General features: G+C 69.0%; 54 protein-coding genes and 2 pseudogenes (1 of these 56 only partly in view). 36 read left to right on the top strand and 20 right to left on the bottom strand.

Translation table 11 applies throughout. From position 1 onward, the window contains the following. Window positions 1-125: 125 nt before the first annotated feature. The 6 genes and pseudogenes from CGZ93_RS03230 to CGZ93_RS03255 all read left to right on the top strand — a co-directional run. Window positions 126-332 (top strand): annotated as a pseudogene (locus CGZ93_RS03230) (IS3 family transposase); the annotation flags it as partial. Window positions 333-642: 310 nt separating this feature from the next. Next, entirely contained in the window at window positions 643-2,139 is a 1,497-nt protein-coding gene (locus CGZ93_RS03235; protein ID WP_094362726.1) for a methylmalonyl-CoA carboxytransferase subunit 5S, read from the top strand. A 19-nt stretch (window positions 2,140-2,158) separates the two neighbouring features. After that, window positions 2,159-3,718, top strand: coding sequence for an acyl-CoA carboxylase subunit beta (locus CGZ93_RS03240; protein WP_094362727.1), 1,560 nt, complete (start codon window positions 2,159-2,161; stop codon window positions 3,716-3,718). A gap of 13 nt (window positions 3,719-3,731) precedes the next feature. After that, window positions 3,732-3,995: a hypothetical protein gene (locus CGZ93_RS03245; protein WP_094362728.1), complete on the top strand. Its 264-nt coding sequence runs from the start codon at window positions 3,732-3,734 to the stop codon at window positions 3,993-3,995. Between the two features lie 9 nt (window positions 3,996-4,004). Further along, window positions 4,005-4,370: a biotin/lipoyl-containing protein gene (locus CGZ93_RS03250; protein ID WP_094362729.1), complete on the top strand. Its 366-nt coding sequence runs from the start codon at window positions 4,005-4,007 to the stop codon at window positions 4,368-4,370. Between the two features lie 172 nt (window positions 4,371-4,542). Further along, the gene (locus CGZ93_RS03255; protein WP_094362730.1) at window positions 4,543-5,805 is read left to right on the top strand and encodes a L,D-transpeptidase; all 1,263 of its coding nucleotides are present in this window, start codon (window positions 4,543-4,545) and stop codon (window positions 5,803-5,805) included. A gap of 115 nt (window positions 5,806-5,920) precedes the next feature. Here the strand turns inward: CGZ93_RS03255 and CGZ93_RS03260 are convergent, their stop codons facing one another. From CGZ93_RS03260 to CGZ93_RS03270, 3 genes are all read right to left on the bottom strand, one after another. After that, window positions 5,921-7,288 (bottom strand): anaerobic C4-dicarboxylate transporter, encoded by a 1,368-nt coding sequence (locus CGZ93_RS03260; RefSeq protein WP_094362731.1) that lies wholly within the window; start codon window positions 7,286-7,288, stop codon window positions 5,921-5,923. Window positions 7,289-7,294: 6 nt separating this feature from the next. Then, window positions 7,295-8,740 (bottom strand): aspartate ammonia-lyase, encoded by a 1,446-nt coding sequence (aspA, locus tag CGZ93_RS03265; protein WP_094362732.1) that lies wholly within the window; start codon window positions 8,738-8,740, stop codon window positions 7,295-7,297. A gap of 202 nt (window positions 8,741-8,942) precedes the next feature. Next, window positions 8,943-10,328: a dihydrolipoyl dehydrogenase family protein gene (locus CGZ93_RS03270; RefSeq protein WP_094362733.1), complete on the bottom strand. Its 1,386-nt coding sequence runs from the start codon at window positions 10,326-10,328 to the stop codon at window positions 8,943-8,945. Between the two features lie 62 nt (window positions 10,329-10,390). On the opposite strand from CGZ93_RS03270, the gene CGZ93_RS03275 reads away from it, so the two are divergent. Further along, entirely contained in the window at window positions 10,391-10,915 is a 525-nt protein-coding gene (locus CGZ93_RS03275; RefSeq protein ID WP_094362734.1) for a type III secretion system chaperone family protein, read from the top strand. A gap of 6 nt (window positions 10,916-10,921) precedes the next feature. On the opposite strand, the gene CGZ93_RS03280 is transcribed toward CGZ93_RS03275, so the two are convergent. Next, complete coding sequence (locus CGZ93_RS03280; protein WP_094362735.1) at window positions 10,922-11,515, bottom strand: hypothetical protein; 594 nt, start codon at window positions 11,513-11,515, stop codon at window positions 10,922-10,924. 68 nt (window positions 11,516-11,583) lie between these two features. Next, the gene (locus CGZ93_RS03285; protein ID WP_094362736.1) at window positions 11,584-12,333 is read right to left on the bottom strand and encodes an SDR family oxidoreductase; all 750 of its coding nucleotides are present in this window, start codon (window positions 12,331-12,333) and stop codon (window positions 11,584-11,586) included. A gap of 79 nt (window positions 12,334-12,412) precedes the next feature. Between CGZ93_RS03285 and CGZ93_RS03290 the strand changes: the two genes are divergently transcribed. Continuing rightward, the gene (locus CGZ93_RS03290; protein WP_094362737.1) at window positions 12,413-13,165 is read left to right on the top strand and encodes a phosphoglyceromutase; all 753 of its coding nucleotides are present in this window, start codon (window positions 12,413-12,415) and stop codon (window positions 13,163-13,165) included. 90 nt (window positions 13,166-13,255) lie between these two features. Here CGZ93_RS03290 and CGZ93_RS03295 read toward each other — a convergent pair whose 3' ends face one another. After that, complete coding sequence (locus tag CGZ93_RS03295; RefSeq protein ID WP_094362738.1) at window positions 13,256-14,152, bottom strand: hypothetical protein; 897 nt, start codon at window positions 14,150-14,152, stop codon at window positions 13,256-13,258. A gap of 161 nt (window positions 14,153-14,313) precedes the next feature. Next, window positions 14,314-14,979: a phosphate signaling complex protein PhoU gene (phoU, locus tag CGZ93_RS03300; RefSeq protein ID WP_094362739.1), complete on the bottom strand. Its 666-nt coding sequence runs from the start codon at window positions 14,977-14,979 to the stop codon at window positions 14,314-14,316. Between the two features lie 218 nt (window positions 14,980-15,197). Here phoU and CGZ93_RS03305 point away from each other — a divergent pair, with 218 nt between their 5' ends. The 5 genes from CGZ93_RS03305 (at window position 15,198) to CGZ93_RS03320 (ending at window position 19,060) form a co-directional block, all read left to right on the top strand. Further along, window positions 15,198-16,427, top strand: a complete 1,230-nt coding sequence (locus CGZ93_RS03305) for a sensor histidine kinase (RefSeq protein WP_094362740.1) — start codon at window positions 15,198-15,200, stop codon at window positions 16,425-16,427. Further along, window positions 16,424-17,101: a response regulator transcription factor gene (locus CGZ93_RS03310; RefSeq protein ID WP_094362741.1), complete on the top strand. Its 678-nt coding sequence runs from the start codon at window positions 16,424-16,426 to the stop codon at window positions 17,099-17,101. Before CGZ93_RS03305 ends, CGZ93_RS03310 begins: the two co-directional genes overlap by 4 nt. After that, window positions 17,098-17,778 carry a hypothetical protein gene (locus CGZ93_RS03315; protein WP_094362742.1) on the top strand — a complete coding sequence of 227 codons (681 nt, stop codon included), beginning with the start codon at window positions 17,098-17,100 and terminating at the stop codon, window positions 17,776-17,778. The genes CGZ93_RS03310 and CGZ93_RS03315 overlap by 4 nt, the downstream gene beginning before the upstream one ends. Further along, entirely contained in the window at window positions 17,771-17,962 is a 192-nt protein-coding gene (locus tag CGZ93_RS18230) for a hypothetical protein (protein WP_141211059.1), read from the top strand. The genes CGZ93_RS03315 and CGZ93_RS18230 overlap by 8 nt, the downstream gene beginning before the upstream one ends. Before the next feature lie 156 nt (window positions 17,963-18,118). Then, a complete protein-coding gene (locus CGZ93_RS03320; RefSeq protein WP_267489709.1) occupies window positions 18,119-19,060 on the top strand; it encodes a ribose-phosphate diphosphokinase in 942 nt (313 codons plus the stop codon). A gap of 93 nt (window positions 19,061-19,153) precedes the next feature. On the opposite strand, the gene CGZ93_RS03325 is transcribed toward CGZ93_RS03320, so the two are convergent. After that, complete coding sequence (locus CGZ93_RS03325; protein ID WP_094362744.1) at window positions 19,154-19,717, bottom strand: hypothetical protein; 564 nt, start codon at window positions 19,715-19,717, stop codon at window positions 19,154-19,156. 195 nt (window positions 19,718-19,912) lie between these two features. Between CGZ93_RS03325 and CGZ93_RS03330 the strand changes: the two genes are divergently transcribed. Both CGZ93_RS03330 and ispD read left to right on the top strand, forming a co-directional pair. Next, window positions 19,913-20,398: a CarD family transcriptional regulator gene (locus CGZ93_RS03330; RefSeq protein WP_094362745.1), complete on the top strand. Its 486-nt coding sequence runs from the start codon at window positions 19,913-19,915 to the stop codon at window positions 20,396-20,398. 25 nt (window positions 20,399-20,423) lie between these two features. Then, window positions 20,424-21,116, top strand: a complete 693-nt coding sequence (gene ispD / locus CGZ93_RS03335; RefSeq protein WP_094362746.1) for a 2-C-methyl-D-erythritol 4-phosphate cytidylyltransferase — start codon at window positions 20,424-20,426, stop codon at window positions 21,114-21,116. A 45-nt stretch (window positions 21,117-21,161) separates the two neighbouring features. Here the strand turns inward: ispD and CGZ93_RS03340 are convergent, their stop codons facing one another. Further along, complete coding sequence (locus CGZ93_RS03340; RefSeq protein WP_176451612.1) at window positions 21,162-22,349, bottom strand: neutral zinc metallopeptidase; 1,188 nt, start codon at window positions 22,347-22,349, stop codon at window positions 21,162-21,164. Window positions 22,350-22,469: 120 nt separating this feature from the next. Further along, window positions 22,470-22,982, bottom strand: coding sequence for a 2-C-methyl-D-erythritol 2,4-cyclodiphosphate synthase (gene ispF, locus CGZ93_RS03345; protein ID WP_094362748.1), 513 nt, complete (start codon window positions 22,980-22,982; stop codon window positions 22,470-22,472). Between the two features lie 125 nt (window positions 22,983-23,107). On the opposite strand from ispF, the gene CGZ93_RS03350 reads away from it, so the two are divergent. From CGZ93_RS03350 to CGZ93_RS03380, 7 genes are all read left to right on the top strand, one after another. Next, window positions 23,108-24,799: a DUF2207 domain-containing protein gene (locus CGZ93_RS03350; protein ID WP_094362749.1), complete on the top strand. Its 1,692-nt coding sequence runs from the start codon at window positions 23,108-23,110 to the stop codon at window positions 24,797-24,799. 237 nt (window positions 24,800-25,036) lie between these two features. Further along, entirely contained in the window at window positions 25,037-26,191 is a 1,155-nt protein-coding gene (locus tag CGZ93_RS03355) for a hypothetical protein (protein ID WP_094362750.1), read from the top strand. A gap of 65 nt (window positions 26,192-26,256) precedes the next feature. Next, window positions 26,257-27,564 carry an MFS transporter gene (locus CGZ93_RS03360; RefSeq protein WP_094362751.1) on the top strand — a complete coding sequence of 436 codons (1,308 nt, stop codon included), beginning with the start codon at window positions 26,257-26,259 and terminating at the stop codon, window positions 27,562-27,564. Further along, complete coding sequence (locus tag CGZ93_RS03365; RefSeq protein ID WP_094362836.1) at window positions 27,509-28,279, top strand: MerR family transcriptional regulator; 771 nt, start codon at window positions 27,509-27,511, stop codon at window positions 28,277-28,279. The genes CGZ93_RS03360 and CGZ93_RS03365 overlap by 56 nt, the downstream gene beginning before the upstream one ends. A 32-nt stretch (window positions 28,280-28,311) precedes the next feature. Next, entirely contained in the window at window positions 28,312-29,964 is a 1,653-nt protein-coding gene (locus tag CGZ93_RS03370; RefSeq protein WP_176451613.1) for a family 16 glycosylhydrolase, read from the top strand. A gap of 102 nt (window positions 29,965-30,066) precedes the next feature. Further along, the gene (locus tag CGZ93_RS03375; protein WP_094362753.1) at window positions 30,067-30,252 is read left to right on the top strand and encodes a hypothetical protein; all 186 of its coding nucleotides are present in this window, start codon (window positions 30,067-30,069) and stop codon (window positions 30,250-30,252) included. A gap of 14 nt (window positions 30,253-30,266) precedes the next feature. Beyond that, complete coding sequence (locus tag CGZ93_RS03380) at window positions 30,267-32,777, top strand: family 16 glycosylhydrolase (protein WP_094362754.1); 2,511 nt, start codon at window positions 30,267-30,269, stop codon at window positions 32,775-32,777. Window positions 32,778-32,861: 84 nt separating this feature from the next. Here CGZ93_RS03380 and CGZ93_RS03385 read toward each other — a convergent pair whose 3' ends face one another. Next, a complete protein-coding gene (locus tag CGZ93_RS03385; RefSeq protein WP_094362837.1) occupies window positions 32,862-34,304 on the bottom strand; it encodes a glycine hydroxymethyltransferase in 1,443 nt (480 codons plus the stop codon). 450 nt (window positions 34,305-34,754) lie between these two features. Between CGZ93_RS03385 and CGZ93_RS20010 the strand changes: the two are divergent. The 8 genes and pseudogenes from CGZ93_RS20010 to CGZ93_RS18745 form a co-directional block, all read left to right on the top strand. After that, window positions 34,755-34,958: pseudogene (locus CGZ93_RS20010) on the top strand (sortase); the annotation flags it as partial. A 16-nt stretch (window positions 34,959-34,974) separates the two neighbouring features. Beyond that, the gene (locus tag CGZ93_RS19265) at window positions 34,975-35,238 is read left to right on the top strand and encodes a hypothetical protein (RefSeq protein ID WP_229117174.1); all 264 of its coding nucleotides are present in this window, start codon (window positions 34,975-34,977) and stop codon (window positions 35,236-35,238) included. A 52-nt stretch (window positions 35,239-35,290) separates the two neighbouring features. Further along, the gene (locus CGZ93_RS03395; protein WP_094362755.1) at window positions 35,291-36,739 is read left to right on the top strand and encodes an OFA family MFS transporter; all 1,449 of its coding nucleotides are present in this window, start codon (window positions 35,291-35,293) and stop codon (window positions 36,737-36,739) included. Next, window positions 36,736-36,891 carry an MFS transporter small subunit gene (locus CGZ93_RS18740; RefSeq protein ID WP_171197670.1) on the top strand — a complete coding sequence of 52 codons (156 nt, stop codon included), beginning with the start codon at window positions 36,736-36,738 and terminating at the stop codon, window positions 36,889-36,891. The genes CGZ93_RS03395 and CGZ93_RS18740 overlap by 4 nt, the downstream gene beginning before the upstream one ends. Before the next feature lie 80 nt (window positions 36,892-36,971). Further along, complete coding sequence (locus CGZ93_RS03400; RefSeq protein ID WP_094362756.1) at window positions 36,972-38,315, top strand: hypothetical protein; 1,344 nt, start codon at window positions 36,972-36,974, stop codon at window positions 38,313-38,315. Between the two features lie 103 nt (window positions 38,316-38,418). Continuing rightward, window positions 38,419-38,904 carry a GtrA family protein gene (locus CGZ93_RS03405; protein ID WP_176451614.1) on the top strand — a complete coding sequence of 162 codons (486 nt, stop codon included), beginning with the start codon at window positions 38,419-38,421 and terminating at the stop codon, window positions 38,902-38,904. Further along, on the top strand, window positions 38,897-40,507 hold the full coding sequence (locus CGZ93_RS03410; protein WP_229117175.1) for an NAD(P)/FAD-dependent oxidoreductase: 1,611 nt from the start codon (window positions 38,897-38,899) through the stop codon (window positions 40,505-40,507). Before CGZ93_RS03405 ends, CGZ93_RS03410 begins: the two co-directional genes overlap by 8 nt. A 444-nt stretch (window positions 40,508-40,951) precedes the next feature. Beyond that, window positions 40,952-41,779: a hypothetical protein gene (locus CGZ93_RS18745; protein WP_094362759.1), complete on the top strand. Its 828-nt coding sequence runs from the start codon at window positions 40,952-40,954 to the stop codon at window positions 41,777-41,779. 95 nt (window positions 41,780-41,874) lie between these two features. On the opposite strand, the gene rlmB is transcribed toward CGZ93_RS18745, so the two are convergent. Both rlmB and cysS read right to left on the bottom strand, forming a co-directional pair. Continuing rightward, window positions 41,875-42,825, bottom strand: a complete 951-nt coding sequence (gene rlmB, locus CGZ93_RS03420; RefSeq protein ID WP_094362760.1) for a 23S rRNA (guanosine(2251)-2'-O)-methyltransferase RlmB — start codon at window positions 42,823-42,825, stop codon at window positions 41,875-41,877. 1 nt (window position 42,826) lies between these two features. Next, the gene (cysS, locus tag CGZ93_RS03425; protein WP_094362761.1) at window positions 42,827-44,290 is read right to left on the bottom strand and encodes a cysteine--tRNA ligase; all 1,464 of its coding nucleotides are present in this window, start codon (window positions 44,288-44,290) and stop codon (window positions 42,827-42,829) included. A 151-nt stretch (window positions 44,291-44,441) separates the two neighbouring features. Here cysS and CGZ93_RS03430 point away from each other — a divergent pair, with 151 nt between their 5' ends. Continuing rightward, window positions 44,442-44,777 (top strand): hypothetical protein, encoded by a 336-nt coding sequence (locus tag CGZ93_RS03430; RefSeq protein WP_094362762.1) that lies wholly within the window; start codon window positions 44,442-44,444, stop codon window positions 44,775-44,777. On the opposite strand, the gene CGZ93_RS03435 is transcribed toward CGZ93_RS03430, so the two are convergent. Continuing rightward, a complete protein-coding gene (locus tag CGZ93_RS03435) occupies window positions 44,764-45,975 on the bottom strand; it encodes a cysteine desulfurase-like protein (protein WP_094362763.1) in 1,212 nt (403 codons plus the stop codon). The two genes, CGZ93_RS03430 and CGZ93_RS03435, sit on opposite strands and share 14 nt — an antisense overlap. Before the next feature lie 55 nt (window positions 45,976-46,030). Further along, on the bottom strand, window positions 46,031-46,612 hold the full coding sequence (locus tag CGZ93_RS03440; protein ID WP_094362838.1) for a TetR/AcrR family transcriptional regulator: 582 nt from the start codon (window positions 46,610-46,612) through the stop codon (window positions 46,031-46,033). Between the two features lie 74 nt (window positions 46,613-46,686). On the opposite strand from CGZ93_RS03440, the gene CGZ93_RS03445 reads away from it, so the two are divergent. Then, entirely contained in the window at window positions 46,687-47,823 is a 1,137-nt protein-coding gene (locus tag CGZ93_RS03445) for an acyl-CoA dehydrogenase family protein (protein ID WP_094362764.1), read from the top strand. Here the strand turns inward: CGZ93_RS03445 and CGZ93_RS03450 are convergent. The 3 genes from CGZ93_RS03450 to CGZ93_RS03460 all read right to left on the bottom strand — a co-directional run bounded on the left by CGZ93_RS03450 (window position 47,820) and on the right by CGZ93_RS03460 (window position 52,045). Next, window positions 47,820-49,214 (bottom strand): DUF4032 domain-containing protein, encoded by a 1,395-nt coding sequence (locus tag CGZ93_RS03450; protein ID WP_094362765.1) that lies wholly within the window; start codon window positions 49,212-49,214, stop codon window positions 47,820-47,822. The genes CGZ93_RS03445 and CGZ93_RS03450 overlap by 4 nt on opposite strands. 90 nt (window positions 49,215-49,304) lie before the next feature. Beyond that, entirely contained in the window at window positions 49,305-50,399 is a 1,095-nt protein-coding gene (locus CGZ93_RS03455) for an ABC transporter ATP-binding protein (protein WP_094362766.1), read from the bottom strand. Window positions 50,400-50,665: 266 nt separating this feature from the next. Further along, window positions 50,666-52,045, bottom strand: coding sequence for an L-serine ammonia-lyase (locus tag CGZ93_RS03460; protein WP_094362767.1), 1,380 nt, complete (start codon window positions 52,043-52,045; stop codon window positions 50,666-50,668). Window positions 52,046-52,091: 46 nt separating this feature from the next. On the opposite strand from CGZ93_RS03460, the gene tdh reads away from it, so the two are divergent. The 4 genes from tdh (at window position 52,092) to CGZ93_RS19270 (ending at window position 55,303) form a co-directional block, all read left to right on the top strand. Then, entirely contained in the window at window positions 52,092-53,117 is a 1,026-nt protein-coding gene (gene tdh, locus CGZ93_RS03465; RefSeq protein WP_094362768.1) for an L-threonine 3-dehydrogenase, read from the top strand. Window positions 53,118-53,130: 13 nt separating this feature from the next. After that, window positions 53,131-54,300: a glycine C-acetyltransferase gene (locus tag CGZ93_RS03470; RefSeq protein ID WP_407643922.1), complete on the top strand. Its 1,170-nt coding sequence runs from the start codon at window positions 53,131-53,133 to the stop codon at window positions 54,298-54,300. 174 nt (window positions 54,301-54,474) lie between these two features. Then, window positions 54,475-54,954, top strand: coding sequence for a PPOX class F420-dependent oxidoreductase (locus CGZ93_RS03475; protein WP_094362770.1), 480 nt, complete (start codon window positions 54,475-54,477; stop codon window positions 54,952-54,954). Between the two features lie 130 nt (window positions 54,955-55,084). After that, window positions 55,085-55,303, top strand: a complete 219-nt coding sequence (locus tag CGZ93_RS19270; RefSeq protein ID WP_229117176.1) for a hypothetical protein — start codon at window positions 55,085-55,087, stop codon at window positions 55,301-55,303. A gap of 187 nt (window positions 55,304-55,490) precedes the next feature. Here CGZ93_RS19270 and CGZ93_RS03485 read toward each other — a convergent pair whose 3' ends face one another. Both CGZ93_RS03485 and CGZ93_RS03490 read right to left on the bottom strand, forming a co-directional pair. Next, the gene (locus tag CGZ93_RS03485; protein WP_094362771.1) at window positions 55,491-56,213 is read right to left on the bottom strand and encodes a DedA family protein; all 723 of its coding nucleotides are present in this window, start codon (window positions 56,211-56,213) and stop codon (window positions 55,491-55,493) included. A 24-nt stretch (window positions 56,214-56,237) separates the two neighbouring features. Beyond that, window positions 56,238-56,850, bottom strand: partial view of a molybdopterin-dependent oxidoreductase gene (locus CGZ93_RS03490; RefSeq protein ID WP_229117177.1) — the final stretch only. The gene runs 956 nt beyond the window's last position; only the last 613 of its 1,569 coding nucleotides appear in the window; its start codon lies off the right edge, out of view; it ends in the stop codon at window positions 56,238-56,240.

Raw genomic sequence — 56,850 nt, forward strand, 5'->3', positions numbered from 1 at the left:
GACGAAGTCCGAGATCATCCGGTGTCTGAAACGTCTTCTCGCCCGCGAACTCTGGGCCGCGATGCGACCCATCCGCGAAGCCCGGCCATCCCTCCAAATCGCGGCTTGACAGATATAGGAGCATCAACGCCGCCATGGAATCGTTCTTCGCGCTGCTCCAGAAGAACGTCCTGAACCGCCGCTCCTGGACCCTCCGCGACGAACTCCGCATCGCCATCGTGGCCTGGATCGAAAAGACCTACCATCGCCGCCGCGGACAACACTCCCTCGGGCGATTGACACCCATCGAGTACGAAACCACCATGACCACGCCAGCCCCTCAGGCTGCGTGACCCAACCTGTCACCAGAACGTGCAGCAGTCCCAGCGCATAGCCCGAGCGTACCTAGGCGATGCGGTCAAAGCTCACCTTGGGGCGGAATCGGCACTCGCTCGGCAGCCTCGCAGTTTCGGTCGGTCCCGCCACGCATTCTTAACGTCTTTGAGGCCCTCTTGAAAAGGTGTGCAGGCCAACTGAGACGACTCAGTCCGCGACTCCGGCGAACTCTGGTCAGTTCACAGCCACAATCTACCGCCGTTTGCGGTCGGAAACTGGACCGGGGTGCGGCTTGCGGTGCGGCGTACGGATGAAAGACTCGGTGCCATGAGCAAGAAGATCGGGATCACCGAGGTCGTGCTCCGAGACGGGCACCAGTCGCTGATGGCGACCCGGATGGCGACCGACGACATGGTCGGCGCCTGCGCCGACATCGACGCCGCCGGGTTCTGGAGCGTGGAGTGCTGGGGCGGGGCCACCTTCGACGCCTGCATCCGCTTCCTCAACGAGGATCCGTGGCAGCGGCTGCGCACCTTCCGCGAGTTGCTGCCGAACAGTCGGCTGCAGATGCTGCTGCGCGGACAGAACCTGCTCGGCTATCGCCACTATGAGGATCAGGTCGTGGACAAGTTTGTCGAGAAGTCCGCCGAGAACGGGATGGACGTGTTCCGCGTGTTCGACGCGCTCAACGACCCGCGCAACCTGCAGCGGGCGATGGCCGCGGTGAAGAACGTCGGCAAGCACGCCCAAGGCACCATCTGCTACACCGTCTCACCGCTGCACGACGTCGACGGCTATGTACGCCTGGCCGGCCAGCTGCTGGACATGGGCGCGGATTCCCTTGCCCTGAAGGACATGGCGGCGTTGCTGAAGCCGCAGCCGGCATACGACATCGTGAAGGCGATCAAGGACGCCTACGGTGAGGAAACCCAGATCAACGTGCACTGCCACGCCACCACCGGGGTCACCCAGGTGTCGCTGATGAAGGCGATCGAGGCGGGCGCCGACGTGGTCGACACCTCCATCTCGTCGATGTCGATGGGCCCGGGCCACAACCCGACCGAGTCGGTGGTGGAGATGCTGGAGGGCACTGGCTATGTGACCGACATCGACCAGGACCGCCTGGTGAAGATTCGCGACCACTTCGCCGAGGTGCGCCCCCGCTACAAGCAGTTCGAGAGCGCGATCACCACCGCCGACACCGAGATCTTCGCCTCCCAGATCCCCGGCGGGATGATCACCAACATGGAGTCCCAGCTCAAGGCGCAGGGGGCCGGCGACCGGGTCTCGGAGGTGATGGCGGAGGTGCCGCGGGTACGTGCGGACGCCGGCTATCCGCCGCTGGTCACCCCGAGCTCGCAGATCGTCGGCACCCAGGCGGTGTTCAACGTGCTGATGGGCCGCTACCAGGTGCTCACCGGCGAGTTCGCCGACCTGGTGCTCGGCTACTACGGCGCCTGCCCCGGCGAGCGGGACGCCACGGTGGTCGAGAAGGCGAGGACGCAGACTGGCAAGGAACCGATCACCACCCGGCCGGCCGACGAGCTCGAGCCGGAGTGGGACAAACTGGTCGCCGAGGCGGCCGGGCTGGAGGGCGCCGACGGCAGTGAGGAGGACGTGCTCACCAACGCCATGTTCCCCGGCGTCGCCCCCGGCTTCTTCGCCACCCGCGCCGACGGGCCGAAGAACGTCGGCAAGACCCCCGAACAGGTGGCAGCCGACCGGGCCGCCGCGGCGGGGGAGCCCCACGCCGTCCGCGAACCGATCCGCTATCGCGTCAGCGTCGGCGGACGCACCCAGACCGTCTCGGTCGAACCCGCTTGATTCTGAGGTGATTTCAGCAATGACAGAACAACTTCCGTCGATGTCCCAGCGGCTCGAGCAACTGGCCGAGGCGCGCGCCGAGGTCGAGGCCGGCGGCGGGGAGAAGCGGATCGCCAAGCAGCACGAACAGGGCAAGCTGAGCGCCCGCGAGCGGATCGACGCGCTGCTCGACCCCGGCACCTTCGCCGAGACCGGCATGTTCGCCAAGCACCGCACCACCTTCTTCGGCATGGACACCGCGGTCGCTCCCGCGGACGGGGTGGTCACCGGCGCCGGGGCCGTGCTCGGCCGGCCGGTGCACGTCGCCTCGCAGGACTTCACCGTGATGGGCGGCTCGGCCGGGGAAACCCAGTCCAACAAGGTGGTTGCGATGATGAAGGCCTCGCTCACCACCGGCACCCCGTTCGTATTCATCAACGACTCCGGCGGCGCGCGGGTGCAGGAGGGGATCGACTCGCTGTCGGGTTATGGGCGGGTGTTCTTCAACAACGTGCTGCTGTCGGGGGTGGTGCCGCAGGTGTCCATCATCGCCGGACCGTGTGCCGGCGGGGCGGCGTACTCTCCCGCGCTGACCGACTTCATCATCCAGACCCGCCGGGCCAACATGTTCATCACCGGGCCCAACGTGATCTCCCAGGTCACCGGGGAGAAGGTGAGCGCCGAGGAGCTCGGCGGGGCGGACGCGCACATGAGCCGCTCCGGGGTGTCGCACTTCGTCGCCGACGACGACGAGCAGGCGATCCTGATCGCCAAGAAGCTGCTAAGTTTCCTGCCCCAGAACAACACCGAGGACCCGCCGATCGTCGACGCAGACGATGTGGTGGAGCCCAACGACAAGCTGCGCGAGATCGTCCCGGTCGAGGGCCGCAAGGGCTACGACGTGCGTGAGGTGATCGCCGAGATCGTCGACCACGCAGACTTTCTCGAGGTGCAGGCCGGCTATGCGCAGAACCTGGTCGTCGGCTTCGCCCGGATCACCGGGCGTACCGTGGGTGTCGTCGCCAACCAGCCGCAGGTGATGTCGGGGGTGCTCGACATCAACTCCTCCGACAAGGGATCCACCTTCGTCCGCTTCTGCAACGCGTTCAACATCCCGCTGCTGACGCTGGTCGACGTGCCCGGATTCCTGCCCGGGGTAGCCCAGGAGCACGGCGGCATCATCCGCCACGGCGCCAAGATGTTGTACGCCTATTCCGCGGCCACGGTGCCCAAGATCACCGTGGTGCTGCGGAAATCCTACGGTGGGGCCTATCTGGCGATGTGCTCCAAGGATCTCGGTGCCGATCGGGTTTTCGCGTGGCCGACCGCCGAGATCGCGGTGATGGGTGCCGAGGGCGCGGTCAACGTCGTGTTCAAGCGCGAGATCGACGCCGCCGAGGACCCGGCGGTCAAGCGCGCCGAGATGGTGGAGCTCTATCGCGAAACGTTCTCCACCCCGTTCATGGCCGCCTCCCGCGGGCTGGTCGACGACATCATCGACCCCGCCGACACGCGCCGGCAGGTGGCGATGGCGCTGGAGATCCTGGCCGCCAAGCGGGAGACCCGGCCGACCAAGAAGCACGGCCTCGGCCCGAGCTGATCGGAGGATGACGATGGCTGAATCCGAAGCCGAGTTGAAAGAACTGGTACGCCGGCTCTCCGAGCGCCTGGACACCGTCGAGGCCGAGCTCGCCGAGCTGCGCCGCCGCAGCGACGAGGACGTCCCCGAGGACGTGCTGATCGCCATCTCCGCGGCCGTCGCTGCCTATCTGGGGCACCGCGCCAAGGTCAGGGCGGTGCGCTTCCGTCGGACCGGGGTGTGGGCCCAGCAGGGCCGCAGCGCCGTACAGTCCCGGACCGTCCCGCACACCCGCTAGGAGAACGAGATGAAGCTGAAGGTGACCGTCAACGGGACGCCCTACGAGGTCGAGGTCGAGGTGGCCGAGGAGGAGCGTCCGAGTCTGGGCAGCCTCGTCATCGGCGGTGCCCAGGGGACGCCGACCGCGCCGACGTCGGCGTCGGTGCCCGCGGTGTCGGCGAACTCGGTGGTCGCGCCGCTGGCCGGATCGATCGCCCGGATCCTGGTCGAGGAGGGGGACTCGATCGAGTCCGGCCAGGTGCTGGTCGTGCTGGAGGCGATGAAGATGGAGACCGAGATCACCGCCCCCCAGACCGGTACCGTCGCCGCCGTGCACGTCGCCCCCGGAGACCCCGTCCAGGGCGGCCAGGTCCTCATCGACCTCGCCTCCTGACGCTGCACAGCCCACGCTGGCTGAGCCTGTCGAAGCCAGCCCCTACGTTGGCTGAGCCTGTCGAAGCCACCCGCGCCGAAGGAGCCGGAATAGGTGACGAAGCAACTATTCGGAACTTCTCATGGCAGAATTGCGCGGAACGCGCGGGCGGTCCGCGCTGCTGAGGGGGGACATGCGGGCACCGGGGATTGTCGGAGCGATCGCGAGTTGCCTGCTGCTGGTCGGCTGTGGTGGAGGGGCCGCGGGCGCCGCGAACAGCACCCCTGAGCCGGCGCCGAGCGCCCCAGCGAGCCCGTCCGCGGCGCCGAGCAGCGCGGCACCGGCGCCCACCCCCGCGCCGAGCTCGCCGCCCCCGGCGACCGGCCCCTTCGGCCTGGCCGTCAACGTGCCCAACGGCGCCAAGGGCGTACCCGTCGACACCCTGATCACCGTCACCCCGCAGTTCGGCAAGGTCGAGTCGGTCACGGTGAGCACCACCGCGTCCGGCAAGAGCACCGTCCCGAAGATCGGCGGCGACGTGAACGACCAGGGCGCCTGGGTGGCGGCCAGCCGACTCGACCCCTCGGCCAGCTACACCGTGACCGCCTCCGGCGTCGGCAACGACGGTTCGCGCAAGACCGAGAAGGTGCAGTTCAACACCGCGGCGCTGTCCCGGTCGATGGAGGTGTTCCCGACCCTCACCCCGGTGCAGGGTGGTCCCTTCGGCGTGGCACAGCCGGTGGTGATCCAGTTCGATCACCCGGTCGCCAACAAGGCCGAGTTCGAGCGGAACCTCCGCGTCACCTCCATCCCCGCCCAGGAAGGCTCGTGGGGCTGGATCGACGACAAGACCGTGCACTACCGGCCCAAGGACTACTGGCAGCCCGGCACCGAGGTCAACCTCGACGCCAACCTCAACGGGGTGAACGCCGGCAACGGGTTCTATGGCCAGGAGAGCCGCACGCTCAAGCTGAAGATCGGCCGCAAGCAGGTCGGCCGCGTCGACATCTCCGGGCACAAGATCTCCTGGGAGACCGACGGGCAGCCGGCCAAGAGCTATCCGATGTCGGCCGGCAAGGAGGGGTTCACCACCCGCTCCGGCACCAAGGTCGTGATGGAGAAGGCCGAAAACATCAAGATGGAAAGCGAAACCACCGGCATCTCCCGCGACTCGGCGGAGGGCTATTCGGTCAAGGTGGCGTACGCCCTGCGGGTCACCTCGTCCGGTGAGTTCATCCACTCCGCACCCTGGAACGAGGGGAAGTTCGGCCGGGTGAACGCCTCCCACGGCTGCGTCGGCATGTCGGAGGAACAGATGTACTCGCTCTATGAGCAGGCCCAGATCGGCGACCCCGTCGTCTTCACCGGCTCCGACCGCCCGACCGAGTTCGGCAACGGCTGGAGCGCCTGGGACGAGAGCTGGGACCAGTGGCGCACCCACTCCGCCCTCAAGTGACCTGCACGTTGGCTGAGCCTGTCGAAGCCACCTGCACGTTGGCTGAGCAAGCGCCGGCGAGTCGAAGCCCGGTCCCCCGCGTGAGGTCCCTTCGACAGGCTCAGGGAGCGTACGGTCAGAGGATCATCGCGCCGAACAGGTAACCGAGGCCGACGGCGAACGCGACGGTGAGCACGCCCGGCACCAGGAACGGGTGGTTGAACACCGCCTTGCCGACCCGGGTCGACCCGGTGTCGTCCATCTCCACCGCGGCCAGCAGCGTGGGATAGGTCGGCAGCACGAACAGCGCCGACACCGCGGCGAACGCGGCGACCAGACCGACGTTGCCCACCCCGAGCGCGATCGCCGCCGGCATCAGCGCCTTCGCCGTTGCCGCCTGCGAATACAGCAGCGAGGCGGCGAAGAACAGCACCACCGCGAGCAGCCACGAGTGCCCCTGCAGCAGCCCGCCGGCCGCACCCTTGATCGTGTCGATGTGGGTGTTCACGAACGTGGTGCCCAACCAGGCGACACCGAGCACGCACACCGACGCGCTCATGCCCGACTTGAACGTGGGCGCGTTCAGGATGTCCGCGGGCCGGATCTTCGAAACCAGCACGATGATCGTGGCGATCGACAGCATGATCGCGATGATTGCCGCGTCGCGCGGCATCGGCGGGTTGGCGATCCACTTCAGCTTGTCGCTGATCGCCGCCGAATAGAGCATCACCAGCACCAGGCCGATCAGGAAGATCACCACCGACGCCTTCGCCCCCTTCGGAGCCGCGTACGCCTCGGCGTCGCGATGGTGCACCAAACCGGCCGCCTTGCGCTCCTGATAGACCGGGTCGAACTCCAGGGCCGACTTCTTGTTCACGAACTTGTCCCAGGCCAGCGTCAGCGCCGCAACGATCATGCAGGCGGGGAAAGTGGCCAGGAAGGTGACCGCCAGGATCTGCAGATAGTCGACAGGCGGCTGCCCGCCGTGCGGCTTGCCGAGCTCGGTGGACAGCCACACCACGGCCGCCGAGATGGGCGAGGCGGTGATCGCGATCTGACTGGCCACCACCGCGATCGACAACGGCCGCGCCGGTCGGATGTTGTTCTCCTTGGCCACCTCGGTGATCACCGGCATGGTCGAGAACGCGGTGTGACCGGTGCCGGCCATCCACGTCATCAGATAGGTGATGATCGGCGCGAGAAACATCAGGTGCTTCGGGTTCTTGCGCAGGATCACGTCGGCCAGGTGCACCAGATAGTCCAGGCCGCCGGCCACCTGCATCGCCGCGATCGCGGCGATGACGGCCATGATGATGGTCACCACGTCGACCGGAATGTCAAGCTTGACGGAGGTTCCGTCCACATAGAACGTACGCACCTTGGCACCGAGCAGGCCCAGCACGATCACGCCCAGGCCACCGGCGAAGCCGATCCCGATGCCGCCCAACCGGGCGCCCAGGAAGATCGCCAGCAGCACCACCAACAGGTGGATCCACACCATCATCTCAACTCACCTCGTCGCCTGGGGGTCCTGCTGGATCTCAGCCAGGGTTGACAGATCACGCGGGTGCATCAGGTTCTCCACCGAGAAGATCTCATCCAATTGCTGGGGGGACAGGAGGTTGCGCTCCAGCACCACCTCGCGTACCGACTTTCCGGTGGCGGCGCACTCCTTGCCGACCAGGTCACCGTTGTGGTGCCCGATCACGTCGTTCAGATAGGTGACGATGCCGATCGAGCGCTCGACATATTCGCGGCACCGCTCGACATTGGCGGTGATCCCATCCACACAGCGTTCGCGCAGGTTGTCGCACGCGTTGCTGAGCAGGAAGATCGACTCGAACATCGCCTGGCCGATCACCGGCTCCATCACGTTCAGCTGCAACTGACCGGCGTCCGCGGCCATGGTCACCGTGAGGTCGTTGCCGATCACCTTGAAGCACACTTGGTTGACCACTTCCGGGATCACCGGGTTCACCTTGGCCGGCATGATCGAGGAGCCGGCCTGCAGCTCGGGCAGGTTGATCTCCTTGAGCCCGGCGCGCGGTCCCGAAGCGAGCAGCCGCAGATCGTTGCACACCTTGCCCAGCTTGACTCCCACACGCTTCAGGGCTGCGTGCACCATCACGTAGGCCCCGCAGTCGCTGGTCGCCTCGATCAGGTTGGGAGCCGGTATGCAGGGATAGCCGGTCACCTCGGCCAACTTCTCGACGGCCAGGTGGGCGTACCCGACGGGCGTGTTCACCCCGGTTCCGATCGCGGTCGCGCCGAGGTTGACCTCGAGCAGCAACTCGGCGGTGCGCTCCAGCTGCACGATCTCCTCGCGCAGCGTCGCCGCCCAGCCGTCGAACTCCTGGCCGAGGGTCATCGGCACCGCGTCCTGCAACTGCGTGCGGCCCATCTTCAATACGGTCGCAAACTCGGATCCCTTTGCCTGCAGGGAATCCGCCAGCCGCGACAGCGCGGTGGTCAGACCGGAGATGGAGGCGTACACCCCGATCCGGAAGCCGCTGGGATAGGCGTCATTGGTCGACTGGCTGCGGTTGACGTGGTCGTTCGGGTTGATCACCGCATAATCGCCACGCGCCCTGCCCAGATTTTCCAGGGCGAGGTTGGCGATCACCTCGTTGGTGTTCATGTTCACACTGGTGCCCGCACCCCCCTGGAAGACGTCCACCGGGAACTGGTCCAGGCATCGCCCGTCGGTTAGGATCTGGTCACAGGCGGTGACGATCGCGTCGGCCACGTCCTGTGGCAGGACGCCCAACTGGGCGTTGGCCAGCGCTGCCGCCTTCTTGACCATGACCATGCCGCGGATGAACTCCGGGACGTCGTTGATGGTGCTGTTGCTGATGGTGAAGTTCTCGATCGCGCGCAGGGTGTGGATCCCCCAATAGGCGGCTTCCGGGACTTCACGGGTTCCCAAGAGATCTTCTTCGATCCGGACACCGGACATGGTGTGCATTCTCCTTCGTGGCGCATCTCCCGGCCGGTGTTTCCTGGCCGCCTGCCACAACTTTCACGCTAGACCCGCGTCGATCCGGCGAAAACTGGGGGTCGGCCCCCCAAGGAGCGGCAGTTTTCCTGGGACGACTAGGCCTTTTGTACGCCTGTCGGCCAGAGCGCGCGCGACGGCCGCGGGGCAGGTGTGGGCAAGATCACCGCTGGCGACCGGGGGGCTGGTCGAGCAGCCGCAGCCACACCTCGCTGGCGGTGGGATAGGACGGCACCGCGTCGGCAAGCTGGGTGAGGGTGAGCCCGCCGACGATGGCTACCGTGGCCGAGTGCAGCAGCTCGGCGACCTCGGGCCCGACGAAGGTGGCGCCAAGGAGTTGTCCCGTCTCGGCGTCGGCGACCAGCCGGGCGTGGCCGGTGGCGTCGTCGCGCAGCAGCGCGGCCCCGGCGGCGCTGGTCAAGTCGGCGTCGAGGGTGATCACCGACCGACCCGCGTGCTCGGCGTCGGCCCGGGTCTGCCCGGTCCAGGCAACCTGCGGATCGGTGAACACCACCTGCGGGACCGGCGCCTCGACAGGCTCGGCGAACGAAGGGGCCGGCCTGCCCTCGGCTCGTGCCGCGATCAGGGCGCCGACCTGGCGCGCGCGATACTTCCCCCAGTGCGTCAGCGGCGCCTCTCCCGACGCGTCGCCGACCAGGTGCAGCCAGTCCCCGTGGTGCTCGTCGAGCCCGAGTCCGGCGGTCGCCGGCCGTCGCCCGGTGGCCACCAGCACCTCCTCCACCTCCAGTTCGCCCCGGTCGGTGTCGAGCGTCACCACCCCACCGTGCGGGATCCCGAGGCCGGTCTGCTCGGGCCTCTCCCGCCGCGCCGCGTCGACCGTGGCGTTCAGGCGTACCTCGATTCCGTTGCTGCGCAGGGATTGCGCCACCGCATCACCGGCGAACGGTTCGGCGCGGGGGAGCAGCCGATCACCGCGCACCAGCATGGTGACCGTCGCGCCGAGGGCGGCCAACCAGCGCGCGGCCTCGCAGGCGACCACGCCGCCGCCGATGATGGCGATCCGATCGGGCACCTCGACCACGCCGGTCGCGTCCCGGGAGGTCCAGGGCGCCAGCTCGGCGTACACGTCCGGAATCGTCGGTGTGCTGCCGGTCGCCACCACCACCGCCTCCCGGGCCCGCAGCCGGCGTACGCCACCGCTGGCGTCGGCGACCTCGACGGTGCGCTCCCCGCTGAGGCGACCGCGGCCGCGGATCACCGTGATCCCCGCGCCCTCGGCCCAGCTCACCTGGCCCTCATCGTTGTAGTTCGCCACCCATTCGTCGCGGCGGGCCAGCAGGGCCTCGCGGTCGAGCCGGACCGGCCCGCCAACACCGCCGAGGGCGTTGGCGGCGGCGATCACGTCGAGCGGGCGCAGCAGCGCCTTGCTGGGCATGCAGGCGTAATAGGAACACTCGCCGCCGACCAGCTCGGCCTCGACCAGGGCGACGGTACGCCCGGAGTTGCGGATGGCATGGTCGGCCGCGTTCTCACCGGCCGGCCCGGCGCCGATCACGATGACGTCGAATTCTTCTGTCTGAGTGGACATGGCGCTCCTGAGCCTCGGGTGCCGCCAGCGTAGACCGTTCGGTCCACCCGTACGGTTGGGGGATGGAGCGCAGGGAGTTGACCGCCGAACGGGACCGGGCACGCAGTGTGGTCGAACAGGCCGTGGCCGAGTTGGAGCTGGAGAGCAGCGCAACGGCGGACACGATCAGGGTGACGCTGCCGGGGACCCGGAAACTGCAGACCGAGTGCGCGCTGGTGTTCGGCGGTCAGGCGATGGAGGTGCGCGCGTTCGTCGCGCGCAACCCCGACGAGAACCACGCCGCGGTCTATCGGTGGTTGCTCGAGCGCAACCTGCGCACCTATGCCGTCGCGTTCTGCACCGACCGGCTCGGCGACATCTATCTGATCGGGAAGGTGCCGTTCGCGTCGGTGACGCCCGAGGAGGTGGATCGGGTGCTCGGCTCGGTGGCCGAGGTGGCCGACGACTCGTTCAACACGATCCTCGAGCTGGGGTTCGCCTCCTCGATCCGCAAGGAGTGGCAGTGGCGGATCTCCCGCGGTGAGTCGACGGCCAACCTGGCCGCCTTCCAGCACTTGGCAGAGCCCGCGGAATCCCAACCGGAGTGAGGTTTCTCAGCCGGTGGTGAACTGCCGTTCGTCGGAGTCGCCGGGCTCGGAGTCGTCCGACTCGTCGGCCTTGCGCTCGCCGCGCCGCTTCAGCGCGCCCATCCCGGGCAGGCCCTGCATCGCCGCGGTCAGGTCGGTGACGGCGTCGAGGATGCGGTTCACGTCGGGGCCGATGTGGTCGATCTGGTCGAGCATGCCGGGCAGCCGGTCGATCATCCCCTTGATGGCGCGCACCTCGTTGGGGTCGATCGACTCCACCACCTGCTGCAGCAGCGGCAGGGCGGTCGGGGCGAGCTTCTCCATCGGCTCGAGCATGGCCTCGGTACGCCCGACGAGCGCTTCACTGCGCTTCACCAGGGTGCCGGCCTTGGTGGCGACGGCGTCGACCTTGAGGCGGGTCTGCTCGGCTCCGGCCAGCAGGTCGTCGGTCACCTCGAGGGCTTCCTCGGCGGCGGTGAGCAGGGTTTCCGCGCGGTCGACCATCGCGATCACCCGCGGTATCAGCTCGATCAGTTCACGCACCTGATCGGCGCTGTCGTTGAGTCCCTGCCTCACCGTGCCAGCGGCAGTGAGCAGATCTGCCGGTCCATAGATGCGCATGGTGGCCATCCTTGCAGGCACGCCCTCCGTGTCGACACGCGGCCCTTCGACAGGCGCAGGGGAGTGGCTCAGCGGCGATGGATCTTGTGCTGGGCGGGCTGGGAACGCGGTCGGATCACCATCCGGTCGATGTTCACGTGACCGGGGCGGGTGGCGATGAAGCCGATGCACTCGGCGACGTCCTCGGCGACCAGCGGGTCGACGACCCCGGCGTACACCTTCTCGGCCTTCTCCGCATCGCCGCCGAAGCGGTTCAGCGAGAAGTCGGTGTGCACCATGCCCGGGACCACCTCGGCGATCCGCACCGGCCGGTCGAACAGCTCCAGCCGCATCGCCTGCACGATCGATCGCTCGGCCGCCTTGACCCCGCAATAGCCGGCGCCGCCCTCATAGCCACCGTCGGCGGCGACCGAGGTGATGAAGATGACCTCGCCCTCCGCGGCTTCGACGGCGGGGAGCAGCGCCTTGGTGACGCGGGCCGCGCCGAGGACGTTCGAGTCGTACATCGCCTGCCAGGCCGACAGGTCGGCCTCGGCCACCGGCTCCAGGCCGAGCGCCCCGCCGGCGTTGTTCACCAGCACGTCCACCCGGTCTCCGGCGGCCCTGGCGAGCTCGGCGACGGACTCGTCGGAGGTCACGTCGCAGGTGACGGCGATCCCGTTGATCTCCTGGGCGAGCTTCTGCACGTTCTCGGTACGCCGGGCCGCGCAGACCACGGTGAACCCCTCGCGGGCCAGCGTGCGGGCGGTCGCTGCGCCGATGCCTGCGCTGGCACCGGTGACGACGGCGATGCGTTGGTTCTGGTTGGTGGTGTCCATGGCGCGATTCTGCCATCGTCGGCGTACCCCGCCCGGACCACCCCGGTCCCGCGGACACCGTCCGCACTAGGCTCGGAGCATGAGCGCACAGTTGATCCTGCTCCGTCACGGCGAGAGCGAGTGGAACGCCAAGAACCTGTTCACCGGCTGGGTGGACGTGGACATCAACGAGAAGGGCGTGGGTGAGGCGAGGCGGGCCGCCCAGCTGCTCTCCGACGAGGGCCTGCTGCCGGACAAGCTGCACACCTCGCTGCTGCGTCGCGCGATCCACACCGCCAACCTGGCCCTCGACGGGTGTGACCGGCACTGGATCCCGGTGCAGCGGTCCTGGCGACTCAACGAACGCCACTACGGCGCGCTGCAGGGGCTGAACAAGTCCGAGACCCTGGAGAAATACGGCGAGGAGCAGTTCATGCAGTGGCGCCGCTCCTATGACACCCCGCCGCCGGTGCTCGACAAGGACGCCGAATATTCCCAGTGGGACGACCCCCGCTATGCCGACGTGCCCGAGTCGGAGCGCCCGCAGACCGAGTGCCTGAAGGATGTTGTCGCGCGGATGATGCCCTATTGGGAGTCGGACATCGTGCCCGACCTCGCCTCGGGGCAGGTCGTGCTGGTCGCCGCCCACGGCAACTCGCTGCGCGCCCTGGTGAAGCACCTCGACGGCATCTCCGACGCCGACATCGCGGGGTTGAACATCCCGACCGGCATCCCGCTGTTCTACGAGCTCGACGACGCGCTGAAGCCGACCACCCCGGGCGGGCGCTACCTCGACCCCGAGGCCGCGGCGGCCTCCATCGAGGCGGTCAAGAACCAGGGCAAGAAGAAGTAGCCCGCGCACCCGGCGAGCCGCCGGCACGTCAGCGAGTACAGGAACGCTCGTGTCGGTGCCGGCGGCTCGCGACGTCGCAAGGCTCACGCGTCACGCACCGCTGGGCTGCCTGCGCTGCGCTTGCCACCGCTCGAGAATCCGCTCCGGGTGATAGAGGTCTCCCCAGCCCCACCGGGCGACACCCCAGCCGTCCCCACGCAGGGCGTTCTCGCGCTCCTTCTCCTCCCGGATCGCCCTGGTCTGGTCGCCCAGCTCTCCGGTGTACTTCACGGCGCCGTCGAACTCTCCGATCACCCGCTCGGCGTGCCACACGAAGTCGGGGCGACCGAGGAACACACCGGTGCGCGAGTGAAGGATCCGCACTTGCAGCTCGGGTGCCGGCAGTTCGAGGCGATGCAGGACCACGCGGCTGAACGATTCCCCAGCGCTTGCGGCGAGAGGGTTCGCGAACTCGATCGCCGAGCGCAACAACCTCGCCCCACGAACCCGCACCAGCTCGGCGGCCCGCTCCTGCAGCAACGCCCGGGGCACCTCCTTGGCCAGGGCGGCGTCGGCCAGCGCCACCGCCTCCTCGAAGCGCACCAGGCGGGCCAGGTCGAGCACGGTCCGGGCCATGGTGGTGACCCGGAAACCGGCAACGGTCGTCACGTCGGTGTCCGGCAGTTCGGCTCGGTGCAGGTGGACATGACGTGAACGGTTCCCGGGTACGCCTGGTCGAGTCACCGTGACCCGCTCCAGCCGCTCCCGCCACACCGGCAGGCCGTGGAGCACGGCTGCGGATGCATGACTCACCACCGACTCTTCCAACAGCAGGGGCATCGTCGCCTCGATCAGCTGGCGATGCCGTTCCACGGTTCGCGGCGCGGGGAGTGGGTCATCGGCGTACACACCACGGCGCACCGCATAGAGGTGGCCTTTGGCCAACCGGGTCCGGATCTGGGCCGAGGTCGCGCCCTCGGCGGTGAGTGAAGCGGTGCGGCGCAGCATGTCCCCAGTTACTCATCGCACCGTGTGCTGGGGTGTTGGCCGACAGGGGCGAGGTGTTGTCATCCGGCGTACGCCTGCAGCTGGCGAGCGGCCAGCACGCCAGCGAGTGCAGCAACACTCGTGTCGGTGCCGGCGGCTCGCGATGATGAAGGGCGTACGCCTCAGGCGGTGGTCCAGGTGTCGTCGCCGGAGGTCTCGCCGGTGACCACATAGATCACGCGGCGTCCCATCGACACGGCGTGGTCGGCGATCCGCTCGTAGTAGCGGCCCAGCAGCGCCACGTCGACCGCGGCCTCGACGCCGTGGGTCCACTCGTCGCTGAGCAGGATCCGGAACTGGCTGCGGCGCAGGTCGTCCATCTCCTCGTCGATCTCGGCGAGTTCGTTGGCGACCTCGACGTTGCGGCTGTGCAGGGTGTTGCCGGCCTTGTTGACCATCTCCTCGGCGACCTGGGCCATCCGCTTGAAGTTGCCCTCCAGCGCGTCGGGCAGGGCCTTCTCCGGATAGCGCAGCCGCGCCACCTTGGCGACGTGCGCCGACAGGTCACCCATCCGCGCCATCTCGGCCACCATGCGCAGCGCGGCCACCACGGTCCGCAGCTCGCCGGCCACCGGGGCCTGGCGGGCCAGCAGTCCGAAGCAGCGCTGCTCGATGTCGTTGTGTGCGTTGTCGATCTTGGCGTCGTCGGAGATCACCTGCTCGGCCAGCTGGATGTCCGCGCTCAGCAGCGCCTGGGTGGCGCGGTTCACCGCCGAGGTCACCAGACGGGACATCTCCACCAGATCGTTGACGACGGTGTCGAGCTGTTCGCGGTAGGAATCTCTCATCTCCGGATGACCTCACTTGTTCGATGGCTCGACCCTGGTATCGAGCTCCTGGGGGCTTGTGCGCCCAACCTACGGGGCGCCTCCAGGCGTCGGCTCCGTCGGCGTGAACGCGCGGTGAACACTTGTCGAACAAGATGCCAGATGCCGGGCCGAAGTGCGAACAGGAGGGGACGCCGCGGCTTCGAGCAGGTGTCCGGCGGCATACGATGCCAACCGTGATGTGGATCCTCTGGGTGCTGGTCGGGGTGGTCCTCGGCCTGCTCGTCGGGCTCCTCGTCGGCCGCCGCAGCGGTTCGGCGGAGGTCACCCCGTCAGAGCCCGAGCCCGAACTCGAGGCGACCCAGACTCCCGTCGTCCCCGAAGGCGTGTCCCAGGTGATCAACGTGCTGCGGTCCTCGGCGGTGGTGATCGGGCCGCACGACCAGGTGCTGCAGTCGACCAGCCAGGCCCGCACCTTCGGCCTGGTCCGCGGCACCCGCGTCGCGGTGCCGATCCTGCTCGACCTGGTGCGCGAGGTACGCCGGGACGGCCAGATCCGCACCGCCGATCTCGAGCTCCGCCGGGGCCGCGGCGCGCCCTCGCTCTATCTGTCGGCCAGGGTCGCTCCGGTGGCCGACCTGGTGCTGGTGCTCGCCGAGGACCGCACGGCAGCGCGTCGGGTGGAGGAGACCCGCCGCGACTTCGTCGCCAACGTCAGCCACGAGCTGAAGACCCCGATCGGGGCGATCCGCCTGCTCTCCGAGGCCGTGGAACAGGCGGCCGACGAGCCCGATGCGGTGCGCAACTTCGCCTCCCGGATGAACCGCGAGTCCGGTCGGCTCTCCGAGCTGGTCGGCCAGATCATCGAGCTCTCCCGCCTGCAGGCGGCCAATCCGCTGCCCACCGCCGAGTCGGTGGACATCGACGCGGTGCTCAGCACCGCCGTCGCGCGCAGTGCCGAACGCGCCCGCGCCCGCGGCCTCACGCTGACCGTGGCCGGGGAGCAGGGCTGCCGGGTGATGGGCGACGCCGAGCAGCTGACCACCGCAGTGTCCAACCTGGTTGAAAATGCGGTGATCTATTCCGAGCCGAACCACAAGGTCGCGGTGGCCGCCCGGCACACCGCGGATGCCGACGACGAATATGTCGAGCTCACCGTCTCCGACTCCGGGATCGGTATCGACGCCAAGGACGTGCCGCGCATCTTCGAGCGCTTCTATCGGGTCGACTATGCGCGCAGCCGGGAGAACGGCGGGACCGGGCTGGGGTTGTCCATCGTCAAGCACATCGCCGGTGCGCACGGCGGCACGGTCAGCGTCTGGTCCAAGCCGGGTCAGGGGTCCACGTTCACGATCCGCATCCCGGCCCATGCGGATCCCGAGTATCTTGCGGCCATCGAGGCCGAGACAGGTTTGGTACAAATGACCCAGATTGAGCGCAGTGAGACGACCGGGGAGGTCCCGCGATGACGCGCGTGCTGGTGGTGGAGGACGAGGAGTCCTACCGCGAGGCGTTGGCGTACATGCTGCGCAAGGAGGGCTTCGACGTGATCGAGGCTTCCAACGGGCAACAGGGGTTGGAGGAATTCGACCGCAACGGGGCCGACATCGTGCTGCTGGACCTGATGATGCCCGGGCTGCCCGGCACCGAGGTCTGTCGCCAGCTGCGGCTCCGCGGGACCGTGCCGGTGATCATGGTCACCGCCCGTGACGCCGAGGTGGACAAGGTGGTCGGGCTCGAGCTGGGCGCCGACGACTATGTCACCAAGCCGTTCTCCCACCGCGAGCTGGTCGCCCGGATCCGCGCGGTGCTGCGCCGCGGCCAGGACGTCGAGCTGGTGCCCGACGTGGTCGAGTCCGGGGGTGTCCGGATGGACGTGGAGCGGCACACGGTTTCGGTCAACGGCGAGCCGGTGCGCCTTGCCCTGAAGGAATTCGAGCTGCTCGAGATGCTGCTGCGCAACGCCGGACGGGTGATGACCCGCGGTCAGCTGATCGACCGGATCTGGGGTGCCGACTATGTCGGTGACACCAAGACCCTCGACGTGCACGTCAAGCGACTGCGCTCCAAGATCGAGCCCGACCCGGCGCAGCCCAAATATCTGGTGACCGTGCGCGGGCTGGGCTACAAGTTCGAGGGGTGAACCGCCCGACGGCTGAGCCTGTCGAAGCTCGGCAGAGGCTGGGCCTCGCGGCCCGGCTGCTGGGCGCCGCCGGCGCCCTGGCCGCCGGGGTGCTCACCGCCCCGGTGACCGGCATGTGTGAGCAGTTCGGACCCTGTGGGGCGCCGACCAGTCTCACCGTGCTGGCCTGGGGGGAGCGGCTGCTCGTGGTGGGTCTGGTCCTGCTGGCGGCGGGATTTCTCGTCTGGGTTGGGTACGCCGCCACTCGGGCGGGCGAGCCGATCCCGGCCCGGCTGCCGCTTCCGGTGCAGTTGCTGCTGCTGATCGTGCTGGTCGACCTGATCCTGATGGTGCCGTTGGGGGCCGCGCTGATCGCCGGGCGCCATCTGTTCGTCGGGCTCGCCTGCTGGTGGCTGCTCGGCCTGGTCTGGCTGCTCGCCCGGCCGCTGCGGGCCCGCGGGCTGTTCGAACGGGAGGTGCGGGCGTTTGCCCTGGTGCTCGGTCTGGCGGCCGTCGGCAGCGCGGCGGCCGTGGCGTGGGCGGCCCGGCTCGGCCTGACCGACATCCGGGTCACCGAGGACGCCCACGTCCCCTGGGCCTGGCCGGCGCTGCTGATCGGCCACCTCGGCGTACCCCTGCTGGTCGGACTGCTCGCCGCGCAGCGAACTCGTGGTCAGTTGACGTCGCACCATGGCTGAATCCCACGATGACCCCGATCGTCAGGACGATGGCCCGAAGGGCCCCCGCAAACTGTTGCGCCTGCCTTCGGCGTACGCCGACGGTCTGTCCCAGGCCGGCTATCCCTCTTCGGTCACCGGAGGCGGCCGACCCAGTTTCGACCGGCCGGACGGGGGCGCGACCCGGTCGAGGATGACCACGTGAGCCACGCCGAGGCGCCGGAGGACCCGGAGACGATGGTGTTCCGCCCGCGGCGGCCGATGCCGCCACGGCGCCGCGAGGACGGCTGACGACCCGGTTGGGGGAGCTCGCGGCGAGTGGATCTGCGGTTGCGGGCAGGTGAACGCTAGGGTGTTCGTCGTGACCGACGACATCACCGTTTTCACTGGTTCTGGATCCCCGGCGTTCGCGAAGGAGATGTGCGACATCCTCGGTGTCGAACTCTCCCCGGCCGACATCACCCGCTTCTCCAACGATTGTCTCCAGGTGCAGCTGCAGGCCAACTGCCGCCGCAAGGACGTCTATATCGTGCAGCCGCTGGTGCCGCCGGTGCAGGAAAACCTGGTCGAGCTGCTGTTGATGCTGGACGCCGCCCGCGGGGCCTCGGCGAGCCACATCACCGCGGTCATCCCGCACTACGCCTATGCCCGCTCGGACAAGAAGGACGCCTCCCGGATCTCGATCGGCGGCCGCCTGGTCGCCGACATGCTGTCCGCCGCCGGCGCCACCCGCGTGATCACCATGGCGCTGCATTCCGAACAGGTGCACGGATTCTTCTCGGTGCCGGTCGATCACTTGACCGCGGTTCACGAGCTCGCCGACCACTACACCTCCAAGGACCTGAGCAACACCGTCGTCGTCTCCCCGGACTTCGGGTACGCCAAGGTGGCCTCGCAGTTCGCCCGCCTGCTGGAGCTCCCGGTGGCCGCCGGGTCGAAGCGGCGGATGGCCGACGACAAGGTGGTGATCGACCGGATCGTCGGTGACGTCGAGGGCAAGGACGTGATCATCATCGACGACGAGATCGCCACCGCCGGCTCGATGATCGAGCTGATCGACCGGCTCCGCGAATACAACGTCAAGTCGATCTCGATCGCCTGCACGCACGGACTGTTCACCGGCAAGGCGGTCGAGCGGCTGAACGCCCAGGACGACGTCACCGAGATCGTCACCACCAACACCGTGCCGCTGACCGGCGAGCGCACCCCGGCCAAGCTGGAGACCCGGTCGGTGGCGCCGCTGTTCGCCGAGGCGGTACGCCGGCACAACTCCGGTGAGTCGGTGTCCTCGCTGTTCAACTGAGGCTGCGCTGGCCCCGTGTCGGGAGGATCCTCTCGACACGGGGCCATTGCTCCGCTCCGCTGCGCATGGCCACTGCTCGAGGAGCGTAACCGCCTATTTGGCGGGGGCGGGGGAGACGGTGATGTAGTCCTGGCGCAGGCCGTCGACCACGGGCACCCGCAGGGTGGTGGTGGCGCCGCTGCGGAAGGACAGCGTCAGCTCCACCAGCAGCCCGGGCTTCAGGTCGGGGGAGTTGAGCTGGATCGCCGGCTGACGGGTCAGCGTGACCAGCTGCCCGGGCGGCAGGGGCACGTTCGCGGTCGCCTGTAGCGGGGGTCCGGCAGGCTCGCCGGTCGGGGTCAGCGCGGTCCCGCGTACCCCGGTCAGGGCATCCTCGGGGGCCGGCTCGCGGCGCGTCACCAACCCGTCGGGGACGACCTTGTCGGCGGGAGCCAGGATCGCCCCGGCCAGGAACCCCTGTCCGGCGGTACGGCTGATCACCGTCAGGTTCCGCACCTTCAACGGGGTGCTGGCGCTCGGCGTGGTGATGTCGGCGTTGACTCCCTCGGCCGGGGTGTAGGGCTGCAGCGTCTGCGGCGTACCACACGCACTCAGGCCGGCCAGAGCGCCGATCAGCGCGGTGGCGGCGATGGTGCGAGAAAACTTGGATGTGCCCACTTGGCGGTGCTCCTCAACTCCCGTGATCCGTCCGCGGCAGCCTACCAACAATCCGTTGACCGGGGTCTCGCGGCACACAGAACTATGATTTGTCAAGGGATCGGTTGCCGCGCATTCCGCTCTGGCTACGGGAAACGCCCGGGAGCCTGCGCTGGGGGCGTGCTAAACTGGTCTGCGGGAAAGGGGTTACAACATATGACCTTCACAGTCGGCGAAACGGTGGTCTATCCCAATCATGGGGCGGCCGTCATCGAGGACATCGAGACCCGCAAGATCAAGGGTGAGGACAAGCTCTACCTGGTGCTGAGGATCGTCGGCCAGAACGACCTGGTCGTTCGGGTCCCGGCGTGCAACCTCGACCTGGTGGGCGTACGCGACGTGGTGGACGCCGCCGGACTGGAGAAGGTGTTCTCCGTCCTGCGCGCTCCGCACACCGAGGAGCCCACCAACTGGTCTCGACGTTACAAGGCAAACCTGGAGAAGCTGCACTCCGGGAACGTCATGAAGGTGTCCGAGGTCGTGCGCGACCTCTGGCGCCGCGAGAAGGACCGTGGCCTGTCGGCCGGCGAGAAGCGGATGCTGGCCAAGGCCCGCCAGATCCTGGTCTCCGAGCTCGCCCTGGCCGAAAAGGTCGAGGAGGACAAGGCCGAGACCATGCTCGACGAGGTTCTCGCGTCCTGATTTCCCACCACAGTTGAACAATCCCATGCAACCGGTCGTCGCCCTCGTGGCGGCGGCCGGTTCTGGTTCCCGGCTCGGTGGTCCCGTGCCGAAGGCGCTGCTCGAACTGGCCGGGGTCCCGCTGGTACGCCGCTCGGTCGAGCAGTTGGCCGCCGGCGGCGCGCAGCGGGCCGTGATCGTGGTGGCCGCCGGGCTCGAGCCGGACTTCGAGCGGGCGCTGGCCGGCGCCCCGATCGAGTGCCAGCTGGTGACCGGGGGAGCCGAGCGTCAGGAGTCGGTACGCCGCGGCCTCGCGGCCTGCGCGGGGCCGGGTGAGGACGCGGTGGTGCTGGTGCACGACGCGGCCCGGCCGCTGGTTCCGGCCGAGGTGGTCGCGGCGGTGGTGTCGGCCGTGCGCGCGGGTCTCCGGGCGGTGGTACCGGTGCTGCCGGTGATCGACTCGATCCGACGCGTCACCGGCGACGACTCGGTCGTGGTGGATCGCGCGGAACTCGTTGGCGTACAGACTCCGCAGGGGTTCGACCTGGCCACCCTGCGCTCCGCCCACGAACAGGTGGCCGCCCGGGGACTCGCGGTCACCGACGACGCCGCCTGCTGCGAGGCGATCGGCGTACCGGTGCACCTGGTGCCCGGTTCGCGGCTGTCGATGAAGGTCACCGAACCCGTCGACGTCCGGATCGCCGAGGCCCTGCTGAGCGCTCCAGCGTTGCCCGAATAGCGGGCGGTTCACTGGGTGGCCGCTTGCCGTGCTGCTCGGGGAGCGTCAGCGGACGTACTGGGCGGGGGCGGTCATCGTGTTGCACTTGGCGATGTCGGTGCTGGTCAGCCCGACCTGGAACCAGTAGAGGCGGCTGGCGGCGTTGCCGTGGTTGCCCCAGACGTCCGGCTTGCCGCTGAGCACGTCGTCGCCGCCGTTGCGGACGCTGGTCTGGATGTCCTGCCAGTTCTTGTCGGTGTAGTTCATCGATCGGGCGACCGACTGCAGATACATGCCGGCGAAGCAGTCCGCCTGCACCTCGATCCGCCGGTTCAGCTCCAAGGCCTCTTTCTTGTCCACCTTGGTCTGCTGATACTGGTTGGCGAACAGGATCAGTGTCCGACCCTGCAGGGCGTGCCCGAACTCGTGGGCCATCACCTCGTCGATCACGTGCGGCTGGGCCATGATCGCCAGTGCGGGGTGCGCCTCGTGGATCTTGCGCGAATAGTAGACCTGCTGGTTGGCCGGGCAATAGAACGCGTTCGGCCCGACCGCCTTGCCGCCGCCACACGGGGAGGTGCCCGAGGCGCCGTAGATGTTCACGATCGGTCGCACCAGCTCATATTTCCCGGTGCCCTTGAACGGCTGATCCCACACGCGCATGTTGCACGCCATCAGGTCGTCGATGTAGTCCTTCACCTCGGCGTCGGTGGCGGTGACCACGTTCATGTTCGGGTTCCGCAGCTCGCAGCGCACCGGCACCGGCAATCGCTGCTTGTAGAGCGCGTTGTCGTCGGTGATCGCCTTGGCCTCGGACTCGTCAGCGTCCGGGAACGGCTTGACGTCACCCGGTGCGGGCGGGGTGTAGTCGTCGTTCTGATAGCGCGGCTGCAGCATCGAGTTGACCACCAGGGCGACGATCGCCAGCCCGACCACCGCCAGGGCCGCGATCAGGAAGGGTTTGAGGGACCGCTTCGGCTTGGGCGTCGGGAACTGCGGTCCACCCCACCCGCCGGGCTGTCCCGGCTGCTGCCGTCCCCAGCCCTGCTGCCCCTGCGGCGAGCCGAACTGTGGCTGACCGAACTGCGGCTGCCCGAACTGCGGCTGCCCGAAACCCTGTCCCTGCCCGAATCCCTGCTGCCCGAATCCCTGCTGACCAAAACCGGGCTGGCCGAAGGACTGCTGACCCCAGCTCTGGCTGGGCGTACCGCCGCCCTGCTGACCCCACGGTCCGCCGGAAAATCCCTGGCTCATGCCAACCCCTGTCTGCGCCATTCGGCTTTCGTCTGCGGTGACCCTAGCCGCTCGGCCGGTCCATCGGGAGGCTGGGGGACGACCCCGGCGAGAAGCGTGACCGATGCGTGACCGACGGCGTCAGCCGCGGAGGATCAGCAGCGCGGTGGCGATCGCGGCCAAACCCTCACCCCGCCCGATCAACCCGAGCCCGTCGGTGGTGGTCGCGGCGACCGACACCGGGGCGCCGAGGGTGCGCGACAGCAGCGCCTCGGCCTCGCTGCGGCGTACGCCCAGCCGCGGCCGGTTGCCGATCACCTGGATCGCCACGTTGCCGATGTCGAAGCCGGCCGCGCGAACCCGTCGCGCGGTCTCGGTCAGGAAGGCCGGCCCCGCGGCGCCCGACCACTGCGGGTCGGAGGTGCCGTAGTTGCTGCCCAGATCACCCAGTCCGGCCGCCGACAGCAGCGCGTCACAGGCGGCGTGGCAGGCGACGTCACCGTCGGAGTGCCCCTCCGGTCCCCGCGGTTCATCGGGGAAGTGCAGCCCGGCCACGATCATCGGGCGTCCGTCGGCGAGCGCGTGCACGTCCACGCCGATACCGGTCCGAAAGGGCGCCGCGACGGGCGGGTCGGGAGCGGGGGAGTCGGTCACGGACCCAACCCTAACCGGGTCGTTACGAAGTCGTGGCCGCTGCGAGCCCGGTCCCGCACCGGCCCCTGTGCCATAGTTGCCCCGGCGTGTCCGGCTCACGGGCACCCCCGGATCGGGAGGATCGGATGGCACACGCGCAAGCGCGAACCCGGCGGCTGCTGGCCCTGTTGGCCGCGGTTCTGCTGGCTCACCTCGCACTGTTCGGAGCCGCGCTGCCCGCACGGGCGGCCGACAAGGTCACCACCTATGACGCGGACGTGATCGTGGCCAAGGACGGGTCGCTGGAGGTCAAGGCGGTGCTCACCTTCGACGGTGCGCCGGCCACCGTGACCCAGCGGTTCAGCACGCGCGAGCCGCTGGTGAACCAGCGTGAATATGTGCTCCACGTGAGCGACCTGCGCGCCACCGCCGGCGGCAAGGACGTCGGCCAGGTGCACTCCGAGAAGGACCACAGCATGATCACCGTCAACCCGGGCGGGGCGCGCCAGGTTGAGCTGAGTTACAAGGTGAAGGGCGCCACGGTGAAGGCCCCCGGCGGCGGCACCCTGGTCCGCTGGGACGTGCTGCAGGGGCTCTCCGTCCCGGTCGACCAGGTCACCATCGAGCTCGGCCTGCCGGCCCAGTTCAGCGACTTCAAGTGCGTGGCTGGCGCCCCGGGTGCCGAGACCTCCTGCTCCCTGGCCGAGGGGGATCCGCACGGCGGCCTGCCGCGGATGTCCGACGGCCCGCGCGGTCAGGGCGAGATCGTCGGCGTACGCGTGGCGTTCCCGGCCGGCGCGGTGACCGCCAACGAGGAGATCGACGAACTGTGGACCGTCGGGCGGGCGTTCACCGGCACCGGCGTCCCGCTGGCGCTGGCCCTGGCGACGCTGCTGCTCGGCGGAATCGCGCTGTTCGTGCTGCATCGACGCGCCGGTCGGGACGCGCACCCCTCCGGCGACCCGATCCGGATCGCCGAGTTCGCCCCGGTCGGCGAGGGCACCCACGAGTTCAAGGTGGGCGGGGAGGTGCTGCCGGGACAGGTGGGCACCGTCGCGGACGAGCGGGTCGACCCGATCGACGTGACCGCCACCATCATCGACCTGGCGGTCCGCGGTCACCTGCTGATCGTCGAGCTGCCGCGGCGCAGCGAGTTCGCCGCCACCGACTGGAAGTTCCACCGGCTGCCCGGTGACGAGTCGAGGCTGCGGCCCTATGAGAAGGCCCTGCTCGACGCGATCGCTCCGGCCGACGGGACGGAGGTGCTGGTCTCCGAGATCGGCCCGACCATCTCCGGATCCATCCCCGCCGTGCAGAACCACCTCTATGACGAGATGGTCGAGCACGGCTGGTATGACCGGCGACCCGACTCCACCCGCAACGTGTGGAACCAGGCCGCCCTGGTCGTGCTGGTGCTCGGGGTCGTGCTCACCGGCGTACTCGCCGCGTTCACCAGCTTCGGCCTGACCGGTCTGGCCGTGGTCGCCCTCGGCCTCGGGCTGGCGTTCGTCGCCCAGGAGATGCCGGCCCGCACCGAGAAGGGTGCCCGCCTGCTCGCCGGCCTCGGCGCCCTGCGCCAGGAACTGGCGAGCCAGCCGACCGACCGGATGCCGAAGGGCCGGGAATACCACGAGCTCTCCGAGGTGCTGCCGTATGCCATCGTGCTCGGCGGGGCGGATCGCTGGCTCGCCGCGCTGGTCGCCGCCGACGACGACGCGGAGGCCGATCCGACCGACCTGTCCTGGTATCACGGTCCCGACACCTGGCACCTGCGTGACCTGCCCGACTCGCTGGGCAACTTCATCACCACCGTCTCCGGCAACCTGTTCGCGCGTTGATGGGGGACGGCCGCAACGGGTTTCGCTGTGGGCGGGGATGGTGCTGGCGGCCGCCAGTCTGCTGATCTCGGCATCGGGTTCGTACGCCGCAGCGGCGCCGACCCCGATCGGTGCGGGTGACCCCACCCTCGCCCCGACGACTGCGCGACCGACCCCGACGAAGGGCCCCGCCACCGCCCGCAGCACGGCGACCCCGCGCAGCACGGCACCAAGGGAGGTGACGTCACCGCCGGAGCGGTGGGCATCGACCGGGACGCGTTACGCCACGCGATCAACGACTACCGGTGGCAGGTGATCCTCGGCTCGCACATCCCGCCCGACGGCAGCTGGGCCCCGTGGATCGATGACAGTAAGCCGTTCCCGGACCGGCACGACCTGTTCGACTACCTGCGCTACGAAACCTTCGACCCGACCTGCCAGCCCTACGGCGAGATCGCCCGGGTGTGGGCCTCTCGACCCGAGCTGGGCAAACCGTGGGGCTGCGAGGTGAACGCCTCCGCGCCCGGTGCCCGGGTGCAGGACTTCGCAGGAGGACGGATTTGCTGGTCGCCCGAAACCGGCGCCCAGGTCGTCGTCGGTGCGATCCTGAACGGGCTCACCCGCGCCGGCGGCGAGTGGGACTTCGGGCTGCCGGTCGGCTCGGAGTTCTGCGGTCTCCGCGACCGGGGCTGTGCCCAGATCTTCCAACGTGGGTTGACCTATTTCTCGCCCGCCTCCGGGGCGCACGGGGTGCGCGGGGCGATCTTCAACAAGTTTGCCGAGCTCGGCTACGAACGCTCCGCCCTCGGTTATCCGCTGGCCCGGGAGAACTGCGGGATGAAGGACGAAGGCTGCTACCAGACGTTCCAGGGCGGGCTGATCTACTGGTCGCCAGCCACCGGTGCGCACGTGCTGAAGGGCGCGATCTTCGACAAGTTCGGTGCGCTGGGGTGGGAGCGGTCGTTCCTGGGCTATCCGACCTCGGACGAGATCTGCGGCCTGCGTGACGGCGGGTGTGTGCAGCGGTTCCAGGGCGGGTTGCTCTATTGGTCGCCGGCCGCCGGCCCGCATTTCGTGCGCGGGTTGATCCAGCAGCGTTATGCGGCGATGGGGTGGGAGACCGGTGCGTTCGGTTTCCCGGTGACCGACGAGGTGTGCGGGTTGCGCGACGGGGGCTGCTATCAGCGGTTCCAGCGCGAGGACGGGCACATCTACTTTTCGCCGGCGTCGGGGGCGTGGTCGGTGCAGGGGGCGATCTTCGGCCATTGGGCGTCGACGGGCTGGGAGGCCGGTCGGCTTGGTTATCCGGTGGGCCCGGAGTCGTGTCGTGACCTGCCGGATGCGCGGGAGTGTGTGCAGAACTTCCAGGGCGGCGAGGTCGTCTGGAACTCCCGCTTCGGCACCCGCGGCTGAGGCGTACGCCCGGATCGAATCGGGCGTTTGACCCTGACGCAGCGTCAGGGCCGGACGATGGGTGCATGAACGCACGCAACCCGATCACCCTGGGTCTCTTCCTGCTCGCCGAGGGCGCCTCCCTCTTCGGCAACGCGGCCATCTCGATCGTGCTCCCGTGGCTGGTGCTGGCGCGTACCGGAGACCCAGCGCTGACCGGACTGGTCGCCGCCGTCTCCGCGGTGCCGTCGTTCCTGGCCACGCTCGTCAGCGGGCACCTGATCGACAAGGTGGGGCGGCGCCGGATGTCGGTGCTCGCCGACGTCGGGTCGGCGCTCAGCGTGGCGGCGCTGATCCTGGTGGATCGCACGCTCGGGCTCGACGTGTTCTGGTTCGTCGTGCTCGGCCTGCTCGGGGCCCTGTTCGACGTGCCGGGGATGACGGCCCGGGAAACCCTGCTGCCCAACGTTTCCCGGGCTTCGGGGGTCGCGCTGGAGAAGGTGGCCGGGCTGCGTCAGGTGATGTTCTCCCTGGCCATTCTGGCCGGACCCGGGGTCGCCGGTGGGTTGATGGCGGTGCTGGATCCGATGGTGGTGGTGGCGATCACCGCCGGCTGCTCGGCGTTGGCGGCGCTGTGCATGGCGGTGCTGCCGCTGCTGCCGGCCGCGCCGGTCGACCCCGAGGAGGTGGATCCGCACGCCGGCGTGCTGGGCGGCTGGCGGTTCGTCCGCGGCAACCCCGGACTGTTCGCGATGCTGCTGGTCAGCCTGCTGGCGACCGTGCCCATCGCCCCGCTGCTGGCGGTCATCCTGCCGGCCCACTTCAGCGGCATGGCCCGGCCCGAGCTGCTCGGCCTGTCCATGTCGGCGTACGCCGTCGGTTCGATGGGCGGCTCGATCCTCTACGCCGTGGCGCTGTCGAAATGGCGATGGGCCAGCTGGGTGGTCTCGATGCTGCTGTTCGCCGGCTCGCTCGCCGTCGTCGCCCCGCTGCGCGGCTTCTGGCTGGTGGCGGTGGGCATGGCACTGGCCGGGATCGCCGGCGGGCTGATGGGGCCGGTGGCGATGGTGTCGATGTCCGAGCACGTGCCGGATCGGGTCCGCGGCCGGGTGATGGCCCTGTTCAGCGCCCTGTCCATGGTCACCGCCCCGATCGGGCTGGGGCTGATGGCGCTGCTGCTCACCGGCGCCGGGATCGGCGTCGGCGCCTGGGCGTGTTGCCTCGCGTTCCTGCCGGTGGCGGCGTACGCCCTGCTCGCTCCCGGTCTGCGATCCTTCGTGGACAAGCCGGCCCGCGGGGACAATCCGGTCGGCGGAGAGAATCCTGAGGAGGTGCGGAATGCTGACGATCGGCCAGCTGGCGCGGTACGCCCGGGTGAGCGTCAGGACGGTTAGGCACTATCACCAGATCGGGTTGTTCGCCGAACCCGAACGGGACGCCTCCGGTTATCGCCGCTACGGCCCCCAGGACGTGGTGACGCTGATCCGCATCCGCACCCTGGCCGCCTCGGGCGTACCGCTGGCAAGGATCAGCGAGCTGCTCGACGCCGAGCCGACCGAGCTGGCGGGCGCCGTCGACGAGATCGACCGCGAACTGCGGGTGCGGATCAACGAGCTGCGAGAGACCCGCAGGCGACTGGCCAGGCTGCGTGACGGCACCGACCAGGTGCTCCCCGAGGCTGCCAACCGCTACTTCGACCGGCTGTATCAGATCGGTGTCCGCGGTGAGGCGCTGGAGATCGAGCGGGAGGCGTGGATCCTCATGCAGGCGGTGTTTCCCGAGGGCATCGCCGAATGGGCCGAGTGGCAGTTGACGGCGCTGGACGACCCGGACGCCGAGCAGCTGTATCGGACCATGACCGAGGCGCGACACTGGGCACCCGACGATCCGCGGATCGAGGGGATCGTGGACGAGGCGGTCGCCCTGACGCTGCGGAATTTCCCGCCGGAAGAGGCGAACTCCGACACCTGGCGGATCGCCGACCAGGTCGGGATGGACCTGGTGAACGAGCACGGACTCGCCGGTTCGCCTGCCTGGCAGCGAATTTCGCACCAGGTGGCGCGGCGACTGTCCGGCGCCGGTTATCGGGTGTCCGACGAGCGGATGTGACAGGATGCCTCCCAGCTACTCGGGGAGGCCTCATGCGCGCAGTCACCGGAACTCGTTGGGCCGCGTTGCTGCTGACGAGCCTGCTGGCCACCTCGATCGGGGCGTTCGCCTCGGCCGCCCCCACCCCGACACCGACCCGGCCCACCAGCGCCACCCCGCCCGCGGCGGCTCCGCGGGCCACCGGGATGCAGCGGCCCACCTATTCGCTGGCGAACGGCGACGAGTTCGACCAGGCGGGCCTGTCCACCGGCTATCGCATCTATGCCGAGACCCGCGCCAAGGGCGGGCTGAAGGGCAAGAGCCTGTTCCGGCCGGAGAACGTGACCCTGCACGACGGCTATCTGGACCTCCGCACCTCCCGGCACTGCGTGCTGCCCGGTGAGGAACCGACCGAGGCCAACGTCAACGAACAGGTGTGCCCGGCCGGTACCGCGACCACCTACACCACCGGCCGGATCGAGACGATGTTCTACCCCTACAAGGCGCCCCGGGTGATGGAGGTGCGCGCCAAGCTGGACGGCGCCCACGGGGACCACAACGGGATCACCAGCACCGCCTGGGCCAACAACGCGAACATGTTCTGCGGCGACAACGGCACCACCAACTCCGACATCGCCGAGCTGGACACGATGGAGGTGTGGGACTCCAGCTACAACCAGAGCACCACGCACCTGGCCTGCCGCAACGGGCAGGTGGCGACCCGAGGAACCAGGCTGAACACCCCGACGGTGGGGGACTGGCACACCTGGCGGGTCGAATATGACGGCCACTCGATCCGCTACTTCTTCGACGGGCGGCCGATGCCGCTGATGGCCCCCCACAGCGGGACCGCGCTGACCGCGGACCTGGCCGGGCTGAGCCCGACCGAGTTCAACCGGGTGATCATCGGACAGCCGTGGATGACGGTGATCTACAACACCGTCAACGCCGCCGGCGGATGGGCCCCGGCCACCGATGACAACCTCCCGTTCCAGACCAAGCACGATCTCTTCGATTACCTGCGCTGGCAGGATTTCGACCCGACGGCGCCCGGCTGCGCACCGACGGGCGCGATCGGTCAGGCGTACGCCAACGCGCGACACCTGGGCGCGGCCACCAGCTGCGAACGCGACACCGAGGTCGGTGGCGGTCGGGTGCAGAACTTCGAAGGCGGGCGCATCTATTGGCGCTCCGACACCGGCGCGGTGGTGGTGCTGGGCGCGATCGTCCAGACATATCTGGCCGGTGCCGAACGACTGCTCGGACTGCCCCGGGGAGCGGAGTTCTGCGGGCTGCGTGACGGTGGCTGCTACCAGTCCTTCCAGGGTGGGTTGCTGTACTGGTCGCCGCCCAGCGGGGCCCATTTCGTGCGCGGCACGATCCTGGATCGGTACGCCGGTCAGGGCTGGGAGCGGGGCGTGTTCGGTTATCCGGTGACCGATGAGGTGTGCGGGTTGCGTGATGGGGGCTGTTATCAGCGGTTCCAGCGGGAGAACGGGCACATCTACTGGTCTGCGGCCAGCGGGGCGTGGGGCGTCCAGGGGATGATCTATGCGCACTGGGCGTCCACCGGTTATGAGAACGGCCGGTTGGGTTACCCGGTCGGGCCCGAGAGCTGCCGGCAACTGCCGGATGCCCGGGAGTGCGTGCAGAACTACCAGGGCGGTCGGATCGTGTGGAACTCGCGTAGGGGGATCGCCGGCTGACCGTCGGTCACAAGTTGGTCACTCCTGTGCGGTGCGGGGGAGTGCTGTCGACATCCCGTGATGGGGTGACCGCAGACTTCCCTTCCTGCTTGGAGTAATGCGATGAAGCGCAGCCCTGTCCGTTCGGTCGGCGTCCAGCTGTTGGCCGGTGCCCTGCTCAGCATCGGTGCCGCCTCGGCGTACGCCGCCCCGACGCCCACCGCGACGCCGAAGCCGACGGCCGCCCCCAGCGCGGCCGCCAGCCCGAGCGCCGCCCCCAGCCCGCGGCGAGCCCGCGTACGCCGGTAGCGTCGCCCACCCGGGTGGCGAACCAGCGGTCCGACGTCCAGCTGGCCCGGCCCGACTTCGACGACGCCTATCACCAGGTCCGGGTGACCTCCCCGGCCGGGGTGGAGCACCGGGTCAGGTTGGCCGACGGCACGTTCTTCAACGGCGGCCAGGTGTTGCGCAGCGCCACCTGGGAGAGCATGGCCGGTGTGGTCGGACAGCAGATCACCGTGGTCGCCACCTCCGTCGACCCCAACGTGGTGCTGACCGGCACCACCCAGTGGTCCTACACCTTCCACCCGCGGGCCACCACCCCCTTCGCCGGGGACGAGTTCGAGGGCCCGGGGATCAACGACGGCTGGCACGTGCTCTCCGAAAGTTGGGCCACCGGACGCAGCAAGGGCAAGAGCTTCTTCCGCCCCGAGAACGCCAAGGTGAGTGACGGAAAGCTGAAGATCACCAACGCCCGGCACTGCGTCACCCCCAACGTCGAGGAACCATCGGCGGCGAACCAGACCAGTGCGGTGTGCCCCGAGGGCAAGGAGACCGTCTACACCTCGGCTCGGTTGCTGTCCAAACAGGCGCTTCCCGCGCCGGGCGCCATGGAGGTCGTCGCCAAGTTGGACGAGTCCAAAGGACCCCACCACGGCATCACCAGCACCGTCTGGTCCAACAACACCGAGCCCTACTGCGCGCCGGGGCTCAGCTCCAACACCGTCGAGATCGACACGATGGAGATCTGGAACACCAGCTTCACCCACAACTCGACCCACACCAACTGCCGCGACGGCAAGTCGCTGAACCTCGGCATCCGTCAGCCCGCCCCCGACGGCAGCATCTCGGGGGAGTGGCACACCTTCCGGATGGAGTGGGACGGCTACGCAGTCCGCTACTTCTTCGACGGCAAACCGGTCCGGCTGTGGAAGGACCCCGGCACCGCGCTGACCAATGACGTACTCACCACCTGGGCAAAGCGCCAGGGTGTCGTGCCGATGGGCAAGGAGCAATGGGTCGCAGCGATGAGCGACTATGCGTGGTGGCTGCACGTCTACACCGCCGTCAACCACACCGGCGCCTGGTCCGGCTCGGTCGACGACACCAAACCGTGGGAACCCCGGGTCGACGAGTTCGAGTACGTGCGCTGGCACAAGTTCGACCTGAACGCGCCGCACTGCGTGCCCCGCGGCATGATCGCCGTGGCCGCGGGGGCGAACGCCGGCCAGCTCGGCCGACACACCAGCTGCGAGCGGATGACCGATATCCCGGGTGACCTCCGCGCCCAGGAGTTCGAGCACGGCCGGATCTACCTGTGGCCGAACGGCAGCACCCGGACCCTGCTCGGTCCCGAGTTCGAGGCCACCCGAGCCAACCTGGGTGGGCTGACCGGGGCCGCCTGGGACCAGCAGGGCGGCGAGCTGGGCGTACCGCTGGAGCCCGAGTCATGCGACCCCACCGTGCTTCCGCCCCAGCCGCCGGTGGCGCCGGCCTGGTGCCAGCGAGAATTCGCCAACGGCATGGTCGTCTTCAAGCGCAGCGAACTCGTCTACGGCGAGGCGTACGCCGTCCTCGGCGAGATCGGCAAGCGGTACGCCGAAGCGGGGGCGTACGAAGGATTTGGTGCTCCGCTTGGGAATGCGATCTGCGGTCTGAAGGACGGCGGCTGCTTCCAGCGGTTCGAGAAGGGCACCATCTACTGGTCTCCGAAGACCGGTGCCCACCTGGTGGTGGGGGCCATCCTCGACCGGTGGAGCCAGTTGAAGAACGAGACCGGAACCCTCGGATATCCCACCAGCAGTGAGATCTGCGGCCTCCGCGATGGCGGCTGCGTGCAGCATTTCCAGGGTGGGTTGATGTACTGGTCGCCGAAGTCCGGTGCTTACTTCGTGCGCGGGGCGATCTACAACAAGTTCGCCTCGCTCGACTGGGAACGCGGCTTCCTCGGTTATCCGGTGGGCGACGAGATCTGTGGGCTGCCCGACGGCGGCTGTGTGCAGCTGTTCCAGGGTGGTCTGGTCTATTGGTCGCCCGACACCGACGCCCACTTCGTGCGCGGGGCGATCTATGACAAGTTTGCCTCCCTCGACTGGGAACGCGGCTTCCTCGGTTATCCGGTGAGCGACGAGATCTGTGGGCTGCGCGACGGCGGCTGCGTGCAGCTGTTCAAGGGCGGGCTGCTCTATTGGTCGCCGAACACGGGCACGCACTTCGTCCGCGGGGCGATCTATGACCGGTACGCCGCCTCCGGCTGGGAGGGTGGCCCGTTCGGCTATCCGGTCACCGACGAGATCTGCGGGCTGCGCGACGGCGGCTGCTATCAGCGGTTCCAGCGCGAGGACGGGCACATCTACTGGTCGTCTGCCTCGGGGGCCTGGTCGGTGCAGGGCGCGATCTTCGGCCACTGGGCCTCGACCGGCTGGGAGGCCGGCCGGCTCGGCTATCCGGTCGGTGGCGAGACCTGCAGCGATGTCAACGGTGCCAGGGAATGCGTGCAGCAGTTCCAGCGCGGCCGCGTCATCTGGAACTCCCGCTTCGGCACCAGCGGCTGAGCACTGCGACGCCCCCCGAGTGGCGCGTTGCCCCCGATATATCGGGGGCGAGGCGCAGCTCGGGGGGCGTCGTCGTGTGTGGGGTCAGGAGAGCTCGAGGCCGGGATACAGGGGATGCTTGTCGAGCAGCTCGGCGGACTGTGCCTTGACCCGGTCGGCGACCCCGTCGGCCAACTGGTACTTTGCCTTGCCGGGCTTGCCGGTGGAGGCGGTGACCGGCTCGGTGTTGCTGAGCACCTCGACGATCAGCTCGGCGACCTTGTCGAACTCGTCGGCGCCGAAACCGCGGGAGGTGAGGGCCGGCGTACCGATCCGAACACCGGAGGTGTACCAGGCGCCGTTCGGGTCGTTCGGCACCGAGTTGCGGTTGGTCACCACGCCGGCGTCCAGCAGCGCGGACTCGCTCTGCCGGCCGGTGAGCCCGAACGAGGTGGTGTCGATCAGCACGAGGTGGTTGTCGGTGCCACCGGTGACCAGCTTGGTGCCACGCTTCATCAGGCCCTCGGCCAGCGTCTTGGCGTTGTCGGCCACGTTCTGTGCGTAGGTTCGGAAATCCGCGGTCCGCGCCTCGGCCAGCGCGACGGCCTTGGCGGCCATCATATGCGACAGCGGACCGCCGAGCACCAGCGGGCAGCCGCGGTCGACCGATGAGGCATATTCCTCGGTCGCCAGCACCAGGCCGCCGCGCGGTCCGCGCAGCGACTTGTGGGTGGTGGTGGTGACCACGTGGGCGTGCGGGACCGGGTCCTCGTCACCGGTGAAAACCTTGCCCGCAACGAGACCCGCGAAGTGGGCCATGTCCACCATCAGGGTCGCGCCCACCTCGTCGGCGATCTCGCGCATGGTGGCGAAGTTGATCCGGCGCGGGTACGCCGAGTAGCCGGCGACCAGCACCAGCGGCTTGAACTCCTTCACCTGTTCCCGCACCGCGTCGTAGTCGAGCAGCTGCGACTCCGGATCGGTGCCGTAGGAACGCTGGTGGAACATCTTGCCCGAGATGTTGGGGCGGAAGCCGTGGGTAAGGTGACCGCCGGCGTCCAGGCTCATCCCCATCAGCCGCTGTTCACCGAAACTGCGGCGCAGCGACTCCCACTCCTGCTCGGTCAGCTCGTTGACCTGCTTCCTGCCCAGCTCCGCCAGCCGCGGCTGCTCGACGCGCTGGGCGAGGATCGCCCAGAACGCGGTCAGGTTGGCGTCGATCCCGGAGTGCGGCTGGGCGTACGCGTATTCGGCGCCGAACAGCTCGCGGGCGTGCTCGGCCGCCACCGATTCGACGGTGTCCACGTTCTGGCAGCCGGCATAGAAGCGGTGCCCGATCGTCCCCTCGGCATACTTGTCGGAGAACCAGGTGCCCATGGTGGCGAGCACCGGCAGCGAGGCGTAGTTCTCCGAGGCGATCAACTTCAGCGACGCGCGCTGGTCGGTGAGCTCGTCACGGGTCGCCTGCGCGATCCGCGGCTCGACCTGGGCGATCACCTTCAGGATCGTCTGGTACGCCGGGCTGAGCTCGGCATTCGGGTTGGTCAAGATCACTCCTTCGGTTGGCCCGGCCCAATCTATCGGCTGGCGAAGCGGGCTGGCCGCCGGTCCGTCTCCGGTTCGGGACCGGCGGGCCGGAAGAACGCCGTTTATATGTCAATAATGCGCTCCAGAGGTGGCCTGTGGATGGCCGTCTCCGCCCTGGCCCTGGTCGCCGGGGGCGGGATGCTGATCGCCCGCGGCCGACGGAAGTCGCAGGCCTAAGACCATGAGCACGATGACCTCGCCCCAGCCCGTTCCGCCGCCCGCCCCGGCCCGGGCCGCCGAGCGGCCTATCGGCAGGCGGCAGTTGTCGCGGGCCCGTGGTGCGGGTGCTGCTGGTGCTGATCGGCGTGCTGGTGCTGCTCTACCCGGTCGTCTCCACCCAGTACAACAACTTCCGGCAGCGGCAGTTCGCCAACCAGTACAACCGGCAGGTGCAGCCGAGGTCCTGGCAAGGGGGCCGGGCACCTCTACGGCACCCCGCTGCCGGTCGGCGGGGTCGGCACCCACGCGGTGCTGACCAGCCACACCGGCCTCGCCAACTCGACCCTGTTCGACCACCTCAAGGACGTCAAGGAGGGCGAGCTGATCGTCGTCGACGTCTACGGCGAGACGCTGGCCTACCAGGTCGACCAGATCAAGGTGGTGCTGCCGAGCGAGATCCGCGACCTGGCGGGTGGAGCCCGGGCGGGACCAGCTCACCCTGTTCACCTGCACCCCCTATGCGGTGAACACGCACCGGCTGCTGGTGCGCGGCCACCGCGTGCCCCACCAGGCGTTGGTGGACCAGCGGGCCATGGCCGGGGCCGGCTTCACGCTCGAACCGTGGATGTACGCCCTGATCGGCGGCGCTGCGGCCGGGCTCGCCCTGGTGATCGTGATCGGGGTGCGGGAGCGTCGGCGTACCCGCCGCGCCGTGCCGGCGCGCGCCGCTGTGTGACCAGCCCCCAGCCGACCGGTTAGGGTGACGGGGGTCACAAGGAGGTGATGTCGTGGGCGTCCTCGGCAAGGAAGCGATCGTCGCTCGACCGGGATACAGCAAGTGGCTGATTCCACCCGCTGCGCTGGCGGTGCACCTGTCCATCGGGCAGGTGTACGCGTTCTCGGTGTTCAAGAACTCGCTGGTGGCCCACTTCGGCTCCTCGCAGACCGCGGTCGCCTGGATCTTCTCGATCGCGATCCTGATGCTCGGCCTGTCCGCGGCCATCTTCGGCACCTGGGTGGAGCGCAGCGGTCCCCGCAAGGCGATGCTGGTCGCCGCGCTCTGCTGGTCGGTCGGCTTCCTGATCGGCGCCGCCGGCATCGCCTCGGGCCAGCTGTGGCTGCTGTACCTGGGTTACGGCGTGATCGGCGGGATCGGGCTGGGCATCGGCTACATCTCGCCGGTGTCGACGTTGATCAAGTGGTTCCCGGATCGGCCGGGGTTGGCCACCGGGATGGCGATCATGGGCTTCGGCGGTGGCGCACTCGTCGCCTCGCCGCTGTCGAACGCGCTGATGCGGGCCTACGACCCGGCGTTCGACCCGAGCGGGAAGGGCGCACTGGCCGGCGGCACGGCCCTGTGGCAGACGTTCCTCACCCTCGGTATCGGCTACGGCATCTTCATGCTGATCGGCGCCGCGCTGATCCGCCTCCCGCAGGGGTACGCCGACGACGCCACCGCGGAACACCGGCCGGGGCGCTCGGGGGCCCTGGTCCGCGCCCGGGAGGCGATCCGGACCCGGCAGTTCTGGCTGCTGTGGGTGGTGCTGTTCTGCAACGTGACCGCCGGCATCGGCATCCTGGAGCAGGCCGCGCCGATGATCCAGGACTTCTTCCGCACCCCCGGCGGCCCGTCGACCGTCACGGCAGCGGCGGCGGGCGGATTCGTCGGCATGCTGAGCCTGGCCAACATGGCCGGCCGCTTCGTCTGGTCCTCGATGTCGGACTTGATCGGGCGCCGCCCGACCTACATGTTCTATCTCGGTCTGGGGGCGGTGCTGTACGTGCTGCTGGCGCTGTTCGGTGGCACCCACACCGCGGTGTTCGTGCTGTTGGCGCTGGTGATCATCTCCTACTACGGCGGCGGGTTCGCCACCGTGCCGGCCTACCTGAAGGACCTGTTCGGGACCCTCGAGGTGGGCGCCATCCACGGCCGGTTGCTCACCGCCTGGTCGGCGGCCGGCATCGCCGGTCCGCTGATCGTGAACGGCTTCCTGGACGCCGCCGGCAAACCCGGACAGCTGGTCGCGGCCGACTATCGGCCGGCGCTGCTGACCATGGTCGGCGTGCTGGTCGTCGGGTTCGTCAGCAACCTGCTGATCACCGACGTGCCGGAGAAGCACCACGACGCGGGGGCCGTCCGGACCCTGCGGGAGCGGACCGAGGCGATGGCCGAGGCCGGCTCGACCCGCTACCGATCCCGGGACGCGGCCGCGGACAGCGGAGGAGGATTCGAATGAGCACCGACACCGTCGACCGTCGGCCCGAACAGCCGGAGGCCCGGCCCACCCCGCTCCCGCTGGTGCTGCTCGCCTGGCTGGTGGTGGGCGTACCGCTGGCGTACGGGCTCTACCAGACCGTGCTGAAGGCGCTGGCGCTGTTCGTGCACTGACGGCGGGGCGGGGCGCAGTGCGGTCGCTCGGTGAACCTGTGGTTTCCTTGGCTCCAGATTGACGACTGGAGCTTCCCAAAGTGACGACCGATACCGCTGAGACCGCCGCCGAGCAGCGCACCCCCCGCCGCAGCTGGTATCACCGCATCGACCGCCGGAAGTGGCGTCTGGTGCTGCTGGTGTTCCTGATCTGCAAGCTGGGCACCTTCGCGGTCGCCGCGGTGGCGGTGCCGATCATGGAATATCCGCGCCAGGTGATCGCCCAGCACGAGACGATCTGGCCCGACGAGTTGCGCGAGGACAACTTCGGGCCGGTGTCGATGTGGCAGCACTTCGACTCCGAGCACTACGTCGCCCTGGTCGACCGGGACTATCTGGCCCCGCTCAACGCCGAGGATCGGGACAAGGTCGAGCGGGCCCGGGCCGGGGAGACGTTCCCGGTCAACCAGACCCTGCACCGGTTCACCTTCGGCCCGCTCTATCCGGTGCTCGGCAAGGTGCTGGCCCCGCTGTTCGGCGCGGTGGGTGCCCTCTGGCTGATCTCCAACCTGGCGATGCTGGCCTGCCTGGCCCTGATGTACGACCTGACCCGGGCCGTGTTCGGCGACCGGGTGGAATCAGCCGAGGATGAGGCCGAATCGGGGGAGGGCAGCGGGCCCGGCGGACTGGCCGCCGGCGTCACCCCGGCCCGCACCCTGACCTGGCTGGTGGTGCTGCCCAGTGCGTTCCTGCTGCAGGCCGTGCTCACCGAGTCGCTGTTCCTGGCGCTGGTGCTCGGCGCGTTCACCCTGGCCGAGCGCCGCCGCTGGGGCTGGGTGGCCGTGCTCGCCGCCTGCTTCGCACTGACCCGCTCCTCGGGCTTCGTGCTGGCGCTGCCGCTGGCCCTGGTCGCGCTGCGCCAGGGCGGCTACTCGCTGGTGCGCGCGGAGTCCTGGAAGCTGTACCTGAGGGCGGCGCCGGCGATCCTTGCCGCACCGCTGGCCTGGTTCGGTTTCATGCTCTACTGCCGCCACTTCACCGGGGACCTGTTCGCCTATTCGCACCTGCAGCACGCCGGCTGGGGAGTGGTCGCCGAGCCACCACCGGACTTCTGGTCCGCGCTCACCGGCGAGCACGTCAGCCGGCCGATGATCAAGGCGATCTCGGTGCTGGTGATGGGCGCCATCCTGCTGCTCGGCGTACGCCTGATCCCGATCGCCTATCAGGTGCTGGCCTGGCTGTTGCTGCTGGTGCCGTTGATGATCGGGGAGAAGTGGCAGCAGTCGATCTGGCGCTATGCCGTGGAGGTGTTCCCGATGGCGTGGGTGCTGGCCCACTGGTTGCGCCGCCCGCGCACCGAAACCGCCGGGGTGGCGGTCTCCTCTGCGCTGCAGGGGGTGCTGCTGCTGACCTGGGTGATCAGCTGGACGAGGATGATCGTGTGAGGCGTACGCGGAGTCAGCCTTGGTGCGCGCCCCCCACCTGGGATAGGTTCGCTCGGTCGTACGGCCCAGCCCGGATCGACGGGGAATCGACCAACGGATGACGATGACAGCGCAACAGCAGGCACCTCGGCGTACGCTGACCTCCCGCGTCCGGTCCGCGCTGAGCCGGCACAACGGTCGCGTGCTGGCGCAGATGATCCGCTACGGGTTCGTGTCCGGTCTGGCCTTCGGTGTCGACTTCTTCAGCATGTACGCCGGTATCCACGCCTTCCACCTGCCGGTGCTGCTGGCCACCACGATCGCGTTCACCCTCGGCATCATCACCAACTTCATCACCAGCACGCTGTGGGTGTTCGACCGCTCCCGCCACCGCCGCCACGTCGAGATGGGGTTGTTCCTGCTGGTCGGGGTGACCGGACTGGGCCTGAACGCGCTGATCGTCTGGGTCGGACACGAGGTGCTCGGCATCTGGGCGATGGTGGCCAAGCTGATCTCCACCGCGGTGGTGTTCTTCTGGAACTTCCTGCTCCGCCGCTTCCTGATCTACACCCCCAAGAACTCCGTCCCAGCGAAGGATGCAGATGCCTGATAAGAAGACCGCCGTCATCATCGGCGCCGGACCCGCCGGACTGACCGCGGCGTACGAGCTGCTGAAGAACACCGACATCCACCCGATCGTGTTCGAGGCATCGGACGCGATCGGTGGGATCTCGAAGACGGTCAACCACAACGGCAACCGGATCGACATCGGCGGCCACCGCTTCTTCTCCAAGTCCGACCGGGTGATGGAGTGGTGGACCTCCATCATGCCGATCGAGCGGACCCCCGAGGGCAAGTCGTTCACGATGAAGTACCAGGGTCAGCAGCGGGACCTGCCGGGCGGCGGCTCGGCCGACCCGAACGAGACCGACGAGGTGATGCTGGTCCGCAGCCGGTTGTCCCGGATCTACTACGACCGCAAGTTCTTCAACTATCCGGTCACCCTGGAGGCGGACACCATCCGCAACCTCGGGCTGACCAAGATGGCCCGGATCGGTTTCTCCTACCTGCACGCGCGATTGCAACCCCTGCAGGAGAAATCACTGGAGGAGTTCTACGTCAACCGGTTCGGCCGCGAGCTCTACAACACCTTCTTCCGCGACTACACCGAGAAGGTGTGGGGGGTGAAGGTGAACCAGATCGCGCCCGACTGGGGCGCCCAGCGGGTCAAGGGGCTGTCGGTGACCGGCACCCTGGCGCACGCGGGAAAAAAGCTGTACAAGGAGAAGATCGCGCCCAGGCTGGGTCGGGAGGTCGAACGTGACCTCGGCCAGAAGGACGTCGAGACCTCGCTGATCGAGGCCTTCCTCTATCCGAAGTTCGGACCCGGCCAGATGTGGGAAGCCGTGGCCCGCAAGGTGGTCGAGGCCGGCGGTGAGGTGCGGATGAAGCAGGCCGTGACCAGGCTGCACGTCGAGCACGGGCGGATCGTCGCCGTCGACGTCACCGACCGGGACGGCAACACCGAGCGGGTGGAGGGAGACCATTTCTTCTCCACCATGCCGGTCAACGAACTCGTCGCCTCGCTGTCCGGGGTGGAGGTGCCGGCCAAGGTGGCGGAGGTGGCGTCCGCCCTGCCCTACCGGGACTTCCTGACCGTCGGCGTACTCGCCAAGCAGCTGAAGATCCGCAACAACACCGACATCGACACCCGATTCCACATCGTCCCGGACAACTGGATCTACATCCAGGAACCGGACGTGAAGGTCGGCCGGCTGCAGATCTTCAACAACTGGAGCCCGTGGATGGTCGCCGACGAGCGCAACGTGTGGATGGGCATGGAATATTTCGTCGACGAGGGCGACGAGCTGTGGTCCAGGTCGGAGGAGGAGATGGCCCGCTTCGGGGTCGAGGAGCTGGCCCGGATCGGCATCGTGGACCCGGCCGACGTGCTGGACACCTGCGTCATCCACGTGAAGAAGACCTACCCGGCCTACTTCGGCAGCTATGCCGAGTTCGACCGGATCCGCGAGTTCGTCGACCAGTTCGAAAACCTGTGGCTGCTCGGGCGCAACGGCCAGCACCGCTACAACAACGCCGACCACTCGATGCTGACCGCCATGGTGGCCGTGGACAACATCGCCGCCGGCTCCACCGACAAGGAATCGGTGTGGAACGTCAACGTCGAGCAGGAGTACCACGAGGAGAAGTGAGCACCCGCGCCGATCCGGTCGAGGAGGGGGACGGCCTCGGCCGCGAACCCTCTGCCCCGGCGAGGCACGGCCTCGGCCGGGGGATCGCGCCCGGGCCACTCGAGTGGGGCCTGATCGCGGCCGCCTGCCTGCTCACCGCACTGGCCGTGCTGGCGGGTCTGCGCAAGCGCCCGATCAACGCCGACGACGTCGCCATGCAGAACCTGCTGCTCGCCTGGGCGGCGGGGGAGCCGCGCGGCGCGCACGTCGGCAGTGACAACTTCGTGCTGCACTTCCCGCTCTACTGGCTCACCTCGCCGATCGCGAACCCGTGGTGGCAGCTGGCGGTCCAGGCGGTGCTGTGCAACCTCGTCGTGGTGCTCGGCATGGTCGCGATGCTGCGACACCTCGCGCGCTTCTCCGCGCGCACCCCCTTGGCCGCGGCTGCTCGTCGGGTATGCGCCGGTGCTGGTCTGGGCCGGGATGGCGCTCGTCCCGTTCTCCGCCGGCGATCCGGTGGTGCGGGACTACTTCCGGTTCATCAGCCACCTGAACATCAACCTGCGGCACCTGGAGGCCGGGGTCTGGCTGCTGCTGCTGGTCGCGCTCGGCTTCGGGCTGCGGCGGTTCCTGCGCCGGGCTCGGCTGATGGAACTGCAACTGGGGCTGATCACCATGCTCAGCGTGCTGGCGCTCACCCTCACCCCGAACGGGATCTCGCCGGTCAACCACCGCTATCTCTATCTGGGCGTCGTTTCGCTCGTGCCGCTGGCCGGGTTCATGCTCGTGCTCCGGCTGCGGAAGGTGCCGCGGGTGACGGGGCTGGTCACCGTGGCGCTGCTCGCGGCCGTGCTGCTCAACGGTGCGGCGAGTGTCGGCGGGCTGCGCGGCGCGCGGACCGGCGACGAGTCCACCCGGCGGATCGTCCGGGCCGTCAGCGCCGCCGGGGTGGACAAAGGGTATGCGAACTACTGGTCGGCCAGCCAGATCACCTGGTCGTGGCGGCGCGCGGCCGTCGCCGTGCCGCTGGTCTGCGAGCACATCGACGGCTCGACGCCCCGGCTGGCTCGCTGTGACTGGCTGATCAACCGGGTTGACCTGGACCGGCCGGCAACGCGAACCTTCCTGGTCGTGGAAACCGAGCGCGACGATCGGGGGCACGACCTGGGCTGCCTCGGCGGAGCCCGGCTCCCGACGCCCTATCAGGTGGTGCGGGTCGACCGGTGGACCGAGATCCGCTTCTACAACTCCGACATCGGGGCCGGACTGCCGCTGTTCCGACTGGGTGATTGAGCGGGCCGGGTGAAATGATCATGACCAGATCGACCACGAAATCGCCCAGGGAGAAAACGACTCCGATCCGGTCATGACCATTTGTGTCACCTGGCTCAGGCGCGGCAGCGGCTGACCTCATAGAGCGCGATCCCGGTGGCGACGCCGGCGTTCAGCGACTCCACCTCGCTGGCGATCGGGATCGACACCAGCACGTCGCAGTGCTCCCGGACCAGCCGCGACAGTCCCTCACCCTCGGAGCCGACGACCAGCACCAGCGGCCCGTCCACGCCTGGGATCGCCTCGATCTCGGTGTCGCCCTCACCGGCCAGTCCGGCGATGGTGAAGCCCGCCTTGGCGTACGCCTGGAGCGTCCGGTTCAGGTTGGTGGCGCGGGCGATCGGCAGCCGCGCCGCGGCGCCGGCGGAGGTCTTCCAGGCGGCGGCCGTCATGCTCGCCGAGCGCCGTTCCGGGATCACCACCCCGGTGGCGCCGAAGGCGGCGGCGGAGCGGACGATGGCACCCAGGTTGCGCGGGTCGGTGATCTGGTCGAGGAACACCACCAGCGGGGCGTCGGACTGCAGCGCGTCGGAGAGCAGGTCGTCGGGGTGGGCGTACTCGAATTCGGGGAGCTTCAGCGCCACCCCCTGGTGCACGGCACCGCCGGTCATCCGGTCGAGGTCGGTGCGGCTGGCCTGGAGCAGGGTGATCGAGTGGTCGGCGCAGTGCTTGAGGATCTCCCGCAACCGGTCATCGCGTTCGGCGCCGTCGGCGACGAATGCCGTGTGCACAGGGATTCCGGCGTGCAGCGCCTCGATCACCGGGTTGCGCCCGGCCACCCACTCCGGGCCGGAACCGGGGCGCCCGGTGCGCGGTGCGGACTGGGTGCGGGAGCGTTGGCCGCCGCTGCGCTGCTTGGCCTGGTAGGCCTTGTGGTTCGGCCGGTCCTCGGCCTTCGGGGTCGGGCCCTTGCCCTCGAGACCGCGCCGCACCCGGCCGCCGGAGCCGGCGGTGTTGCCCCTGCCCTTGCGGCGGACCGCGCCCCTGCGCTGTGAGTTGCCCGGCATCTCAGGCTCCCTTCGCCTCAAGGCTCCAGCGGGAGCCGTCGGGGGTGTCGGTGATCTTCAGCCCGAGTCCGCCGAGGGTGTCGCGGATCGCGTCGGCCGCCGTCCAGTCCTTTCGCGCCCGGGCCTCCTGACGCTGGGTGAGCAGCGCCTGGACCAGCCCGTCGACCACCGGCTCCAGCGCCTGGTCGCCACCGGCGGTCCGCTGCCAGGTCTCGTCGTCGGGGTCGAGGCCGAACACCGTCAGCATCGCAGTCACCTGGTCGAGCACCGCGGCCAGCTCGGCCGGGTCGCCGTCGCCGCCGAGCAACTGGTTGCCCCGGCGGATCGCCGCGAACAGCGCGGCCACCGCGCCGGGCGTCCCCAGGTCGTCGTCCATGCTGCGCGCGAAGTCGTCCCAGTATGGTCCCTGGGCCTGTCGAAGGGTGGCTTCGACAGGCTCAGCCAGCGTGGCGGAGCGGGCGCGACCGACGAAGGAGTCGATCCGCTCGATCGCCTTCTCGGCCTCGTCGAGGGAGCTGATCGTGCCCTCCTCGTCGGGGGAGAACTCGATCATCGACCGGTAGTGCGGGGCGAGCAGGAAGTATCGCACCGCCCGCGGGTCGTGGGTGCGGGTGACCTCGGTGACCAGGGCGGTGTTGCCGAGCGATTTCGACATCTTCTCCCCGGCCATGGTGACCCAGGCGTTGTGCATCCAATAGCGCGCGAACCCGCGGCCGGCCGCGGCCGACTGGGCGAGTTCGTTCTCGTGGTGCGGGAAGCGCAGGTCGATTCCGCCGCCGTGGATGTCGAAGGTGGGGCCCAGATATTTCCCGGCCATCGCCGAGCACTCGATGTGCCAGCCCGGCCGGCCCCGCCCCCACGGCGAGGTCCAGGCCGCGGTCTCCGGCTCGTCGGCCTTGTGCCCCTTCCACAGCGCGAAATCCCGCGGGTCACGCTTGCCGCGCGGGTCCGCGTCCTCGGCGGCGGCCATCTCGTCCACCTTCATCCCGGACAGCTCGCCATAGCGCGGCCACGACCGCACGTCGAAGTAGACGTCGCCGGAGCCGTCGGCAGCGGGGTAGGCGTGCCCCCTGGCGATCAGCTCACCGATCAGGTCGATCATCTCCGGCACGTGGCCGGTGGCCCGCGGCTCATAGGTGGGCGGGATGCAGCCGAGGGCGGCGTACGCCAGGTGCAGTTCCCGCTCGAAGCGGTACGCCCAGGCGTACCAGGGCTGCCCGGCCTCGGCGGACCGGGCCAGGATCTTGTCGTCGATGTCGGTGACGTTGGCGACCACGCTCACCCGGTAGCCGCGATGGGTGAGCCAGCGGCGCAGCACGTCGAAGACCACCTCCTTGCGGATGTGGCCGACGTGCGGGGCGGACTGGACCGTCAATCCGCAGTGATAGATGGACACCCGGCCCGGCTCCAAGGGCTCGAAGTCGCGAACCTCGCGGGTGGCGGTGTCATAGAGGCGAAACGTCACCCGACCAGCCTATCGGCCGACCCCCCCGACCACCGTTTGAACCGTTTCCGGTCGTGCATTGTGAGAGGCCTCGATCAATGATTCACGGAACGGCACGGTCGCAGATCTGTGATTCTCTCACTCGAAGGCCCGGAGAAGCCGGGCGACCCAGGTGTGCAACCAGGGCCAGGCCACCTGGACCGGTGGCACCTCGGTCGTGCTCACCGATGACCCAACGCTGCCGGGCGCCGCCGACCTGAACCGCCCCGGGGTGTCCGGAGTGGAACTTCAGCGCCAAGCTGACCAACAGCTCCGACAAGGACTCGAACTACTCCACCAAGGTGAGCGTCACCAAGAAGTCCGGGGCACGGTGGTGGCCAGCAAGGAGATCCAGCAGAAGCTGACCAAGGGCCAGACCCAGGAGGTCAAGGCGGACAGGTTCGCCAAGACCACCGAGAAGCCCGAGGAGCCGCAGTGCGTGACGGGGGCGACGGTCAAGCGCGGCTGATCGCCCGCAGCCCCTCCAGCAGCCGGTCCACGTCGGCGTCGGTCGTGTAGGGCGCCAGCCCGACCCGCACCGCGCCCGCCTCGCCGAGCCCCAGCGCCCGGCTGCACTCGAGCGCATAGAAGCTGCTCGCCGGCGCGTTCACGCCGCGGGCGGCCAGCTGGGCGTACACGGTCTGGGAGTCCACCCCCGGCACCGCGAACAGCAGCGTCGGCGTACGCCGGGCCGCGCGCGACCAGACGGTCGCGCCCAACTCGGCCAACCCGGCCTCGATCCGCGCACGCAACCGCTGCTCGTGCTCCTCCAGGGCGCCCAGGCTGCGCAGCAACCGCTCCCGCCGGCTGCCGTCACCGGGCACCAGATCGGCCAGAAAGTCCACCGCGGCCGTGGTTCCGGCCAACAGCTCATACGGCAGGGTGCCCAGCTCGAAGCGTTCCGGCACCTGGTCGGTGGACGGTGCCAGCTTGTCCGGGTGGATCGACTCGAGCAGCGCGACGTCGCCGGCGAGTACGCCGCAGTGCGGCCCGCAGAACTTGTACGGCGAGCAGGCGAGCAGGTCCGCACCGAGCGCCAGGCGGTCGACCGGCTCGTGTGCGGCGTAGTGCACCGCGTCCGCGAACAGCAGCGCGCCGGCCGCGTGCACCGCCGCCGCGATCGCGGGCAGGTCCGGCATGGTGCCGATCAGGTTGGACGCCGCGGTCACCGCGACCAGCCGGGTCCGCGGACCGAGCACGGCCTCGACCGCGGAGGTCGGCAGCTCCCCGGTCTCGGGGTCGAACTCGGCCCAGCGGACCGTCGCACCGGCCCGCCCGGCGGCGATGATCCACGGCCGGATGTTCGCGTCGTGATCGAGCCGGCTGACCACCACCTCGTCCCCGGCCGACCAGGTTTGCGCCAACCCCCGGGCCAGGTCCATCGTCAGCTGGGTCATCGACCGGCCGAACACGATGCCGCCGGGGTCGCTGCCGAGCAGGTCGGCCATCGCCCGCCGGGCCCCGGTCACCGTCGCCTCGGCGTTGCGCTCGGCCGTGGTGTGTCGGCCGCGGTTGGCCAGCGGGGCGGTCAGTGTCTCGGCGATCGCCTGCGCCACCTGGGTCGGCGTCTGGGTGCCGCCGGGCCCGTCGAAGTGGGCGGCCGCGTCCGGTCCGGTCAGCGCGGGGAAGTGCCGGCGTACCGACTCGGCGTCGAAGGCTGTGCTCATGGCAACCGGTCTAGTGCACCCGGCAGCGCCGGGCAAGCCTGTCTCAGCGGCCGCCTCAGGGGCGCACGGCGGCGAGCACCAGCTGGGCCAGCTGGGCGTACGCCTCGGCGTCGTCGAGGCCGGTGTTGGACTGCACCTGGCCCGAGCCGATCCGCTGCATGGTGGCGGTGACCACCTCCGCCACGAAGTCGGCCTGGACCGACCGGAACGCGCCGGCCGCGGTGCCCTCGTCGAGCAGGCTGCGCACCCGCGCCGCCGCCGCCGAGGTGTTCTCCAGATAGATCGCCCGGGTGGGGGCCAACCGGGCCAGGTCGGCCAGGAACTGCCGCGACGCCGGGCGCAGTGCCTCGGCGACGGCGATCAGATAGCCGGACACCCGGGCGGCGGGGGAGTCGAGGTCGGCCAGTGTGGCCTCCACCTGCTCGGTCGCCCGGCGGAAGAACAGGCGTACCACCGAGGTCGCCAACTGCTCCTTGGAGTCGGCCAGGGCATAGAGGGTGCGCTTGGAGCAGCCCAACCTGGCGGCGAGCTGGTCGAGGGTGAACCCGATGAACCCCTCGGTCAGGCACAGCGCCAGCAGGTTGTCGCGCAGCTCGGACTGGCGATCGGTCAGCGACTCAAGGTTGACGATACTCATGGCGGTACTAGAGTACGCCCTGGAGTACCGCTGCACGATCCAGATTCCCTGTTTGTTGATCATCGAGGTGTGACATGCCCGTAGACCGCCTGCTGCCCCCGGACGGTCTCGAGTTGGTCCAACTGGTGGCCGACTTCTCCCGACGGGAGCTGCTGCCGCTGGCCGCCCCAGCCGAGGCCGCTGAAGAGTTCCCGCGCGAGGTGTTTCGCCGGCTCGGTGAGCTCGGCCTGCTTGGCATGCCCTATCCGGAGGCCGACGGCGGGATGGAGCAGCCCTACGAGGTCTATCTGCAGGCGCTGGAGGAGGTGGCCGCCAACTGGATGAGCGTCGCGGTTGGGGTGTCGGTGCACATCATGACCTGCTATCCGCTGCTGGCGAAGGGTACGCCCGATCAGCGCGACCGATTCGCCCCCGACCTGCTGGGCGGGCGACTGCTGGGGGCGTACGCCCTCTCCGAGGCGCAGGCGGGCAGCGACATCACCTCGATGACCACCACCGCCCGCCGCGACGGCGACGGCTACGTGCTGCGCGGGGCGAAGGCCTGGATCAGCCACGCCTCGCACGCCGACTACTACACGACGTTCGCGCGCACCGGTGACGGGCGGACCGACATCTCCTGCTTCCTGGTGCCGGCCGACGCCGAGGGGCTCTCCTTCGGCGCCCCGGAGCAGAAGATGGGGCTCACCGGATCCACCACCGCGGCCGTCTACTACGACGACGTCCGGGTGCCCGCGGTACGCCGGATCGGGGAGGAGGGCGAGGGGATGCGGATCGCGCTCTCCGCCTTGGCCAACGGCCGCCTCGGCATCGCCGCCTGCGCGACCGGGCTGGCCCAGTCCGCGCTCGAGCACGCGGTGGCGTACGCCAAGGAACGCCAGCAGTTCGGTCAGCGGATCGCCGACTTCCAGGGGATGCAGTTCCTGTTCGCCGACATGGACGCGGCGGTGAGCACCGCGCGCGCCAGCTATCTGGAGGCGGCCCGTCGCCGCGACGCCGGGCGCGACTTCATCAGGGAGGCGGCGATCGCCAAGATGGTCGCCACCGACGCCGCGATGAAGGTGACCACTGATGCGGTGCAGGTGCTCGGCGGCTACGGCTATACCAAGGATTTCCCGCTGGAGCGATACATGCGGGAGGCGAAGGTGACCCAGATCTTCGAGGGCACCAACCAGATCCAGAAGATCGTGATCGCCCGCGAGCTGTTGCGCTAGGCCTTTCTCCGAGCCTTTTCCCGCAGGGCAGCGATGTCCAGGAAGCCGCTGGGCTCGGGCTGGGTCGCCGCGTCGGCCTCCCAGGGGTCGATCGGCAGCGGCCCGGTGTCCTGCTCGTCGTCGTAACCCTGGCTGGGATCGTAGGGGTTGAGCAGCCGGCGCCCGCCCTCCTCGACGACCGGGGCCAGGTTGTCGGTGGAGACCGCCTCGTCGGGCAATTTCTCAAGCACGTCACGGATATAGCCGGATACCGCCTCCTCGAGTCCGATCTCGTGTCCGGCCTCCTCGGAGCGATACCAGCGATATTCGAGCACCTCGTGATAGATCTGCGCGGCCTCCAACTTGCCGCGCAGGGAGTCGGGGATCGCGTTCACCACCGGCTCGAAGCACTGGGTCAGCCACTGGTGGGCGACCACCGCCTCGTCGGTGTTCTGCTGGCCGGTGCGGGCCCGATAGGTGTCCAGGTCGTTCAGCAGCCGACGGGCCTGGTTCTCCTCGGTGTCCAGCCCGGTCAGCCGGAGCAGTCGCCGGGAGTGGTGCCCGGCGTCGACCACCTTGGGTTGGATCCGGATCGTGGTGCCGTCCAGGTCGGTGGTGATGTCCAGCTCGGCGACGTCGAACCCCAACGCGTTGAGTCGGCGTACCCGTCGCTCGATCCGATAGATCTGCGAGTCGTCGAACTCCTCGGCCCCCGTCAACTCCTGCCACAGTTCGCGATAACGCGATTCGATCAGATCCACCAGGGTGCGCGGGTCGAGGGACTCGTCGAGCATGCCGCCCGCCTCGAGGTCGCAGAACTCGCCGAACAGGTTGGTCCGGGCGATGGTCAGGTCGTGCTCGCGCTGGCCGTTGGTCAGCTGGTCGTGCACCTCACCGGTCTCGGCGTCCACCAGATAGGCGGCGAACTCTCCGGCGTCGCGGCGGAACAGGGTGTTGGACAGGGAAACGTCGCCCCACAGGAATCCGACCAGGTGCAGCCTGGCCAGCAGCACCACCATGGCGTCCACCAGCCGGTTCACGGTTTCGGTGCGTACGCCGCGGGTGAACAGCGAGCGATAGGGCAGGGAGAACTGCAGGTGCTTGGTCACCAGCACCGGGTCAAGCGGTTCGCCGGAGGGGTCCACCCGGCCGGTGATGACCGCGACCGGTTGCACCGCCGGGGTCTGCATCCGCATCAGGTCGTGCAGCAACCGGTATTCGTGGATGGCCAGGTGTTCCAGCACTTCCTTGGCGGCGTACACCTCGTTGCCGACGTTGATGAACCGCACCACGTGCCGGGAGATGCCGCGGGGGAGCGCGACCAGATATTCCAACGGCCACTGCGCCAACGGGATCTCCCACGGCAGTGGGATCAGCCGGGCGTCTGGCTTGGCGGACAGGAAACGTGGCACCCGGTCAGTCTGCCACGACGGCCGTGTGCGGCGGGGCACGCAAAGGGCCGGACGGAGAATCCGTCCGGCCCCGCGTGGCTGGTCGATCGGTCAGGAAACCCGATCGCCGGTCTTGTTGGAGAACACGTGGATGTGGTCCGGATCCATCGACAGACGGACCTGGCTGCCACGCTGCGGTGGGCGCCGCGAGGAGATGCGGGCCACGATCTGCTGCGCCTGCAGCTTCTCATCCTCGCTCAGCCCGGCCGCGGTGCCGTAGAGGTAGGCGTCGGCGCCCAGCTCCTCCACCACGGCGACATCGAGCCCGATGCCGTCGCCGTCAGAGAGCGCGAAGTTCTCCGGGCGGATGCCGATGGTGACTTCGTTCTCGCCCTCGAGGTGGCCGAGCACCTCGCGGGAGACCGGCACGGTGAAGTCGCCGACCCGGACGCCGCCGTCGCTGACGGTGCCCTCGATCAGGTTCATCGCGGGTGAACCGATGAAGCCGGCGACGAACAGGTTGCGCGGGGTATCATAGAGCGCCAGCGGGCTGTCCACCTGCTGCAGGATGCCGTCCTTCATCACCGCGACCCGGTCGCCCATCGTCATCGCCTCGACCTGGTCGTGGGTGACATAGACGGTGGTGACGCCGAGCCGGGTCTGCAGGGCCGCGATCTGGGTGCGGGTGGAGACGCGGAGCTTGGCGTCCAGGTTGGACAGCGGCTCGTCCATCAGGAACACCTGCGGCTGGCGGACGATCGCCCGGCCCATGGCGACGCGCTGCCGCTGACCACCGGAGAGCGCCTTCGGCTTGCGGGACAGGTATTCCTCGAGGCCGAGCAGTTTGGCGGCCTCGGCGACGCGCTGCTCGCGCTCGGTCTTCGGCACGTTCTGCATCTTCAGCGCGAAGCCCATGTTCTCGCCCACGGTCATGTGCGGATAGAGGGCGTAGTTCTGGAACACCATCGCGATGTCGCGGTCCTTGGGCGGCAGCGAGGTGACGTTGCGGTCACCGATCAGGATGTCGCCGGCGTTCACCTCCTCCAGGCCCGCGAGCATGCGCAGCGAGGTGGACTTGCCGCAGCCGGAGGGCCCGACCAGGACCATGAACTCGCCGTCACCGATCTCGAGGTTCAGCTTGTCGACGGCGGGGTGGTCGGCGCCGGGATAGACGCGAGTTGCTTCTTTGAAACTAACGGAGGCCATCAGCCATCAATCCTTCCACGGGCAGGTACGTGCCCGACGATCCGTAGTGGAATCCAGGCCGACCCAGCCGGGCCGGTGCCCCATTGTTGCACCAGAGCACGCTCCGGTCACCCCTCATCAGCGGATGAGACCGTCTCGTTACGCCGCCCGGTCCCCGACTGGTCGAGGGGAACTCTGCCTGTCGACCTGGGTGTGTTCCTCTCGACGAGCAGCACCATTGCTCCGCTCCGCTGCGCATGGTGCCGCTGCTCGACAAGCGTGTGGGCTCAGCACTCGACGATGTTCACCGCGAGGCCACCGCGTGCGGTCTCCTTGTATTTCACCTTCATGTCGGCGCCGGTCTGCATCATCGTGCGTACCACCTGGTCGAGGCTCACCTTCTGGGTGCCGTCACCGTGCAGGGCTAATCGGGCGGCGGTGATCGCCTTCACCGAACCGACCGCATTCCGCTCGATACAAGGGATCTGGACCAGACCGCCAACCGGATCGCAGGTCAGCCCGAGGTGGTGCTCCATGCCGATCTCGGCGGCACACTCGACCTGGTTGGGATTGCCGCCGATCGCCTCCGCCAGCGCCCCGGCGGCCATCGAGCAGGCCGTGCCGACCTCACCCTGGCAGCCGACCTCGGCCCCGGAGATGGAGGCGCTCTGCGCATAGATGGACCCGATCGCCGCGGCAGTGAGCAGGAAGCGGCGTACCCCCTTCTCATCCATCCCGGGGATGAACGAGACCGCATAGTGCAGCACGGCCGGGATGATCCCGGCGGCCCCGTTGGTGGGGGCGGTGACCACCCGCCCGCCGGCGGCATTCTCCTCGTTCACTGCCAGCGCCCACAGGGTCACCCAGTCCATCGCCGCCAGCGGGTCGACCGGACCGGGTCGGCTGCCGCGGCGGATCAGCTCGGCGTGCAACTCGGCCGAGCGGCGGCGTACCTTTAACCCGCCGGGCAAGGTGCCCCGGTTGGCCTGGCCGTTCTCGACGCACTCCTGCATCACCTTCCAGATCCGGTCCAGCCCGGCGTCCACCTCGGCCGCCGGTCGGCGGGCGCACTCGTTGGCGTACGCCACCTCGGCGATCGAGAGGCCGTGCTCGGCGCACTGGGCGAGCAGTTCGGCGCCGGTGCGGAACGGGTGGGGGACCGGGGTGGGGTCGCGGCGTACCTCTGGGTTGCCGGATCCGTCGTCGTCGAGCACGAACCCGCCGCCGATGGAATAGTAGGTGCGGCTGACCAGTTCCTCGTCCCCAGCCCAGGCGGTGAAGGTCATCCCGTTGGGGTGGAACGGCAGGGTACGCCGACGGTGCAGCACCAGGTCGGTGTCGGGGTCGAAGTCGATCTCGTGGCTGCCGGCCAGCCGGAGCCGGCGGCTGCTCGCGATCTCCTCGCTGCGCCGGGGTGCGGTCTCGGTGTCGACGGTCTCGGGGTCCTCGCCCTCCAACCCCCACAGCACCGCACCCCGGGAGCCGTGACCGTGCCCGGTGGCGCCGAGCGAGCCGAACAACTCGGCCAGCACCCGGGTGGTCTGCTCCAGCTGACCGTCGGCCTGCAGGGACTCGACGAATCTCGCGGCGGCCCGCATCGGGCCGACTGTGTGCGAACTCGAGGGGCCGATGCCGATCTTGAACAGCTCGAACACAGAGATGGTCACCGGCCCCAGTCTGCCCGCTATTCGAGACGAACGCTACAGTCGCAGGGTGCGTGCCCTGGTGAAGACCGCTCCCCGCGCCGGTCTGGAGCTGATCGACGTCCCCATCCCCGAGCCCGGTCCGACCGAGGTGCTGGTGAAGGTGCGGATGACCGGGATCTGCGGCACTGACCTGCACATCGAGGCGTGGGACCCGTGGGCCGCGGCGACCATGACCACCCCGCGGATCGTCGGTCACGAGTTCTGCGGTGACGTGGTCGCGGTGGGGTCCGCGGTGACCGACGTCGCGGTCGGCGACTTCGTCTCCGGGGAGGGCCATCTGGTCTGCGGGCGTTGCCGCAACTGTCTGGCCGGGCGGCGCCACCTGTGCGCGAACACCCGCGGCATCGGCGTCCAGGTCGACGGCTGCTTCGCCGAATATCTGGTGATGCCGGCGGTGAACATCTGGGTGCACCGGGTCCCGGTGTCGCCCGAGGTCGCCGCGATCTTCGACCCCTTCGGCAACGCGGTGCACACCGCACTCGCCTTTCCCTGTCTGGGTGAGGATGTGCTGGTCACCGGTGCCGGACCGATCGGCATCATGGCGGCGATGGTGGTACGCCACGCCGGCGCCCGATTCGTCGTGGTGAGCGACCTTTCCGAAGAGCGGTTGGCGCTGGCCGAAAAGCTCGGCGCCACGGTCGCGATCGACCCGAGGCATACGCCGATCGCCGACGCGGCGCGCGAGCTGGGCATGCGGGAGGGGTTCGACATCGGACTGGAGATGTCGGGGGCGCCGGTCGCGCTGCGGCAGCTGGTCGACGCGATGGCGCACGGCGGCCGGATCGCGATGCTCGGGCTGCCGGCCGATGAGACCTCGCTCGACTTCTCGAAGGTGGTGCTGCGAATGCTCACCCTGAAAGGGATCTATGGCCGCGAGATCTTCGAGACGTGGTATGCGATGAGCGTGCTGGTGCAGTCCGGGTTGGACGTCTCCGGCGTGATCACCCACCGGTTCGACCACACCGAGCACGAGGAGGCGTTCGCCACCGCCCGCTCGGGACACTGCGGCAAGATTGTGATGAGTTGGGAGTGAGATGTACGGAGCGCTGAAAACCCATCTGCAGCAGGAGATCGACGGGCTGCGGACCGACGGAACCTACAAGCACGAGGTGCCGCTGACCTCCCCGCAGGCCGCGCACATCGCCACCGCCGACGGGGCGGTGGTGAACTTCTGTGCCAACAACTACCTGGGCCTGGCCGACGACCCCCGGTTGATCGAGGCCGCCGGGGAAGCGTTGCAGCGTTGGGGTTTCGGGATGGCGTCGGTGCGGTTCATCTGCGGTACCACCGACCTGCACACCGAGCTGGAGCGGCGGGTGGCCGACTTGGTGGGGGCCGATGACGCGATCCTCTACAGCTCCTGCTTCGACGCCAACGGGGGTCTGTTCGAGGTGCTGCTGGGCGCCGATGACGCGATCATCTCCGATGAGCTGAATCACGCCTCGATCATCGACGGCGTACGCCTGTCCAAGGCCCGCCGGTTGCGGTATCGCAACCGGGATCTGGCCGACCTGGAGGAACAGCTGCGGGCGTCCGCCGACGCCCGCTTCCGGATGATCGCCACCGACGGGGTGTTCTCGATGGACGGCTATCTGGCGCCACTGGATGGAATCTGTGACCTGGCAGAGAAATATGACGCCCTGGTGATGGTGGACGACTCGCACGCGGTCGGGTTCACCGGGCCGACCGGGGCGGGTACGCCGGAACTGTTCGGCGTCCAGGATCGCGTCGACGTGTTCACCGGCACCTTCGGCAAGGCGCTCGGTGGGGCGTCGGGCGGCTACACCGCTGCCCGCAAGGAGATCGTGGAGCTGCTGCGGCAGCGGTCTCGGCCCTACCTGTTCTCGAACTCGCTGGCCCCCTCCATCGGCGCGGCGACCCTGGCCGCGCTGGAGCTGATCGCCGAGTCGGGGGAGTTGCTGGAGCGGCTGCGGGAGAACACGGCCTATTTCCGCACGCGGCTGGCCGAGGAGGAGTTCGAGGTGCCGGAGTCGACGCATCCGATCGTGCCGGTGATGGTGGGCGATGCGGCGCGCGCGGCCCAGATGGCGGATTCGGTGCTGGCCAAGGGAATCTACGTCCGCGCGTTCTCCTATCCGGTGGTGCCCAAGGGCAAGGCGCGGATCCGCACCCAGATGTCGGCCGCGCACAGCATCGAGGACCTGGACCGCGCGATCGCCGCCTTCGTCGCCGCCCGCGACGAGCTCGACCGCTGAGCCGACCGATCCCACTGTCGCGATTCCCCGACGGGGCCCGGGGGCGACTGACCTGCAGTCTCCGGAATTGACCATGATCAAACCCAGTGGGACTGGGTTTCGGACTCGCCCGCCTGAGAGACTGCAGGTCAGACCTCACGCAACCCACTGAACCGACCGACCCGAGGAGGAGCGATGGCCCGCACGATCGCCACCAACACGCAGGTGTCGCTGGAGGAACTGCTGGAGTTCGTCCGGCCGCGGCACCGGATGCTGATCGCCACCGCACGCGGCGACGGCCGCCCACAGATCTCGCCGGTGACCGGTGGCGTCGACGAACAGGGGCGGATCGTCACCTCCACCTATCCCGGCCGCGCCAAGACCCGCAACGCCGAGCGGAACCCGCAGGTGTCGGTGGTGGTGCTCTCCGATGAGTGGAACGGCGCCTGGGTGCAGGTCGACGGCGAGGCTGAGGTGATCCACATGCCCGAGGCCGCCGACGCCCTGGTCGACTATTTCCGCTGCACCTCCGGGGAGCACCCGGACTGGGAGGAGTACAAGCAGGCGATGCGGCTGCAGAACAAGTCCCTGCTCCGGATCACCCCCATCCGCTGGGGTCCGATCGCCACCGGCGGTTTCCCCGCCGACGTCGCCGCCCGCCTCGACGCCAGCTGAGTCGCTTGGGCTGTTCGGCTGTCGGGGGCGTCTGCAAGGATTTCCGCCGTGACCGGAGCAGCGGTTCCTTCCGCACGAAAGGCAGCAGCTCAACCCCTACATCACCTGTGACGGCAACTGTGCCGAGGCCATGGAGTTCTATGGTCAGGCGTTCGACGCCAAGCCCCAGACGATGAGCTTCCGCGACGCCGGCATGGACGTCGACGGGGTGATGCACTCCTCGCTCGACACCCCGGCCGGGTTCCACCCGTTCGCCTCCGACCACGCCGAGGGGATGGGTCAGTATCAGCCCGGCACCAACGTGCAGGTCAGCCTCTCCGGTGACGACGCCGACGCGCTGCGCGGCTAGTGGGAGGCGCTCTCGGCCGGCGGTCAGGTGTGCATGCCGCTGGAGAAGCAGATGTGGGGCGGCGTCTACGGCCAGTTCGCCGACAGGCTCGGCATCATTTGGCACGTCGACATCGCCGGCGACCAGGCCTGATCCGCTCGGGAGTCGCGGTACGCCGGGGCCGCGGCTGCGGCGTACCGGGACCCGATCAGCCTGCGGTCTCCCGCTTGCGCCTGTTCCACCACCAGGTAGCGATCATGCCGATCAGGATGGCGATCGAGACGTACCAGGCGTACTTGCCGTATTCGCGAACCACGTCGACGGCAGGCTCCCCGATTCGATGACCCAGATAGAAGTACAGCGACTGCATCGTCGCGGCGAAGACCAGGTTCACCCCGATGAACCTGCGCCAGCTCATCTGGGCCGCGCCGAGGGTGGCGTAGATGACCGCCGCCGGCAGCGGGATCGGCAGATAGGTGAGCAGGATCGCCGGGATGGCGAACCGTTGGGCGATCTTCTCGGCCCGCTCGGCGTTGCGGCGGGCGCGCGGTGAGCGTCCGGCGACCATCTCGAACACCCCGCGACCCCACAGCTTGCCGGCCCAGAAATAGACGGGGTCGAACTTCATCACGCTCAGCGTGGCGATCACCAACCAGAACGGCCAATGCGTCGGCTCACCGGTCGCGGTCAGCGCACCGATCATCACCACCCCGGTCCGCGAGCCGGTCAAGGCCGCCGCCAGGAACGGTTTGGTCACCAGCACCGCGCGAAACGGCAGCAGTGCCAGCGCATAGAACCCGAGCGCGCTGATCAGCGTGAAGCAGGCGATGTCGGAGCGGGTGGGCTTGTGCCCCCACGGCAGTCGCGGGTCGTCCCACCACTCGCGCTCGGGTCGCTCCCCGGCGGGCGGGTCGGCCTGGGGCTCGGTCACCCGGCGAGTGTACGCGGTGCCCGGTCAGGCAACGGTGACGGTGATCGTGTGGTGCCCGCTCGCTCCGTCGGGCGCGGGAAGGGCCCGGGCGGCCGTCTCCGGGGTACCGGTGGCGTCGATGGCGCGCACCGCGATCGTGTGCCGACCCGGGGTGGCCGGCCAGGTGTACGCCCACTGCCGCCAGGCGTCCACGGTGGCGTCGGTGCCCAGCCGGGTGTCGGTCCAGGGACCGCCGTCGACGCTGACCTGGACGCCGATGATCCCGCGGTGCTGGGCCCAGGCGACGCCGGCGACCGCGACTGTCCCGGCGCCGAGCCGGGCGCCGCTGCTGGGCACGTCGATCCTCGAGTTCGTCTTCACCGGGCCGAGTGCGGACCAGCCGCGCGGGGTCCAATAGCCCTGGTCGTCGGCGAACCGGGTCACCTTCAGCTCGGTCACCCACTTGGTGGCGCTGACATAGCCGTAGAGACCGGGGACCACCAGCCGCACCGGGAACCCGTGCTCGGGCAACAGCGGTTCCCGGTTCTGCGCCACCACGAGCAGCGCATTGCGGTCGTCGGTGAGCGCCTCCAGTGGCGTACCCGCGGTGAACCCGTCGCTGCTGCGGGACAGCACCATGTCTGCACCCGGGCGTACG

The organism is Enemella dayhoffiae (assembly GCF_002250625.1).
In the GTDB taxonomy this organism is placed as follows: Bacteria; Actinomycetota; Actinomycetes; order Propionibacteriales; family Propionibacteriaceae; genus Enemella; species Enemella dayhoffiae.

Bases quoted from the DNA above. Each gene is read 5' to 3' on its own strand.
- CGZ93_RS03235 (WP_094362726.1), top strand. From the start codon at position 643: ATGAGCAAGAAGATCGGGATCACCGAGGTCGTGCTCCGAGACGGGCAC.
- CGZ93_RS03240 (WP_094362727.1), top strand. From the start codon at position 2,159: ATGACAGAACAACTTCCGTCGATGTCCCAGCGGCTCGAGCAACTGGCC.
- CGZ93_RS03245 (WP_094362728.1), top strand. From the start codon at position 3,732: ATGGCTGAATCCGAAGCCGAGTTGAAAGAACTGGTACGCCGGCTCTCC.
- CGZ93_RS03250 (WP_094362729.1), top strand. From the start codon at position 4,005: ATGAAGCTGAAGGTGACCGTCAACGGGACGCCCTACGAGGTCGAGGTC.
- CGZ93_RS03255 (WP_094362730.1), top strand. From the start codon at position 4,543: ATGCGGGCACCGGGGATTGTCGGAGCGATCGCGAGTTGCCTGCTGCTG.
- CGZ93_RS03260 (WP_094362731.1), bottom strand. From the start codon at position 7,288: ATGATGGTGTGGATCCACCTGTTGGTGGTGCTGCTGGCGATCTTCCTG.
- aspA (WP_094362732.1), bottom strand. From the start codon at position 8,740: ATGTCCGGTGTCCGGATCGAAGAAGATCTCTTGGGAACCCGTGAAGTC.
- CGZ93_RS03270 (WP_094362733.1), bottom strand. From the start codon at position 10,328: ATGTCCACTCAGACAGAAGAATTCGACGTCATCGTGATCGGCGCCGGG.
- CGZ93_RS03275 (WP_094362734.1), top strand. From the start codon at position 10,391: ATGGAGCGCAGGGAGTTGACCGCCGAACGGGACCGGGCACGCAGTGTG.
- CGZ93_RS03280 (WP_094362735.1), bottom strand. From the start codon at position 11,515: ATGCGCATCTATGGACCGGCAGATCTGCTCACTGCCGCTGGCACGGTG.
- CGZ93_RS03285 (WP_094362736.1), bottom strand. From the start codon at position 12,333: ATGGACACCACCAACCAGAACCAACGCATCGCCGTCGTCACCGGTGCC.
- CGZ93_RS03290 (WP_094362737.1), top strand. From the start codon at position 12,413: ATGAGCGCACAGTTGATCCTGCTCCGTCACGGCGAGAGCGAGTGGAAC.
- CGZ93_RS03295 (WP_094362738.1), bottom strand. From the start codon at position 14,152: ATGCTGCGCCGCACCGCTTCACTCACCGCCGAGGGCGCGACCTCGGCC.
- phoU (WP_094362739.1), bottom strand. From the start codon at position 14,979: ATGAGAGATTCCTACCGCGAACAGCTCGACACCGTCGTCAACGATCTG.
- CGZ93_RS03305 (WP_094362740.1), top strand. From the start codon at position 15,198: ATGTGGATCCTCTGGGTGCTGGTCGGGGTGGTCCTCGGCCTGCTCGTC.
- CGZ93_RS03310 (WP_094362741.1), top strand. From the start codon at position 16,424: ATGACGCGCGTGCTGGTGGTGGAGGACGAGGAGTCCTACCGCGAGGCG.
- CGZ93_RS18230 (WP_141211059.1), top strand. From the start codon at position 17,771: ATGGCTGAATCCCACGATGACCCCGATCGTCAGGACGATGGCCCGAAG.
- CGZ93_RS03330 (WP_094362745.1), top strand. From the start codon at position 19,913: ATGACCTTCACAGTCGGCGAAACGGTGGTCTATCCCAATCATGGGGCG.
- ispD (WP_094362746.1), top strand. From the start codon at position 20,424: ATGCAACCGGTCGTCGCCCTCGTGGCGGCGGCCGGTTCTGGTTCCCGG.
- CGZ93_RS03340 (WP_176451612.1), bottom strand. From the start codon at position 22,349: ATGAGCCAGGGATTTTCCGGCGGACCGTGGGGTCAGCAGGGCGGCGGT.
- CGZ93_RS03350 (WP_094362749.1), top strand. From the start codon at position 23,108: ATGGCACACGCGCAAGCGCGAACCCGGCGGCTGCTGGCCCTGTTGGCC.
- CGZ93_RS03360 (WP_094362751.1), top strand. From the start codon at position 26,257: ATGAACGCACGCAACCCGATCACCCTGGGTCTCTTCCTGCTCGCCGAG.
- CGZ93_RS03365 (WP_094362836.1), top strand. From the start codon at position 27,509: ATGCTGACGATCGGCCAGCTGGCGCGGTACGCCCGGGTGAGCGTCAGG.
- CGZ93_RS03370 (WP_176451613.1), top strand. From the start codon at position 28,312: ATGCGCGCAGTCACCGGAACTCGTTGGGCCGCGTTGCTGCTGACGAGC.
- CGZ93_RS03375 (WP_094362753.1), top strand. From the start codon at position 30,067: ATGAAGCGCAGCCCTGTCCGTTCGGTCGGCGTCCAGCTGTTGGCCGGT.
- CGZ93_RS18740 (WP_171197670.1), top strand. From the start codon at position 36,736: ATGAGCACCGACACCGTCGACCGTCGGCCCGAACAGCCGGAGGCCCGG.
- CGZ93_RS03405 (WP_176451614.1), top strand. From the start codon at position 38,419: ATGACAGCGCAACAGCAGGCACCTCGGCGTACGCTGACCTCCCGCGTC.
- CGZ93_RS03410 (WP_229117175.1), top strand. From the start codon at position 38,897: ATGCCTGATAAGAAGACCGCCGTCATCATCGGCGCCGGACCCGCCGGA.
- rlmB (WP_094362760.1), bottom strand. From the start codon at position 42,825: ATGCCGGGCAACTCACAGCGCAGGGGCGCGGTCCGCCGCAAGGGCAGG.
- CGZ93_RS03435 (WP_094362763.1), bottom strand. From the start codon at position 45,975: ATGAGCACAGCCTTCGACGCCGAGTCGGTACGCCGGCACTTCCCCGCG.
- CGZ93_RS03440 (WP_094362838.1), bottom strand. From the start codon at position 46,612: ATGAGTATCGTCAACCTTGAGTCGCTGACCGATCGCCAGTCCGAGCTG.
- CGZ93_RS03445 (WP_094362764.1), top strand. From the start codon at position 46,687: ATGCCCGTAGACCGCCTGCTGCCCCCGGACGGTCTCGAGTTGGTCCAA.
- CGZ93_RS03455 (WP_094362766.1), bottom strand. From the start codon at position 50,399: ATGGCCTCCGTTAGTTTCAAAGAAGCAACTCGCGTCTATCCCGGCGCC.
- CGZ93_RS03475 (WP_094362770.1), top strand. From the start codon at position 54,475: ATGGCCCGCACGATCGCCACCAACACGCAGGTGTCGCTGGAGGAACTG.
- CGZ93_RS19270 (WP_229117176.1), top strand. From the start codon at position 55,085: ATGGAGTTCTATGGTCAGGCGTTCGACGCCAAGCCCCAGACGATGAGC.